Here is a 57,671-nt window from a genome sequence, read left to right on the forward strand (position 1 = left end):
CGTGAGACAGTTCGGTCCCTATCTGTCGCGGGCGTAGGAAATTTGAGAGGAGCTGTCCTTAGTACGAGAGGACCGGGATGGACGTACCGCTGGTGTACCAGTTGTCTCGCCAGAGGCATAGCTGGGTAGCCAAGTACGGAAGGGATAAGCGCTGAAAGCATCTAAGCGCGAAGCCCCCCTCAAGATGAGATTTCCCAATTAGTAAGACCCCTTGAAGACGACGAGGTTGATAGGTTCGGGGTGGAAGCACAGCAATGTGTGGAGCTGACGAATACTAATCGGTCGAGGGCTTATCCTAATGAATATGAAGAAGCGTTTTAAACACTTTGCGATCAGTTTTCAAGGTATAACCTTGATTATCAATTAAGATTCACGTATAATACGGTGGACAAGCCTTAATTAAGCCTTACCGATTTGTGGGGAGATACCCAAGAGGCCGAAGGGGACGCTTTGCTAAAGCGTTAGGGTGTTACAGCCGCGAGGGTTCGAATCCCTCTCTCTCCGCCAGTGATTTCTAATTTGATATGATATTGATATGGCGGTGTAGCTCAGCTGGCTAGAGCGTACGGTTCATACCCGTGAGGTCGGGGGTTCGATCCCCTCCGCCGCTACCATATTACCTTTCTTTCACAAAACATGGACGCTTAGCTCAGCTGGGAGAGCATCTGCCTTACAAGCAGAGGGTCGGCGGTTCGATCCCGTCAGCGTCCACCATAATATGCCGGTGTAGCTCAGTTGGTAGAGCGGCTGACTTGTAATCAGTAGGTCGTGGGTTCGACTCCTATCGCCGGCACCATCGTAATGCGGAGCTGTGGTGTAGAGGCCTAACATGCCTGCCTGTCACGCAGGAGACCGCGGGTTCGAATCCCGTCAGCTCCGCCATTACATCCCAAATGAATGAATCATAAGGGAATTGGTGTTTAAGACAATTGCATATTATGGTTCGGTAGCTCAGTCGGTAGAGCAGAGGACTGAAAATCCTCGTGTCGGCGGTTCGATTCCGTCCCGAACCACCATTGTAAATATGGAGGATTAGCGAAGTGGCCAAACGCATCAGACTGTAAATCTGCTCCCATCCGGGTTCGGTGGTTCGAATCCATCATCCTCCACCATTTACGAGCCATTAGCTCAGTTGGTAGAGCACCTGACTTTTAATCAGGGTGTCGTAGGTTCGAGTCCTACATGGCTCACCAGTTTTATCATTAACAACTTCAGTGAATAACTGAAGTTTTTTTGTGTATATTAAATTTTATTATATTTACTATACTATTATAAAAATAGCTGATGAATTATTTTACATGGGATACGTGATATATGAATGCTAGTTACTTGATATGCTACAATGAATGTAGATATAGATAGAACAGGATGAATGGGCGGAGTGATCAAATGATGATAGAGAAGCCATCTTTGCATTTGCATATCGAACGTATTCTCGGTAGAACCTTGGAAAAGATATCAGTTCCAACCTCACTATGGAAGGAATGGACTCAACCTTTCACTAGGGACGTTCATTTAATAGGTCCTTCTGTAGTTGTCATGCATCACAATGATGGTGATTGGTACTTGCTCTGGGAGATGGGAAGCGAACAGTCTACTTTGATGAAGCTGGAGTCTAGTCCATTAAGTATTCAGGAGCAACAGTGGATTGAGCTTGTTTTGATGCTAGAACACGGTGAAAAGCTTGAACAAGATATGCTGACTGTAAGTGAAGAACAAGAAGCGGAACAAGTCGGATCATGGATATTATCCGCTATACATGAGCGAGACTGGAAGGTAGAAATCCCTGAGCATATTCCTTGGAGTAAGCAGCTCTCAGGTATGGTGACACCGTTCCTTCTTGTTACAGAGCATATTCATCGGGAAGGCCCACGATATCAGCTGTTGAAGAAACTAGTAGACTCTTATTTTGACGGCCATACTTTTCTCATACCATTAACGGAACAGGAATGGCTTATTCTTGTCCCGTCGTCCTTAACTGTTACGGAGTTAGATGATGATGCAGGCAGTGATGAAACTCAGGAAGAGTTATTAACCTCATATTGTCTAGGGCTGTATGAACTTTTAACTGCTGAGTGGATTGGGGAAAGTCATATGACGGTAAATTACTCCTTTATTGGTCAGAAGGGTATTCCTGCAACAGTAGCTCATATGAGAGAATCGGTATTTTTAGGACGTACCTTCCATGTAACGGAACATATTCATTTGCCATGGGAACTTCATATAGAGCATCTTGCATACAGTATACCTGATCATGTACGAGCGGAATACTTAAAACGAATTGTGAAAAAGACAGAAGTGTTCCATGATGCAGAAACGATGGCGACCTTGGAAATGTTTTTTCAGCAAAATTGTAGCGTTAGTGAAACTGCGAAGCGTTTATATATTCATCGTAATACGCTGTTGTATCGACTTGATAAAATTAAGCAGGAAACAGGACTTGATATTCGTTCATTTTCTGATGCCGTACTCATAAAGCTTGTACTATTGCTGTATAAGGTGGCTCATCAGCAATAGTTGGTGAAGCATTGGGATATGTGTGTTGTACAAAAATAGTTTGTAATCGCCTTCATTTTTGTGAAGGTATCCAATGCAGGATAGACAGTTAGGGGTATTTTTTTGTGCACGATGACTATAGTCAATGGCCCGGCTGTCAATTATGATAGAAATATAGTAAGAAACCGATTACATTGACAATCGTAAGGAGGAAATAATCATGGCAGGCGTACGTTTAGAACATGTTTATAAGAAATACCCAGGATCTGATAAACCAACTGTAGTGGATGTTAACCTTGATATTAAGGATAAAGAGTTCCTCGTATTGGTAGGTCCATCCGGTTGTGGTAAGTCCACAACGCTTCGTATGATCGCAGGTCTTGAAGAGATCTCTGAAGGGCAACTCTATATCGGTGATAAGCTGGTGAACGATGTTGCACCTAAAGATCGCGATATTGCCATGGTATTCCAATCTTACGCTTTGTATCCACATATGAACGTGTATCAAAACATGGCTTTCGGTCTTAAGCTTCGTAAAGTTCCGAAAGATGAGATCGACAAGCAAGTTAAAGAAGCTGCTCGCATTCTTGATATCGAGCATTTGCTTGAGCGTAAGCCAAAAGCTCTTTCCGGTGGTCAGCGTCAGCGTGTTGCACTTGGTCGTGCAATCGTTCGTAACCCACAAGTATTCTTGATGGACGAACCGCTTTCCAACTTGGATGCGAAGCTTCGTGGTCAAATGCGCTCCGAAATTACAAAGTTGGCTAAGCGTCTTGAGACGACAGTTATCTATGTAACGCATGACCAAATTGAAGCGATGACGATGGGTGACCGTATCGTTGTTATGAAAGACGGCTTTATTCAACAAGCTGCTTCTCCAGATCAATTGTACAATCATCCGGTGAACTTGTTCGTTGCGGGCTTCATGGGCTCTCCAACAATGAACTTCATCCATGGTAAACTAAGTGAAGAGTCTGGTGAGATTCGTTTCAAGACTGAGGGCTTGAACGTTGTAATCCCGGCAGGTAAAGCACAAGCGTTGAAAGATAAAAACTACATCGGCAAAGAGGTTATCCTCGGCGTTCGTCCAGAAGATATTCATGAAGAGCCTGTATTCTTGGAAGCTTCTCCAAACAGCATCTTCTCTGCTAATATCGACGTAACAGAGAACTTGGGTCATGAAATGCTCTTGTACTTGAAAGGCGTTGGCTCTGAGAATGTTATCGGTCGTGTAGACGGTCGTTCTAACGCTCAAGAAGGCCAAAACGTGAAATTGGCTATCGATATGAACAAAGTTCATGTATTCGACAAAGAGTCCGAATTGAACGTTTTCGAAAACTAATTTTTAAGGTAAAGCCCAGGGTGTGAATCACTCTGGGCTTTATTTTGTTTGTATTCATTTTATAGCAGCAAGTTAAATGATAAGACAGAAAACAGCATAACCACATTTGCCATTGCCAGGGGCTGAATGAAATAGCGGCTTAGGCTAAATCGAATTCAATAGAAATTAATTGTAAATTAACGGTTTGGAAACGAAATCTGACTAGTTAGTTTAAAGAATTCAAGGAAGCACGTACTGGGTTGGAGAAGCCGAAGTTAGCTACTTTGTCCCAGTTAATTGACCAAGTCATAACACCACGGAAGTTAGGATAGCCAGTTGGCTTTCTTAATACATAACTGCCGCCATAGCTAATACCTTTCGTAATGTATTTCAAGGCCTTGTCGATATCTGCTGGATTGGTGTAGCCTCCGCCAGCGGCGCTTTGATTGGCAGGAAGCCCTATAGCAACTTGATCTTCACGTAAAGCAGGGAACATATTGTTCGGATTGTTGCCAATAGGGAAGCCAACTAGCAGCATTTCAGCCATTGCAACTTGGAAGTCTGTTGTACCTTGAGAATAAGAACGGCCATCTAAGGCTGTCATGGAACCTGTATTATAGTGCTGCACATGAATAAAGTTCATACGGTCTCTAAATGCATGAATGACAGGGAGATAAGCACCCCACGGGCCGCCATAAGCAACTAGCCCTCCTTGGACATAGGCTGTTTCAGGTGCCATCGTTAGTTGGAAGGTAGCGCTTTTGGTAGATAGAATCTCTCTTACTGCGGCTATAAGATTGACGATCTTAGGTGTAGTCGGACTTCGGAAGTTGGTATCTCCTCCAGCAAGCGCAAGGGAGCTCCCTTCTAGGTCGATATCAAGTCCGTCAAAGTTATATTCCGCAATAATCGCATTCATGGTGCGAATGAAGTTTTGCTTGTCTGCTTCGGTATTCAATTCGACCGTACCTTCAGCACCGCCGATCGATATTTGAACTTTCTTTCCTTTGGCGCGGAGTTCAGCGATATCGGTTTTGAATTGTTCTTTAGTGGCGTTATAAGGAGTAAATGCCATCGTGGCGCGGTCCCCGACTGGTTCAGCGAACGCTACGTTAATCACATCATAGTTTGGAGATATGTCCCGTAAACGAATGTTTGTAGAGCCATTGTTGAAGTTATGCCAATACCCAACAAGAACTTTTCCTGCTACAGCAACCGTATCTTTTGTTGTAATAGAAAGGATCGTACTGTTAGCAGAGCGATTATTTGCCTCGTCTACGGCGCGGACAGCAACGGCATAGGTGGTGCTAGCAGCAAGTCCAGTGATCATAAAGGTCGTTTGCGCCGTTGTGCCTGCAACCTGCCCGTTAACGATTACCTCATATTGACTGACGCCGATGTTGTCTTGGCTTGCATCCCAGGCAAGACTGATCGTGGTATTCGTGGTGTTGGAGCTGCGTAGATTAGTTGGTACGGTAGGTGGTTGGTTGTCCACGACAGGCACGGCTGTACGCACTTGAATGGTATTGCTGTCAGTGGATACATTGCCAGCAGCGTCCGAGGCTCTGACGGTGTATGAGTAAAGGGTATTAGGGGATAAGCCAGTTATTTGATAAGGTGAGTTAGTAGCAGTCCCCACTTGCGTCGTGCCGCTGTATATACGGTATTGTGTAACACCTATATTATCAGTTGCGGCTTGCCAAGCAAGTGTAATCGTTGTGGATGTTTGTGTAGGTGATACGAGCGATGCAGGTGCAGATGGTGGCGTGGTATCGACAGGAGCAGTGGACAGTTTCCATAGTGCAGGTGTGTTAGGTGGCTCCCATCCATTTAATGAAGTGTGCGCTTGCGTACATTCGTAATTGATATTTTGATACGTGACGATGGCTCCCTTTTGATAAGAAGTATTTGGCGCCCATGCTGATGCACCGAATACCTGAAAGGGGATTAACAAAGCTACAAGTACAGCGACAAGCATAACAGAGAGTGGCCGAATGGCTCGGCGATGGATAGATGAATACATAACAAACCTCCTTCGTAAATTGAAATCAGGGAAAGATTTGATAACGATCCCTTCTGTTCGTACAAACAAGGAGTCAGGTCATTATCCTGTTCTCGTGCTCTCACCACCTTTCATTCAGCCCAAGGCATAGTTGGATTCGAGATTTGTGAGGTTTGATCCTGCAAATGTCTGAAAAATAGGGCTTACGTAGGAAGTGGATGTGGGGGTATGCGTTGATTTCGATGCTATTTTCCATTACGATGGTTACATTGGCAGCTGTTAGTTGCTTCTATTTGAGAAAGTTTGCAGTATGAATAAGATGAGATCGTACATACCAGATAGAGCTCACAACTTTAGCTTTTGGGCGAAATGATATTCGAAATAAAGAACGATATGGTCTTTGTAAGCAGAAATAAATATTTCGTTCAAGTTATATAGATGTTGAGCAAGAGATAAGGAGTGAAAGTCTATGGCTAAAAAGGTGAAAGTGTCTGAGCTAGTAGAACAATTCCAAATGGAAGTGCTTGCTGGTGAACAAGGCATGAAGCGCCTTATCACGGTGGATGATTTGCACCGCCCTGGATTGGAAATGGCAGGGTACTTCGATTATCATCCAACTGAGCGTATACAGTTGATGGGCAAGACAGAGCTCACTTTCTTAGAAACGCTACCAGAAGAAACAAGATTAGAACGCTTAAGAAGATTTATATCTCCAGAACTCCCAAGCATCATTATTACACGTGGTCTAGATGTACCAACGGAGTTAGTGCAAATCTGCGAAGAGAACGAGGTTCCATTGCTGCGTTCCCCGCTTGCATCAACTACCCTAGTAAGCCGAATTACGGGTTTCCTTGAAAGAAAGTTGGCACCAACTGCAACGATTCATGGTGTTTTGGTAGACGTCTATGGTGTTGGTATGCTTATTACAGGAGGAAGTGGAATTGGTAAAAGTGAAACAGCACTTGAGCTGGTAAAGCGCAGTCACCGTCTTGTAGCTGACGATGCTGTAGAAATTCGTCAAACCTCTGATAACCAGTTGCATGGTACGGCTCCAGATTTAATTCGTCATCTTTTAGAAATTCGCGGTATCGGAATTATTAATGTGATGACGCTGTTCGGGGCGGGTGCAGTTCGCAATAACAAGCGAATTAGCGTTGTCATTAAGTTGGAAACATGGCAGCAGGATAAACAATATGATCGTCTCGGGCTAGATGAGGAGACGACTCGTATTTTGGATACCGATGTGCCGCTAGTTACGATTCCAGTTCGCCCAGGTCGAAACTTAGCTGTTATTATTGAAGTGGCGGCAATGAATTATCGCTTGAAACGTATGGGTTACAATGCAGCATTGCAGTTTACTAACAAACTGACAGAGCAAATTAATGAAGATAGTGAAGACTTCGATTGATTAATCTTGAATGGTTAGGAGAAATACAGTGAGGTTAGTACGTATTCCTAGTTGGAGAAGTCAATCGAAATGATTTGCAAGGGACTGAATCGAGGGAGAGTGAACAATGGATACGATCGCATCAACACTGCTAGATCCAATTGCCTTTAAGCTCGGACCAATTTCGGTATACTGGTATGGCTTAATTTTGGGCTCAGCAGCGCTAGCAGGTTTGTTAATTGCTATGCAAGAAGGCAAGAGATTTAAAATTCCTCAAGATTTCTTTATGGATTTACTGTTGCTTGGTGTTCCATCGGCATTGGTCGGTGCGAGAGCCTACTATGTGGCGTTTAAATGGGATGAGTATAAGCACGATCCGATCAAAATGTTTGCGATATGGGAAGGTGGTATTGCAATATACGGTGCGTTGATTGGTGCTGTTATTTGTGCGGTTATTTATGTGCGTCGAAAAGGATATAATTTCTGGCGTATTGCCGATATTTGTGCCCCAGGGCTTTTACTCGGACAGGCAATCGGACGTTGGGGGAACTTTATGAACCAGGAAGCTTATGGCGGCCCGGTTTCAGAATCGTTCTTACGCGACACCCTGAACTTGCCAAACTTTATAGTTAATCAGATGAATGTCGATGGGTCGTTCCATCATCCGACGTTTCTGTATGAATCTATATGGAACATCGTAGGAATACTGCTTATATTGGTCATTCGTCGCCTTCGTTTCGTAAGAGCTGGCGAGATTTTTATCGGCTACTTAATGTGGTATTCGATCGGTCGTTTCTTCATTGAAGGCTTGCGTACAGACAGTCTTGCTTACCAAGGCTCAGAATGGATGGCTTCGATAATGAATGCGTTGTGGCAGCCAATGACAGCTGTGTTTGAAGCAGGTTATCTTGATCCGAGCTATGGAAATATACGCATTTCACAATTAATAGCTGTACTCCTTGTTCTCGTCGGTATTGTATTCATTATTTTCCGTCGTGTGACAGGGCGTGCACAGACACGTTATCTTGATCCGATCGTTTCAACGAAGGCAGATGCGGGAACTAGTACTGCTGAAGACAAGTCATCAGCTGGAAGTGCGGTTCAAAGTTCGGGTTCAGCAGTTGCTGAGGACAAGGTAAATAAAAAAAAGCAAAAAGATGAGCAAAAACAATAGTGTATGAGCAAGTTGCGTAAGGTGGAATAGAGAGTAAAAAAGGAGAATGAAGCAGCATGATACGAACAGTTCTGTTTGATTTGGATGGTACGATTATTGATACGAATGATCTTATTATTGAGACATTTATCGAGATCTTGAAGGATGTCGTACCGGCTCCGTTCAACAGAGAGCATATCATCCCTAGTATGGGATTGACGCTTGAGCAGCAGCTTCAAATCTTCACGAAGCAGGATGATGTAAGTGACTATGTAACGGCATATCGAACGTATAACCGTACTCGTCATGATGAGATGGTTAAGCCCTTTCCTCATGTGAATGAAGTTGTTCACACACTAGCAGAAGCGGGTATTCAGCTTGGTGTAGTAACGACCAAAGTACGTGAATCCACTGGCCGTGTACTGCGTATGTTTGAGTTATGGGACAAGATGGGTACTGTCGTAACCGTACAAGACGTTACGCATGCGAAACCTCATCCTGAGCCGGTCCTAATGGCGATTGAAGCTTTGGGGGCGGACCCTGCGACTACGATAATGGTGGGCGACAGCCCTGCTGATATCCAGTCTGCAAATGCCGCGGGAGCCATTTCATGTGGTGTTGCTTGGTCTTTAAAGGGAGAAGCGGTACTGAGAGAGTACGAGCCGCGTCATATCATTCATGACATGCGCGACTTATATGCGCTTGTTGGATTGGAGCGTAGCGCAGGTGAGAAACGTTGAGCGTTATCCAGTAGAAGGTCCTAATAGTTTGTGGCATATTTATCGTACGGTTAGTCCATGGAAGGGCGTTAAAAATTTCATTTTCATTCAGTTGGCGAGATATTGTCCTATTTTACCTTTAAAAAATAGTATTTATCGTCGTATGTTAAAAATGAAGGTTGGTCAGCATTCCGCATTTGGGTTAATGGTGATGGTAGATGTATTTTTCCCAGAACGTATATATGTAGGACGTAATTCGATCATCGGATACAATACGACGATATTAGCGCATGAATATTTGATAAAAGAGTATCGTCTTGGGGATGTTCGGATTGGTAATAACGTGATGATTGGAGCCAATTGCACCATTTTACCGGGTGTTACGATTGGAGATAATGCTGTTGTAGCAGCGGGAACTGTTGTTCATAAAGATGTTCTTCCAGGTCAAATGGTCGGAGGTAATCCGATGAGAGTGATACGTGAAGTGGCTGCGCAGGAACAAGAGGCATCCATTGAGCATAATGATTCTACGGGATTTATTAATATCACATCTGACCCAAAACAACCAAACTGATGAGTATAAAGGAAAAGACGTTTGCGAAAGCAAGCGTCTTTTTTGTACCTTTCATACCCTAAACAAGGATGATGAGGTATAGCCGGTTTCTATTTTCAATATGATAAGTAGCAGATGTAAAATAATCTCGAAATCCAATGGGGTATTGTGGTAAATTTTATATAATGCTGACTATGAGAGAAGATGGGGAAGTTTGAGAAGATGAAGATAAAGCATATCGTTGCTGTATTCCTTGTATTTTTACTTTTTACATTCGGATGTGCGTATCCACTGAAAGCCTACACCGAGTATAACATTGAGTTGACTGGCCTTAATTATGCAGCGGACAAGGCTATACAAAGGGATGGTGAATGGTATATCCCTAGTCGCTTGTTGCTGCAAGCATTTGGGACACAAACAATAAAGACGGATGATGGCGAATTGTTGCGCACATATACGGCTGATGCGAATGGAATGCAGCGGGTTGAAAAACCTATTTATTATCGGGATGAAGTCGTTGTGTTAATGTACCATCACATTACTTCGAAACCTAGACGATCTTGGGTCATTACACCCGAACAATTTGAAGTGCAAATTCAAGAAGTGCTGCGTGCAGGATTTGAATTCATAACGATCGATCAATACATAGATTATATGTTGGATAATAAACCAGTCCCACCTAATGCAGTGCTTTTAACTTTTGATGATGGATATGCTTCGTTTTATACCGATGTGTTTCCCATTTTAAAAACGTACGGTATCAAGGCGACTAACTTTGTTATCATCAATACAATTGGGAATGACAAAAACGACAATGTTAAAAAACTGACGTGGGACCAAATGCGCGAGATGAAAAAAGCAGGGATGAGCTTTTATAGCCATACTTACGATTCTCACAAATATGTTCCATTAAACAGAGAAGGAACGAAGGAGCGTCCAATGCTCATTCGACCTATGTATCGCGAGGAGTGGAAGCGTGTAGAAACACGCAGTGAATATTTAGCTCGCGTCAAACAGGACTTGCTTAAGGCAGAACAGACATTGAAGAAAGAACTAGGCAATACCAACAGCTTGATTGCATTTCCATACGGTGCTTACAATCAGGATGTACTAAACATATGTAAACAGATTGGTATCGAAATATCTTTCACGGTTAAGCCCGGCATTAACAATCGTAAGCAGCGCAACGGATTCCGAATTAATGGTGGCGATCAAAAGATTGAGGTAAATGAGTTGATTGAACGGATGGCGCATCGCGGAGAAGAGCGTGCAGAAGACAAGAAAGATGTAGTATGGCGAAATAGTATAAGCCGTGAAAGGATTGCTTTTAAAAAGTCCACTATTTCACAGAACAATCAAGTGTTTGTTCCGATGAATGAAGTTGTGGAGCTGCTAAATATAGAACCATCGATTGATCATAGCGATCGAACGATTAAGCTGTCGATGTCATCTGATGATAAGCGTCTTTCACCGTAAATAAAATGAGTTCTGACTACGAAAAGAATCAATCGTCAAGGTTGGTTCTTTTTTAGTAGTAACACCTTACATGTAAGGTTCGGATGGTTTACTTTAAGAGATACATAAATAGTAATCTGAATAGGTAAAATTTGTGTCTGGAAAGGATTGACGGTACATAGGGAAAGTGATAAGATTATCGATAATTTCCTTTTGTTTGCTAATAAATTAACTTGGTAGTACATTAACCCACTAAAGGATTCTGCTCGTTTAAAGATGGTTAGAGATACAATCTGGAATCCTGATCATAGTAGGGATTGAACGAACGGCGGTGAAGCGTATGACGAAGCCTAAAATGTTTGAGAAACCTTCTGGTGTACGAGATTATTTACCTGAAATGGTGCAGAAGCTGCGCTACATGGAGCAACAAACCCTTCATTGTATGTCACGCTGGGGGTATGCTCAGCTCATTACACCTACAATGGAGTTCTATGATACGGTCGGTACGGCTAGTTCAACATCCGATCATAAATTGTTTAAATTGTTAAATCAGCGAGGCACGACGATGGTGCTTCGTTCAGACTTGACGGCACCTATTGCACGTGTAGTCTCTTCTTTACTAGTAGATGAGCCGCTACCGATCAGACTGTCCTATCATGCGAATGTATTCCGCTCGATGGAGGAAGAGGCAGGCCGTGAAGCTGAATTCTATCAAACAGGTGCTGAGCTAATTGGCGATAGTTCTGCTGAAGCAGATGCAGAAGTGATTGCGTTGTCGATCGCTTGCTTGCAATCGATAGGAATCGAGGCATTTCAAGTAGCTATCGGACATCATGGCTTCTTACATGCTTTGTTTGAGCATTTATTGCCTGGTGAGATAGAAGTTCAACAAGATTTGAAGCAATGCCTTCTTCAGCGGGACGTTGTTGGCTACCGAGAACATGTCCAGACGTTATCTATTGAACTAGAGCGCATTGAGAAATTGGAAGCTGTGCTGCGACTGCGTGGCAAGCGAGATGTTATCGAGCAAGCGCGACAACTTGTTCCCGCAGAGCCTGCGGCGCACGCGGCACTTCACCATCTTGAACAACTCTGGAATGTGCTGGAGTCTTACGGTGCTGATTCTCATTTAATGCTCGATCTGACGATGGTTGGAGATTTTACTTATTACACTGGAACGATATTTGAGGGATATGCAGCCGATCTCGGTTCGCCTGTTATGAGTGGTGGCCGATATGACAATCTTTTGCAGCAATTTGGTCGACCTGCACCTGCTACTGGATTTGCGATTAAGACGACGAGAATGCTGGATATGATCACACTGCAAGCAGAGAATGAGGAACTCCCTATTCTTGTGCAGTATGACGAAAGCCATCGCTCTGAAGCCATCGCAGAGGCAACTCGATTGCGGAATGAAGGGGCATGTGTCATCACTCGCCGGATAGAACGGGAGGAACAGCTTGCAGAAGTGAAGCAGCAGAACACAGATGGATTCCATTGGAATGGTCGGCGTTTGAAGCGAGTATTGACGTTTGCTGATTGTGCAGTGAGCTAACTTTTTGATAAGAAAGGGAGAGCGTTATGAATGATTGGTTGAAGGTAGCGATGCCGAAGGGGCGCATCTATAAGCAGGCTTCGACCTTATTCCGAGAAGCGGGACTGCTCGTACCTGAAGATGAAGATCAGTCTCGCAAGCTGATTATTGATATTCCTGAAGTGAAGATGCAATTTATTATGGCAAAGCCTGTAGACGTGCCTACTTATGTAGAGTATGGCGCTGCTGATATCGGAATTGTAGGTAAAGATGTGCTGCTTGAAGAGAAACGAGATGTGTACGAATTGTTGGATCTAGGCATTGCTCGTTGCCGGATGTCGGTAATTGGCCTTCCTGATTGGAAGCCGCTAACGAATCCTCGTGTAGCTACAAAGTATCCCAATGTGGCTTCTCAATATTTTCGTGAGCGTGGACAACAGGTTGAAGTGATTAAGCTGAATGGCTCTATTGAGTTAGCGCCGCTCATCGGTCTAGCGGATCGAATTGTTGATATGGTGGAAACAGGAAAGACATTACAGGAAAATGGACTGATCGAACTGGAAGAAATGTTCGGTATTACAAGTCGTTTGATTGCCAATCGAGTCAGCTATCGTATGAAAAACGAAGTGATTCAGCAGTTGTGTGATCGGCTGCAGGTACATCGTAATGTACAGGCCAAAGGATAATTTCCATGGCGCAGTGACTGCCCATGTTCAAGGGCTTACATGTGGGGAGGGCAAGAAGGATGCGGATTGTTAAGGCGAGTGAATTTCAGTTGGAGCGAGAAGTGGACTATGGTACAGCAGAGCAAGTGGCTGTTGTAAAACGAGTCGTTCAAGACGTACGCCAGACTGGCGATGATGGACTGCTTCGCTATACGGAGCAGTTTGATAAGATGGTACTCTCTACAGAGCAATTACGAGTCAGTGAGGCGGAAATTCAAGCTGCTTACGATACAGTTGAGCCTTCGTTCGTCCAAGCCATTCGTGAAGCATCGGCTAACATTCGTGCCTTTCACGAAAGGCAGAAACGAACGTCTTGGATGGATGTACAACCGGACGGAACACTGCTGGGACAAATTATTAAGCCTTTGAAGCGTGTCGGTGTGTATGTTCCAGGTGGGAAGGCAGCGTATCCTTCCTCCGTACTTATGAATGTAATCCCCGCACAAGTGGCTGGGGTAAAGGAGATTGTAATGGTCACCCCACCGGCTACTGGCGGTGTTGCAGGAATCGATCCTTATATTCGGGTCGCGGCTGCTGAGGCTGGGGTAAAGGAGATGTATCGCGTAGGCGGTGCGCAGGCGATTGCTGCGCTTGCCTATGGTACAGAATCGATCGCTAGGGTCGATAAAATATGCGGCCCCGGTAATATTTATGTCGCACTGGCGAAGCGAGAAGTATATGGCACGGTCGATATCGATAGTATGGCGGGGCCTTCCGAAATTGTAGTGCTGGCTGATGGAAGTGCCAATGCTGCGTATATTGCAGCGGACTTGTTATCGCAGGCGGAGCATGATGAGATGGCGTCTGCTGTATTGGTGACAAGCTGCGCAGAGTTAGCAGTGCGTGTACAAGCGGAGGTCATTGCACAGCTAGCCTCGCTGCCGCGGCAAGTGATTGCTGCCAAGTCGATTGAGCAGCATGGCGCAATTATTGTGGTCGATAACTTGGAGCAGGGAGTCGACTTCGTAAATGATTTGGCGCCTGAGCATCTAGAGATTATGACGGAAGATCCGATGGAATGGCTGGGACGTATTGAGAATGCAGGGGCTATATTCATTGGTCCCTATAGCTCTGAGCCTGTTGGCGATTATTTTGCAGGACCTAATCATATTATCCCTACAAATGGAACGGCGCGCTTCTCTTCGCCTGTAGATGTAGATATGTTCTTGAAGAAATCTAGCTTGATTCGCTATAGCAAAGAAGCGCTATTGCAGCATGGGGAAAAAATCATGACGATTGCTCGTCATGAAGGATTAGAGGCACATGCACGTGCGATCGAAATTCGGTTGAAACAAGAGCGGCTACAGGATTAGGTAGAGGTTGGGCATAGTACGATGATTTGCAAATAGGTCACAGGGGTGAGGAACGATGAGTCAATCAGTATCAGGAGCCGAGACGGTAGAGCGTCAACGTACAGCATCTATTGAACGAGTCACAAATGAGACGGATATTAAATTGCAATTGGCTGTCGACGGAGAAGGTAAAAGTGACTTTCATACAGGCGTACCTTTTTTAAATCATATGCTTGATTTGTTTACGAAGCATGGTCAGTTCGATCTTAGTGTGCAAGCAAAAGGCGACATAGAAATTGATGATCACCACACTGTAGAGGACATCGGTATTTGTCTGGGGCAGGCCTTGTTGAAGGCACTTGGTGATAAGCAAGGCATTAAGCGTTATGCATCCGTATATGTGCCTATGGATGAAGCGTTGGCTCAAGTAGTAATTGACCTGAGCAATCGTCCTCACTTGGAGTACCGTGCACAGTACCCATCTAGTCAAGTTGGTACGTTCCAGACAGAGTTGGTGCATGAGTTTCTGTGGAAGCTCGCGCTGGAAGCGAGAATGACGTTGCACGTAATTGTTCATTATGGCCACAATACGCACCATATGATCGAAGCAGTATTCAAAGCGCTTGGACGAGCGCTTGATGAGGCAACTTCCATTGATCCGCGTGTGAAGGGTGTTCCTTCCACGAAAGGGGTGCTGTAGCACATGATAGCAATTGTCGACTATGGCATGGGCAACTTGCATAGCGTCAGCAAAGCGATAGAACGTCTAGGCAGAGAGGCGACCATTGTTTCAGATGCCAAGCAATTGCATCATGCGTCAGGCATTATTTTGCCTGGTGTCGGGGCGTTTGGGGACGCGATGGATGCGCTGCATGCAACTGGTTTAGGCGAGGAGCTGCGAGAACTTGTACAGCAGGGGAAGCCTTTGCTTGGCATATGCCTTGGTATGCAATTGCTGTTTGATAGCAGTGAGGAATACGGTCGGCACAAGGGCCTAAGTCTACTGCCTGGCAAGGTAGTGAGATTTCCGCAAACCGGTTATAAAGTACCGCATATGGGATGGAACTCATTGACTTGGAAAAATCCGCAGCACAGTCTTGTAAAAGAGCTGAATGAGGATTATGCATACTTCGTGCATTCCTATCATGTAGAAGTGGAAGAGCCTTCTGATCTGTTAGCTACAACGGAATATGCTGATCGTGAAGTGACAGCTATAGTTGCCCGTGACAATGTGTATGGCATGCAGTTCCATCCGGAAAAGAGTGGATCACTTGGTTTGAAGTTACTGGAGCAATTTCTAACAAAAGTCGTAGCGATGCCAATATCAAATAAGCAATGAATAAGCGAGTCATCTTATAGATGAATGGGCTGAGAGGCGAGGAGGAGCAAATATGTCTGCTGCATTTACGATATATCCTGCAATTGATATTCGCGGTGGGAAGTGCGTACGTCTTATCCAAGGGGATTATGGACAAGAGACGGTATACAACGAGCATCCAGCTGAAGTGGCGCTCAAATGGAAAGCAGAGGGCGCTTCATGGATTCATTTAGTTGACTTGGACGGAGCTAAGGAAGGCAAGCCGATTAATGATAACGTAATCGGGGAGATTGCTCAATCTGTAGATATTCCTGTACAGGTTGGGGGAGGATTGCGTACGGAAGCAGACGTAGAACGTTTGCTTGAACTTGGTGTTCGTCGAGTTATTCTTGGAACGGCTGCAATCGAGGACCGTGTATTTGTACAGAACGTATTGAAACGTTATGGCAGTCAGATTGCAATTGGACTGGACGCGCGTGATGGCTATGTAGCGACACGTGGGTGGTTGGAGACTTCTACTGTCCGTGCGGTTGAATTGGCGCAGGAACTTGCAGGTGAAGGTGCGGAAACCTTTATTTTCACGGATATCTCACGGGACGGTATGATGCAGGGTCCTAATGTCGAGGCAATTGTAGAGCTTGCTCGTGCATCCGGACAGCAAGTCATTGCATCTGGTGGGGTAAGCAGCTTGGCTGATGTTGAAGCACTTGCTGCATTTGCGGATCAAGGTGTTAGTGGTGCGATTATTGGTAAGGCGTTGTACACAGGCGCGGTTGATCTATCGCAAGCGTTGAATGTGACAGTTGTCCAAGGTAGTTAAGAGATAACAAGAATATGAGATCTGGTCGTTAATGAACACTGCTTGTTAAATAGATGAATGTTTATACAGTTATTGAATTGCTGTGCCTAGAGGGGAGGAGAAGCGGGAGATGTTAGCGAAGCGAATTATACCTTGTCTAGACGTGAAGGATGGCCGTGTAGTGAAGGGAGTTAACTTTGTTCAGCTTCGAGATGCGGGTGATCCAGTACAATTGGCTGCGCTATATGATGCTGAGGGTGCAGACGAGCTTGTTTTTTTAGATATATCAGCCTCTGTTGAGGGTAGAGCCACGATGATTGATGTAGTACGCGAAACAGCGGGGAGTATTTCGATTCCTTTCACTGTGGGAGGAGGCATTTCGACGACAGACGATATGATGCGTTTGCTGCGGGCAGGAGCAGATAAGATTGGTATTAATACTGCTGCGGTGCGCAGACCGGAACTTATCGCTGAAGGGGCAAAGCGGTTCGGCAGTCAGTGTATTGTTGTAGCAATTGATGCAAGATTTAATGAGGAGTGGCAGGACTGGGAAGTGTACACACATGGAGGACGCACACCGACTGGAATTCGAGCTCTTTCATGGGCGCAGGAAGCTGCTCAGCTTGGAGCTGGAGAACTGCTGCTAACGAGTATGGATGCGGATGGAACGAAGGATGGCTTTGATGTGAAGCTTACTCAGGCAGTATCGCAAGCCGTTACGATTCCTGTCATTGCCTCTGGAGGTGCAGGGGCAGTGGAGCATTTCGATGAGGTATTAACTTCGGGTGGAGCCGATGCAGCCTTGGCCGCATCTATTTTCCATTACAAAGAGATCTCGATTGCACAAGTGAAAGGACGTTTGCGCGAAAAGGGAGTGACTGTGCGATGAAGCTTCAGCAGATAGCATTAATCGAAGATAATGAGGCTTGGGTGCAATCCCTCCGTTGGAATGAGCAAGGCCTTCTGCCTGCCATTGTACAAGATGCAGAAACGAAAGCCGTACTGATGATGGCTTACATGAATCGCGAATCATTGCAGTTGTCATTGGAGCGGGGAGAAACGGTCTTTTGGAGCCGCTCTAGGAAAGAGCTGTGGCACAAAGGAGCTACCTCAGGCAATACGCAGCGTATTGTGGAACTTGCAATAGACTGTGATCGTGACACATTGCTCATTCAAGTAAATCCCAAAGGGCCGGCTTGTCATACGGGTACGTATACTTGCTTTGATGAGGAAAACGGGACTGATTCTGGTCAATTGAGGCAAGCTGTAGTCGAACAGGAAGAACTCGTTAAGCAGCTAAAGGTACAAGTTCAACCAGTTGTAGCTGACGCTGTTGAAGAGAGAAATGTATCTGTTCATGTTCTGGACCAGTTGGCTCAAACGATTGCGGAGCGGGATCGTGAACGTCCAGAAGGAGCATATACGACGTATTTGTTCAATCAAGGGCTCGATAAAATATTGAAAAAAATCGGTGAGGAAGCATCCGAAGTCATTATTGCAGCTAAAAATAATAATGCCGAAGAGCTAACTAGTGAAGTTAGCGATTTGATGTTCCATTTGCTTGTGCTGTTGCAAGACCGTACAGTAAGCTTGGATACAGTGTTATCTGAATTATCCCGTCGGCATGCGAAGCCTCGTCGTGACGACTATAACCAATTGGGTAAGGTGAAGAATAAAGAATAAGTTGAGTAGAAGGAAGCAGCTATGATTGTCACTGTATATAAGCAACGCTTAACAAACACAGACCTTTCGCCGTTACAAAACGGCTAAAGTGAATCTGTGTTTTTTTATCTATAAAAACTTCAAATGACCGATCGCTAATAAATAGGGTGAGGGGGTATAATGATGATAATAATTATAAATTAAAAGTAAGTATCAGTTAGCCGTGTCATTTTGCGAATATTCGATGTCTGGATGAAGTGAAGTAAAGGGGTGAAGTACCGTCCTCACTGCTCCCTTATAGTAATTGAGGGAAATAACTGTCGTTGTGTTATACTGGAGATTGTACTATCCAAATTAACACTAGTTATAGTTAGGAGGTGCCTTGGCGATGGCAGATAATAAGCCACAATCAACCGGAACTGACCTTGTTTCAACTGCGAAGATTGTTGCGTTTCCGGTGGATGGCGCAGCGTATGCGGAACGTGGAATGAAGGCGTTAGAGCGGCTGCGTTACGACAAGGCGTTAACATATTTTCGTAAGGCCGTACAATGTGAACCAGACAACCCTATACATCAATGTAATTTAGCAGGCGTTCTTGCTGAAAGTGGACAGTTCGAAGAGTCGAATCAAATTCTTGAACATGTTGTCCACCATGTTGAGCCTGAAATGACAGATTGTTTTTATTATATGGCAAATAACTGCGCTTATTTGGAGCAGTTTGAGCAAGCAGAAGCGCTGCTGCGGCATTATCTGAAGGAAGATCCGTATGGAGCTTATGCGGAAGAAGCAGAAGAAATGCTTCAAATGCTGATGAATGATATGCACCATTCTAACCAGCCTGTGCGCTCGAAGGCAGAACGTCTTAAAGAAAAGAAGGAGCAATTATCTGAATCATTCTCGTCTAAAGAAGTAGAAGATGATGTGGTTGAGGAACAAGAGCACTTCAATTCTGATGATGAGTCTGAGATCAGTCATGAGCGAGCTCGTGCTTTATTAGAAGAAGGCAAGTTCATCGAAGCGGAACGAATGCTGCTTGAAGTTCTTGAACAGGATCCAGATTATCTGGCGGCTCGCAACAATTTGGCCCTTGCTTATTACTATATGGGGCGTTTTGATGAGGCTGTCAGCACATTGGAAAATGTACTAGAGCGAGATAGCGGCAATCTGCATGCACTGTGCAATCTTGTTATTTTCGAAAAGCATGCGGGTAATGATGTTCGTGTAGCTGATCTTGTGCAAGTCCTATCTAAGACAGAGCCATTCCATCAAGAGCACGCATTTAAGTTGGCCACTACGATGGGAAGTTTAGGTGAGCATAGCGAAGCTTATCGTCATTTGAAACGACTTATTGTAAAAGGTGCGGTTAGCGATGCGAGTGTATATCATTACGCAGCAGTAGCAGCATGCCACGTGAATCGTTATGATGAGGCTGGGCGTTGGTGGGCAACTTGCCGAAGGTTGGATAACGAATCAGGCGTAGCTGCTTATTATATTGAACAGTTGCAGCAAGTTGTGGATGGTAAGTTGGATCCTATGCCAAGCTATCATTATCGTATCCCTTATGAGGAAGAAAGACGTCGGCAAGAGCAGAAGCTGAAGCGCCATATGAATACGGTAAATTTCAAGTCGTCAGAAGGACTGCAAGCTGTTAGAGAGGATGATCCGGCTGCACTTGAAACAGCGGCTTGGGAGCAGCAGTTGAAAACCGATCCGCTCGTGCGTTCTTCCTTGTTCTGGGCGTTACGTTTTGGTGAAACAGGAACGAAGCTGCAAGCCTTGCAGGCGATTCATTTGCTTCATGATGAAGAAGCCAAGGAAGCATTGCACAATTTGCTGCTTGATCCGGCACAGGAGTTATATTTGAAGCAGGTTGCTTTTTATATGCTGCGTAAGATGGGCGTTGAAGGACCGATTACATTTGAGATGCAGGGTGAAGAGCTTAGTCAGTCGAGCAATCATTTAGCTAATCATCTACCAGAGTGGAAAGAGGTATGGCAGAAGGTTCTCACGACTACAGAGTCGCACATGCAGGGACGGTACAATGTATTTATGCTGCATGATATTGAGACGATGTGGATTGAGTTCCTGACGCAGCTGTATCCTGACGTTCCTCGACTTCAAAAAGCGGAAGCATGGTCGGCAGCGCTAGAGTATCGAGTAGCGAAGCTTTATCAATGCGACGTTACTTTGGAACAATTGGCAGAGCGTTATGGCACATCTTCAGCTACAATTAGCAAGCATGTGAAGCGTATGGATGAAGTAAGCGAAATTGACACAATGGATATTACACAATAGTAAATTTACAAGACAGTCTGTTGTATTGAATACGCTAATTGGGTGGATTGCGTTGAACCATTAATCATCAAGCTAGCTTTACGAAAATGCCTTTTATTTGATAAAGATGATATATATGCTGAACATTATGTTATATAGGAGGAAGTTACAATGGAGAAAAAAATACACAAAGTTGTCGTAATCGGAACAGGTCCTGCTGGCTATACAGCGGCTATCTACTTGGCACGTGCCAACATGGAGCCACTCGTTATCGAAGGTCCTCAACCAGGTGGACAGCTGACTACAACGACAGATGTTGAGAACTTCCCTGGCTTCCCTGAGGGCATTATGGGTCCAGAATTGATGGACAATATGCGCAAGCAAGCGGAGCGTTTCGGAACGACTTTCAAAACAGGTTGGGTTACAAGCGTAGATGTGTCTGAGCGTCCATTTAAGCTGCAAGTTGAAGGAATTGGCGAAATCGTAGCGGAGGCTGTCATTGTAGCGACAGGTGCTTCTGCTAAATATATGAACATTCCTGGTGAGCAAGAGAACTTGGGTAAAGGGGTTAGTGCATGTGCAACATGTGACGGTTTCTTCTTCCGTAATAAGAAGATCGTCGTTGTTGGTGGTGGAGATTCCGCTATGGAAGAAGCTAATTTCTTAACTCGTTTTGGTTCTGGCGTAACATTGGTGCACCGTCGCAATGAACTGCGCGCATCGAAAATTATGCAGGATCGTGCTCGTGAGAACAGCAAAATTAGCTGGGATCTTAACGTAACGCCAATCGAAGTAGAGGCAACAGGCATGGGTGTTACGGGTCTTCGTGTTAAGGACAACGAGACAGGTGAAGAGCGCGTTATTGAGACGGATGGTCTATTCGTAGCAATCGGTCACAAGCCGAATACAGACTTCTTGCGTGGTCATGTGAATCTTGATGAGAACGGCTATATCGTAGTTACTCCAGGTACAACAGAAACTAGCGTTCCAGGTATTTTTGCTGCAGGCGATGTATTCGATACGAAATATCGTCAAGCCATTACAGCTGCGGGTTCAGGATGTCAGGCTGCATTGGATTGTGAGAAATATCTTGAAGGCAATATGGTGCATGACTGGAGCAAAAGCCTTTAATGGCATAACTCGCGTTAGTAGGTAATATCCATATTATAAATATGTTTTTCATTGATAGATGACAACCAAGTTTAGACGGAGTCGCAATGGCTCCGTCTCTATGTGTTCAGCCAGTGGGTTCTCTTGACCTCACTAGTGGGTTCGCGTATATTGGGTACAGAAGTACCATACGATTATGAATAAAAGGTGGATGACGCATGTCTGAGCAAATCTACGTGGGTGTCGATTTGGGAGGAACGGCAATTAAGGTCGGACTCGTAAGTACAGAAGGAAATCTATTGCAAGTTTTTGAGGGTCCAACCGAGGTGCCGAAAGGTCCTGAAGCGGTAATCGATAACATCGAGAAATATGTACGTCATATCGTAGAGGAATCATCCTACGATTGGAGTCAGGTTGCTGGAGTCGGCGCAGGTGTTGCTGGGTTCACGAATGTGAAGGAAGGCGTTATCTTGCTAGCGCCCAATGTAGGATTTAAGGATGTGCCGATTCGTTCCATATTAGAAGAACGTTTGGGCAAGCCGATTAAGATTGACAATGACGCGAATGTAGCAGCATTGGGTGAAGTATGGAGCGGAGCAGGCAAAGGCATCGATTTCTGCGTGTGCTATACGCTTGGAACAGGTGTAGGCGGCGGAATCATTATCGATGGCAAGATTGTACAAGGATTTAACGGACTTGCTGGAGAGCTTGGACATATGTCGGTTATTCCAGATTTGGAAGCGATTCAATGCGGCTGTGGCAAGATGGGATGCTTGGAAACGGTGTCTTCCGCAACAGGCATTATTCGCATGGCTAATGATGCAGTTGAACGCGGAGATCGCACATCCTTGTCCTTGCTTGAAGAAGCGATTACAGCAAAAGATGTATTTGATGCTGCTAAAGCAGGAGACGAAGTGGCAATCCGCATCGTAAGTCGTGCTGCTTACTATATCGGCAAGTCGATGGCTGCTGTAGCAGTGACATTGAATCCGCAGCGCTTCATTATCGGTGGCGGCGTATCGAAGGCAGGCGAATTCTTATTCGAGCAGATCAGAGAATCGTTTATGAAATTGTCGCCTGAACCTGTCACGCTTGGTGTTACTATTGAAGCAGCTCAACTAGGCAACGATGCAGGAATGATCGGTGCAGCAGGGTTGTTTATTCGTTCGTAGTATGATGTGTTCCAGTTGTATGTTGAATACAATTTAGTAGGCTATAGGTACGAGTTGAAACAGATTCGGTTCGTAATCGATTCGGACAAGGAGGGGACGAACGATGAATGAATCAACGGAAACATCCGCATTGGCGAAGCTCGTCATTATTACCGGCATGTCTGGTGCAGGGAAGACGATCGCGGTGCAGAGTCTAGAAGATTTGGGTTTCTTTTGTGTAGATAATTTACCCCCTGTCTTAATTCCGAAGTTTGCAGAACTTATCGAGCAATCAAAAGGAAAAATCGGCAAGGTGGCGCTCGTAATTGACTTGCGCGGACGGGAATTTTTTACGGCCTTATCGGAATCATTAAATCATATCCGAGATCATTATACGATTAGTTGTGAAATCTTATTTTTGGATGCAACAGATGGTGTGCTTGTACGTCGCTACAAGGAAAGCCGTCGTCGTCATCCCCTTGCTCCAGATGGCATGCCGCTTGATGGTATCCATCAGGAACGTAAGTTGCTTGAAGAATTGAAAGGTTGGGCGACACAAGTTATCGACACGAGCAACTTGAAGCCTGCACAGCTTAAAGAGCGTATTATCTCACGCTTCAACCACACCAATCAGCAAATTATGCCGATTAACGTAACTTCGTTCGGATTTAAGTATGGAGTGCCGATAGATGCAGACCTCATATTTGATGTGCGATTTTTACCTAATCCTCATTATGTAGATGCTCTTCGCCCTCGGACGGGGCAGGATGCTGAAGTGTATGATTATGTGATGAAATGGCCTGAAACCCAAGCTTTTCTGCAGAAGCTGTTGGATATGCTTAATTTCTTAATTCCACAGTATCAGAAAGAAGGCAAGGGACAAGTAGTCATCGGTATCGGTTGTACAGGCGGCAAACATCGTTCAGTGGCTATTGCTGAATACTTGGGACGCATGATTGGTTCAAGTGATACGGAAGTCGTACGTGTGAGCCATCGTGATTCTGAGAGGGATCGTCACTAACAGGAGGTCGCAGCGATGACGCATAAGGATGCAGACTTTGAAGGAACGCACAATCGACCGCGTATTGTCGTTATGGGTGGAGGAACGGGCCTATCTGTTATGCTGCGTGGGCTGAAAGAGAAACCACTCGATATTACCGCTATCGTAACAGTAGCTGACGATGGAGGCAGTTCGGGGATTTTACGCAGTGAACTGCATATGCCCCCGCCAGGCGATATACGCAGCGTATTGACGGCACTGGCTGATGTGGAACCTTCTTTGTCTGAAATGTTAAAATACCGTTTTCATCAGGGTAGTGGCCTTGCAGGACATAGCTTGGGCAATTTAATTTTGGCTGCGATGACGGATATTACGGGTGACTTTGTTGCTGGTGTTAGAGAGCTAAGCCGCGTCTTAGCTGTTCGGGGCCGTGTGCTGCCTGCTGCCAATCAAGCCGTGTTATTAAAGGCGGAGATGGTAGATGGAACCATTGTAGAAGGCGAGTCCAATATTCCTAAGGTAGGCAAACGTATCAAGCGTGTATGTATAGAGCCGCATGATGTTCGGGCACTGCCGGAGGCAGTTCAGGCCTTGAAGGAAGCGGATGCCATTCTGATTGGACCTGGCAGTTTGTATACAAGTATTATGCCCAATTTATTAGTACCGGAATTGGCGGAAGCCGTATTAAATTCTAAGGCGGTAAAGCTGTTTGTGTGTAATGTGATGACTCAGCCTGGCGAGACCGACAATTACACAGTAGGTGATCATCTGGATGCAATTCAAGAACATATTGGTCACCAGTTATTTGACTATATCATCGTGAATGATGGTGAAATTCCACCTCAAGTACAGGATAGGTATGCAGAGAAAGGCGCTCGCGCCGTTCATTTGGATCTTGAAGAAGTGAAAAGCCGAGGGTATAAAGTGATTGCCGATTCCTTAGTGCTGTTCCGTACGTATTTGAGACATGATGCGGATAAATTAAGCCACCATATCTATCAGTTGGTGGAAAATTGGATGTTACGAAAGAGGTGAATGGACGATGTCTTTCGCGGCACAGACCAAGAAGGAATTAACGTTAATTGAAGGGGACGGGTGCTGCGAGAAGGCGGAACTATCTGCGCTTATGCGTATGAACGGTTCGGTCCAGTTATCTTCTAACCGTAAAGTAATACTTGATGTGTCGACAGAGAATGCTGCAATTGCGCGGCGTATTTATAAACTAGTAAAGGCGCATTATCAAGTGCATACGGAGTTGCTGGTACGCAAGAAGATGCGCCTAAAGAAAAACAATGTTTATATTGTGCGCATACCTGCCTATGTGCAGGAGATGCTAAAAGATCTGCATATCGTCTCGGAAGGTTTTATGTTCACGGATGGTATAGATAAGCGAGCATTGGCAAACAATTGCTGTAAGCGAGCTTACTTGCGAGGAGCGTTTCTTGCAGGAGGATCGGTGAATAATCCTGAAGGATCATCCTACCACCTAGAGATCTACTCGATGTATGAGGAGCATTGCAAAGCGCTTGTCGATCTGGCAAATGAATTTGACTTGAATGCTCGGTTTATTGAACGGAAGAAAGGCTTTGTACTGTACCTCAAAGAAGGCGAGAAGATTATCGAATTCTTGAACATTATTGGTGCTCATCAAGCCTTGTTTAAGTTTGAGGATGTGCGCATTATGCGTGATATGCGCAATTCGGTTAACCGGATCGTGAACTGTGAGACGGCCAACTTAAATAAGACGATTGGCGCAGCCGTTCGTCAAATTGATAATATCAAGTTGATCCAGAGTAAGGTAGGGCTCGACAGCTTGCCAGATAAATTGAAGGAAGTAGCAGAGGTTCGTTTGGCACATCCGGATATTAATCTAAAAGAAGTCGGGGAACTACTGAAAGGGAAGGTAAGCAAATCGGGCGTTAACCACCGATTGCGCAAGCTTGATGAATTAGCAGAGCGTATTCGCAATAGTTAGCGACTTAACGCTAGTGAAAACGCTATAATAATGCTATAATGTGATAAATTGAACAGAATTGTTGCAAGAAAAGTAACATTTAGGTATGTTAGAATAAAGATTACAAATACACGGAATCTAAGTAGGGGGTATAGTACGCATGGCTCAACAACCAGTTGTTGTACGACTGAAGACAGGCTTACACGCTCGACCTGCAGCTTTGTTCGTTCAAGAGGCTAACAAATATTCCTCTGATATTTTTGTTGAAAAAGAAGATAAGAAAGTGAACGCGAAGAGCATCATGGGTATCATGAGTCTCGCGATCAGCTCTGGAACTTCTGTTACGATCACTGCTGATGGTGCTGATGCAGACCAAGCGGTAGCTGCTTTGGTTGCTTTGGTAAGCAAGGAAGAATTAGATAACTAATAGAACGATGAAATAGGCCCGTCTGTCTTGTGCAGGCGGGTTTCTTTATATTCATTATTCATATCGTAATCGCTGTGATGAAACTGGAATATCGGACTTCGTTAGCTTAATCAGATGGCAATGCCAATCGAGGAGTAGGATATAGTCAGTGGAAATCGTAGTTGCAGGGTAGAACTTGATGTAATTTATACATTATGAAGGTGAAACCTGACGTAAGTGGAACGTTTTCCTATGTATATCATGACCGATTTTATGACCATAATCAACCTTCTTTAGAAAAACTTTAGAATACGGCTATTGAATCTTATTGCTGCCATGAAGCCAAACTTCAAGTGTGCATGATGTATTTGAAACTGTATGAAAATTGATATATACAAAGGAATTAATGTGGAAACTGAGAAATGTTTGGTTTAAGCATGTATGGTATTGTGAGTCTGAGTTTGCAATGATATGATGAGGTTAGTTTAGAATAGTTTAGTTTAGATGAGATGAGACAGGATGAGTTGAGCTGAGTGAAGAGGTACTACGTTTATCATTTTTTTCTCCACTGAGACTACCCTGTTCTCCTCTGTTCAGAAACGGAGGCCAACGTTATGAGTAGTATTTTATCCCACATCACTTACAACCCTAAGCAGCAGTCCTACAAGACGAAAGGCAGTATTCAGGTGTACCGTACCATTGAGATGGTAGAAGAAGAACAAGCGGTTGATAGTATTTTAAGCCGGATTGATGGTGCAAGAGGTGCGCTATATTCTAGTTCTTATGAATATCCTGGAAGGTATTCCCGCTGGGATATGGGGTTTGTTCATCCTTCTTTGCAACTGCGTTCATCAGGTCCACGATTCTACATCGAACCATTGAATGAGCGCGGTGAGGTGCTTGTACCAGCAATTTATCGAGCGCTATTGCAGCTTGATACAATTGAAGTAATAAGAACGGATGAGCGCATCGAAGGCAGCATACTAAGAACAGATGCTTCTTTTACCGAGGAAGAGCGAACGAGCCAGCCATCGATTTTTCAGGTGTTGCGACAAATTAAGAACTTATTTTACTCTGAAGAGGATTCTTTCTTAGGCTTGTACGGTGCTTTTGGTTATGATCTCGTATTTCAACTCGAGCCAGTGGCTAGTAAGCACGAACGCCAAGAAGGCGAATCAGAAATTATTCTATTTCTACCGGATGAGCTAATTGTCGTGGATCACCAGATGTCTTGTGCCTATCGCATGTCGTATGAATTCGAAGTCGATGGACGTATGACTGCTGGGCTACCTAGAATCACACCTGCAGTCGCAACCCAACCCACTAACCCAAATATGAATGTTGAATATAAATCAGGAGAGTATGCGGACTTAGTTCGTGTAGCTATTGAAGAATTTAGAGTTGGCAACATGTTCGAAGTTGTTCCTTCTCAAACACTATATGAGCCTTGTTATGACAGTCCTTCGCAAATCTTTTTGCGGTTAAAGCAATTGAACCCTAGTCCATATGGGTTTATCGTAAACTTGGGGAACGAGATGCTTGTTGGTTCTTCCCCAGAGATGTATGTCCGCGTTGAAAATGGTCGTGTCGAGACTTGTCCGATATCAGGTACAATTAAGCGCGGCGGCAATGCCATTGAAGATGCGAACAACATACGTGAACTTCTCAATTCCGCTAAAGATGAAGCTGAGCTAACTATGTGTACGGACGTTGATCGCAATGACAAATCCCGTATTTGCAAGCCTGGTTCTGTACGAGTGATAGGGCGCAGACAGCTAGAGATGTATTCTCATCTGATCCATACTGTAGACCATGTCGAAGGCTATTTGGAGCCGCAGTATGATGCGTTGGATGCCTTTATGACCCATATGTGGGCGGTAACCGTGACAGGTGCCCCTAAGCGTGCAGCTATTCAATGGATTGAACAGCATGAACAGACGCCTCGTGGCTGGTATGGGGGTGCTGTAGGTGTATACAGCTTCAATGGTAATTTAAATACAGGCCTTACACTACGCACCATTCGCATCAGAAATGGAATGGCTGAGATTAGAGTTGGTGCTACGTTGTTATACGATTCTATTCCAGAGTTGGAAGAGGAAGAAACGTTAACAAAGGCTGCGGCACTTGTGAAAGCAATCCGTGGATGGAATCAGAAGCAGGATGCTCCTCCTGCTGAGATTCAAGTAGGTAAAGGCAAGCGCATTCTACTTGTGGATCATGAAGATTCCTTCGTGCATACGCTAGGGAATTATTTTAAACAGACGGGAGCGGACGTCATTACGTATCGCTCTTCGGTAGCAAGAGAGCAGCTAACGAAACAGTCCTTTGATCTTGTTGTCTTGTCTCCGGGTCCTGGTAGACCGGAACAATTTCAGTTAAATGAAACAATTGAGCTTTGTTTGCAGCACAACATACCGATATTCGGTGTGTGTCTAGGACTGCAAGGTATTGTAGAGTACTTTGGCGGCTCGTTGGGGACACTAGACTATCCACAGCATGGCAAGGGTACGGTGCTGGATTTCGTTAAACCATGCCACCTATGGAATGGCCTTGAGAGCGGTGTTGAAGTTAGCCGCTATCATTCGTTATACGCTAGTACTGTTCCAACTTGTTTAGATGTGACGGCAATGTCTGAGGATGGGGTCGTCATGGCGGTGCAGCATCATACACTTCCGATTACAGCGGTGCAGTTCCATCCAGAATCTATTTTATCGCTGCGTCATAATGCAGGCATTCAGATGATTCAGAATGTGGTGGCTTCGTTGTCGACATGTAAGGAATAAGAGTTCTCCTCTCAAACTGCGTTCTCAATATAAGGCGAATTGAGTTGTAGAAGCAGTTTGTAAGTATATGCATGTACATTTGTAAGTTGAAGATCGTCAGAGTGCTGAGGCAAGGGGAACGGAATGAACCTCTTGTTTCAGCACTTTTTTGTTAGTTATTATAGTATATAAGTGTTTAATAAAGTAAAGCTCTCGGCAATATTGAAATTGTTGAAGGTTAGGAGTGTTTTTAGGTGGGGCTGGAGCATGTTCCTTACATTGTAATGGATTTTAACCAAGAAACGTTAGTATTTGAGCATCCTTTGCAAGTATTGCAAGCTAATCAAATCGAAGAAGTGGAAGCTATTTTTGAGCAAGTGCAATTAGCTATGAAGCAAGAGAAATATGTGGTTGGTTATGTCTCTTATGAAAGTTCGCCAGCTTTCCATACACATTATAAAGTAAATGCGACCCATAGCGATTTTCCTTTAGTATGGTTCGGTATATATGACAAACCATCGGTGGTAAAGCCGCATCAGCAGCAGCCTTATCAGGTGTCAGAATGGAGGTCATCTACAGATTATGGTCGGTATGAGGACGGTATTAAACAAATACATAATGCCATAGCAAGTGGGGATACCTATCAAGTTAACTATACAATCCGGTTCCACTCTGAATTTGAGGGTGACGACCGCTCGTATTATGAGCATCTGAAGGCGGCGCAAAACGGGAATTATTCCGCGTATTTCAATTTAGGACGTTATCGGATTTTATCGGTTTCGCCTGAACTGTTTTTCCGTTGGGACGGAGAAACCATTGTGACGAAACCGATGAAGGGAACGGCGCCGCGCGGAATCGGAATAGCTGATGAACAGCAAAAAGAGGAATTGGCTGCTTCTGAGAAGAACCGAGCAGAAAACTTGATGATTGTCGATTTACTTCGCAATGATATTAGCAAAATCGCTGCTGTTGGTTCTGTGAAAGTTCCAAAATTATTCGAAATTGAGCCGTATCCAACGGTGTATCAGATGACATCTACAGTGGAAGCAAAGACAAAACCGAATACAACGTTATTCGAACTGTTTTGCGCGATGTTCCCATGCGGATCGATTACAGGTGCGCCAAAGATCAGTACCATGCAAATTATTGATTCGCTAGAGGACGAGCCTCGTCATATTTATTGCGGCGCGATTGGGCTGATTACACCTGATCAACAAGTGTTGTTCAACGTAGCAATTCGTACGGTTTTAATCGATAAGGAGACGCAGCAGGCTGTGTATGGTGTTGGTGGAGGCATCACGTGGGATTCCACGGTGGCAGATGAATTCGAGGAAGTTATGACCAAGTCTAAGGTGTTATCTTATCGGAATGAGTGAAGCGGTAAAAAAATGAGAAATTAGAGCAATGATTTTCATAGCTGGGTGCAACATTTTCCTTCTTCTCGCGTTTAGGAGACAAGAATTATAAACAATTTACACTTGGAGGGGTTTGTTATGCATCAACTTTGGAAGCGAACTATGGTAGCCGTGGCACTAAGTGCCGCATTATTTGTAACTTCTGTGCAGCTTCAGCCGGGTACGGCTTCTGCCGCTGTCACTACAGATGCGAACAGAAACGTTATTTCCGTTACAGGTCAAGCTACGCTTGAGGTAGATCCCGATATTGCGTACGTGATATTGGGCGTAGTTACAAAAGCTAACAAAGCGGACGAGGCTCAGAAGCTTAATGCTGAGAAGTTCGACAAAGTGAAAAAAGCACTAACGAGTCATGGTGTAGATAACAAAGATGTTAAGACGGTGCAGTTTAGTGTTCAGCCACAATACTCCTATAAAGACAATCAGGAACCTAAAATAGTAGGTTATGAGGCGAGACATCAAGTAAAAGTAAACTACCGCAAATTGAATCAATTAGGCGAGCTTGTCGATGCTGCATCTAAAGCAGGGGCAAATGATATTTCTAATATTTCATTTGGTATCGAGAACACTGAGAGCTTAGAGCTGCAAGCTTTAGAAAAAGCTGTGGCGAATGGTACGAAAAAGGCTCAGGCATTAGCAAAAGCGAGTGGTCGTCAGCTTGGCCAAGTAACTACAATTTCAGAATCAGGCAGTGATTTCTCCATACCACGAATAGCTGTAGCTGAAATGGCTCATGACAATATGGCTAAGGTGGCGCCAAGTGCTCCTCAAGCAGGTCAGGTCAAAATACAAATAAATGTGCAGTTGCAATTCGAGCTCAAATAACAAATCCATTACGAATCAAAAAACGAACCGCTTATGAGTGTCAACTCAATGGGCGGTTCATTTTTGGGCATTTTTCCGTTAAAATACAGGATAGTTAGCCGTTTTATGGGATAAAAACGTTATTTACGTGAAATTTCACGTATGGATATGTCGAAATTACGTAAAACTAGTTGTAACAGTTGTCAAAACGATGTATATTGAATATGCAAAAAATTAATGTACACTTTGGGAGCCATACCAATGGATATGGCTTTTTTTTATGATATAACTATTTACGTTGTCTACGGATGACGGGAAAGGGTTGATTAATTATGATTCATCTGGAAAATGTAGAAAAGCATTTTGCCGGGCAACCCGTTGTGCATCCCCTGTCTCTGACAATTGATGAGGGGGAGTTTCTGACACTGCTCGGTCCGAGCGGATGCGGGAAAACGACGATACTTCGTATGATTGCCGGTTTTGAACAACCATCTTCAGGCGTGATCCGTCTTGATGGAGAAGATGTAACACAATTGCCGCCGAATAAGCGAAACTTAAACTTAGTATTTCAACATTATGCGCTCTTCCCCCATATGACGGTGGAGGAGAATATTGCGTTTGGTCTGAAAATGAAAAAGATCGACGCTGCTGAGCAGCGCGTTCGTATAGAAGAGGCAATTCGTCTGACGCAGCTTACAGCTCTTGCAAAGCGTTATCCGCATCAGCTTTCTGGTGGACAACAACAGCGTGTAGCGATCGCCCGTGCGATTGCGAACAAGCCAAAAGTTCTTTTGCTGGATGAGCCGTTGGGTGCGCTTGATCTACAGCTTCGCAAAAACTTGCAGGCTGAGCTGAAGCAATTGCAGCGCAGTTTGGGCATTACGTTTGTCTATGTTACACATGATCAAGAAGAAGCAATGATGATGTCTGATCGTATTGTCATCATGAATGCAGGGCGCATTGAAATGATAGGCTCGCCTCGCGAAGTGTATGAACGCCCGGAGACGTTGTTTGCAGCTACTTTCATTGGAGAGAATAACATATTCCATGAAGAAGAGCGTTTATATACGGTTCGTCCAGAAAAGGTTCGTGTTAGCGAGCAACTGGAAGGGGCACGTAAACAAGGCATTATTCAAGATATTTTGTATTTAGGTAATATTCATAAGCTGATTGTTCACTTGGATGATGAGCAAACATCGGTGACTAGTGCATTAGACTTCACAGATATTCGTGAGTGGAAGCTTGGACAGCAAGTAGGGCTGCACTGGAACGAACAGGATGAGGTGACAGTCGGTCGATGAATAAACGTACCTTCGGCCTTGTTGCACCTGTCGTATTGTGGCTGTCCTTGTTTCTCATTATTCCGATGGCTGCTGTCGTTGTTGTTTCATTTATGCAGCGGGATAATTTGGGGAATATTATTTGGAACTTTAACTTTGATAATTATGCTCGGTTCTTTGATCCGCTGTATTTGGGTATTTATTGGGATACGATCTGGGTATCGCTTATATCGACCGTACTCTGTTTATTGTTGAGCTATCCGTTGGCTTACTATATTACGACGGTCAGCGCCCGTGCACAGAAGCTATGGCTTATCGCGATTACGATACCATTCTGGATTAACTTTCTTATTCGTACGTATGCATGGGTCATCCTGCTTCGCACGCAAGGTGTAGTGAACTCGTTATTACTTGATATTGGGCTTATACAGGAGCCGTTGCAATTGCTGTACACGGATGGAGCTGTAATTCTCGGAATGGTTTACACCTTCATTCCCTATATGGTACTGCCCATCTATGTTGCGTTGGAGCAAATGGATAAGCGTTTGTTGGAAGCTGCAAGCGACCTGGGCGCAAGTCGTTGGAAGTCATTCTGGCATATTACGTTGCCACAAACAAAGACTGGTATTATGACCGGCAGTGTGCTTGTATTTGTTACGACAACGGGGATGTTTGTTATATCCGATATTCTCGGTGGCGCGAAGTCACAAATGCTTAGTAACATTATTCAAAATCAATTTCTTGGGGCGCGCGACTGGCCGTTCGGCTCAGCGCTATCGGTTATTTTTATTATTAGCTCGATGATTATTATCGGTCTCTTTAATCGTGCGATGCGTTCCAAGTATGATGCGGCGAGGGAGGCGAAAGCATGATGACGGCACAGTCGAAAAGGAAACATCCGTTATTGTCGATCCACTCCTTTTTAATGCTCGCTTTTATTTATATTCCTGTGCTGCTTATTGTCGTGTTCTCGTTTAACGATTCACGGATGAGCACCAATTGGAGCGGCTTCACATTTGACTGGTACATTAAGTTGTTCCAGAACGATAATGTGATGACGGCTGTAAAGAACAGCCTGTTTATCGCGTTCGTCTCAACAATCGTTTCAACCGTCTTAGGTACGATGGTCGCGTTGGCGATTCGCAAGATGCAGCATAAGAAGACATTGAACAGCTTGCTGTATTTGCCGATTATCGTTCCTGATATCATTATGGGTTTATCGCTGTTGATTTTGTTCAGTCAGCTAAAATTTGACCTCGGCAAAACAACAGTTATTATTGCGCATATTACCTTTAGTATCTCTTATGTATATGTTATTGTCAGTTCACGCTTAGCGAACTTGGGTAAGCAATGGGAAGAGGCTGCGGCAGATCTAGGGGCAACACCTTGGCAGACGTTCCGTCATGTAACATTGCCAACGATCTGGCCTGGTATTATTGCCGGAGCGCTCATTGCGTTCACGCTGTCAATCGACGACTTTATGATTAGCTATTTTGTGGCGGGGCCAGAATCATCAACCCTTCCAATATATATTTACAGCTCGGTGAAACGTGGTATCTCTCCGGAGATTAATGCGTTATGTACGATTCTAATCGTACTTAGTGTGACGCTAATTGTTGCGGCGCAATGGCTTGTTAACCGTGGTAATGGTGATAAGCGCGGTAATATGCTGCCATTCTAATACTATGATTAGGTGATTCGAGCTGCTAGTGTATGCAGATGGGAAATCATCAGGCACTAAATTAAGTAACAAAAGTTACGGATCAGAAAGGGGTATTTTGAATTGAACAAAAAATGGATTGCACTTTTATTGACAGGAATATTGGCACTTACGGTTCTATCCGGTTGTACAGGCGGTTCCTCCCAGCCCACATTGAATTTGTATGGGTGGGCAGATAATTTTGATCCAAAAATGATAGAGAAGTTTGAAAAAGAAAACAATGTGAAGGTCAACTATACGTACTTCGCAAACAATGAAGAGTTGTTGGCAAAGATCAAAGCGGGTGGTGCTAACTACGACTTGATCCAGCCATCCGATTACATGGTTGCAACGATGGTGCAGCAAGGTTTGTTGGAAGAGTTGAATAAGGATAACATTCCTAACTTCAAGCATTTGGCTGATAAGTTCAAGAACCCTGAGTATGATCCAGACAATAAGCATTCGGTAACGTATATGTCCGGTGTTACAGGTATTGCGTACAATAAGAAGTACATCAAAGAGGCGCCAGATAGCTGGGAAGATCTTTGGAATCCAGCTTACAAAGGAAAAGTGCTATTGCTAGATGACAACCGTGAAGTGATCGGTATGGCTTTGAAAAAAGCTGGCAAGTCCAACAGCTCTCGCGATGATGCAGAGATCAATGCAGCTGTGGACGATCTGCGTAAGCTCGTTCCTAACGTATTGGCATTCGATACAGACAGCATTAAGCAGAAAATGATTCAAGAAGAGGCTTGGATTGGAACACTATGGTCTGGTGACGCTGCATTCGCAGCTGCTGAAAATCCAGATATCGCTTATGTTGTACCAAAGGAAGGCAGCACGATCTTCTCTGATAACTTCGCTATCCCTAAAGGAGCGAAAAATAAAGAGTTGGCAGAAAAATTCATCAACTTTATGATGGATCCTCAAAACAGTGCAACGAACTATGAAGCTATCGGCTACAGCAATCCAATTGCAGCAGCGAAGCCATATCATAGCAAGGAATACAACGAGAACCCGATGATCAACCTAACGGACGAGGAAATGAATCGTACGGAGTGGTTGGCTGACGTAGGCGACAAGATTCAATTGTATGACCGCCTTTGGACGGAATTGAAGAGCGGCCAATAAGCTTTGAAGCAAATATAAATAGTGAAAGACACATCCGATCAATGGAGAACATTGAAAGGGTGTGTCTTTTTATTTACATGGATATAGAAAAATCCCAGCAGTGACAATTGTGTGGTTTCATATATAATAGAATGAAAAGGATAAAGTATCCATATTTTTGAAGGTGCTTATGGAAGGAGCGTTACCATGACTCAACTATTATTAATATCAGGAAGTCCCCGTAAAGGTTCTAATTCTAGCAAGGTCATACGCCATGTGCAGCAACAATTAGAGGCAGCCGGCGCTACTTGCAAAGTGTTCGATCTCAACACGGATAAGCTTCCACTTTATGAGTATGATCAGTCTCAGTATGAACTTGAGATCGTGCGTAAGCTGGTACAACAAGTTCATGAGGCAGATGGCTATGTTATCTGTACGCCAGAATATCATGGAGCAATGAGTGGAGCTTTGAAGAACGCTCTCGACTTTCTGGGTGGAAAGGACTTTTCCGGGAAGCCGTGCGCGATTGCTGCGACAGCTGGTGGGGGCAAGGGTGGCATTAACGCATTGAATAACTTGAGAACGGTTCTGCGTTCCTTGTATGTGAACACGCTGCCTAATCAAATTATCGCTGATCCGAACGTGTTTAACGAAGAGGGTCAAGTTACGGAAGAGCGCACAGCTAACGGGTTAGGTTTGCTTGCAGAGCAATTGATTGCTGAAGTAAAACTGCGTAAATCATAGAGAAAATAGGGATATAAGTCGTCCAGTCTGATTTTATCTGATTTTAAGGTTTCGCTCAGATTCGTTTAATCTAGTAACGTTATTCTGATAGTGGACCGAATGACAGATGAGTAGAGCAAAGGAGGGCTGCCGCACGACTTCATAACCTTGACACAACGGCTTGTCCGTTGAACAAGGAGTATCCGTTTCATCTTTTCTCATGGTTTACAGTTTACCCCTAGAACATATATATGGCCGTATTGCCTTATGAGGCGATACGGCATTTTTTTGCTCATAGTTGTTTGAAGTGGAATAACCTTACAATAATGAAAGGCTAATCATGTATTTGATCAGTTACAATAGTCGTATAAGTTTTAATTGTGAAGATGAAAGGGGCACAATATGAGCGAGCGGCGGGATAGCATTTTGGTAGAAACGTCTAGATTGCGAAAAACTTTTGGGGACTACGTAGCTGTTAATCAAGTCGATATGCAAATACAACGAGGTCAAATTTATGGTTTCTTAGGCCCGAACGGTGCTGGTAAGACAACGACGATACGAATGCTTCTTGGTTTGATGAGGCCAAGTTCAGGCAGTATCAAAATGTTCGGAAAGGACATTCGGACGAATCGAATCGAGATATTAAGTCGAATCGGCTCACTTGTCGAATCCCCTTCGTATTACCGTAATCTTACTGGATATGAGAACTTGCAAGCGACTTGTAAATTGCTGCGAGCCAATACATCTGAGATTGAACGTGTATTGAAGATTGTTCGCTTGGAAGAGGCAGCTCACCGTCTCGTTAGACAATACTCCCTTGGTATGAGACAACGGCTAGGCATTGCGCTTGCACTGCTAAATAATCCTGATCTTCTTATTTTAGACGAGCCGACGAATGGACTTGATCCTGCAGGGATCTTTGAAATTAGGGAACTTATTAAACAATTACCCCAACAATACGGCATAACCGTACTTATCTCCAGTCATAATCTTGCCGAAATGGAGTTAACTGCAACCCATGTTGGCATTATCGAACAAGGCAGCCTAATTTTCCAAGGGACGATTCAACAACTCCAACAAAAAAACCAACCCACATTACACATCCGAGTAGATGAAAATATAAACGAAGCAATTTCGTTCTTGCAAGATACACACTTCCCTGCAATACGGGCTGATGATTTTATTCACATTTCTGGTCATGAACAATCTGCTGCAAAAATTAATGATCTACTAGTACGCTCAGGGTTTCGAGTATCTCGTCTGCATGTGCAAACGAAATCATTGGAGGATATTTTCCTAGAACTTACGGGAAGGGAAGGGTCCTTATAATGAATCTGTTACTTGCGACAAGAGTAGAATGGCTCAAGTGCAAGCGGAGTAGAATTATGCTCGTTGTATTAGGTGCACCTTTGCTTATTTTAATGCTTCAATTTATTAACTTCCGATTGAGGGGTTCCATCCTTCTGAAAAATAGTACATCACCTTGGTGGGAACTCATTCAGGAGATAGGCTCGTTTTGGGGCGCACTTGTTCTTCCTATATTAGTTGCAATCGTAGCTGGGATGTTGTCGGCTGTGGAGCATTCCAGCCATGCATGGAAGTATATATTGACCATGCCTATGCAGCGCAGCACGATGTATCTAGCTAAGCTGCTCTTATGCTGCTGCTTGCTTCTTCTGAGTTCGTTAATTGTAACCATTGGAGTCGTAGCAATTGGTTCAACGCTTGGATTTGAAGGAGCAATTCCTTGGGATAGGGTTGGATGGGTATTTATCTATCCGCTGCTTGGCTGTGCAGCAATTATCTCGATTCAAGTATGGCTAAGTACGAAGTTTCAAAATTTCTCTGTTCCATTGGCGATAGGTATCGTTAGTATTATTGCTTCTTTGTTTCTATCTCAGTCCGAAGCAACCCATTGGTTCCCTTGGGTATACCCGTTCTTGACTGCTCCCATTGGCGAGCCGTATGAGCCAGGCTATACAAGTATGATGTCAATCACTGTCGCTGTAATGGTTACCGTTGTTGCGCTGTGGGAATTTTCTAGACGAGATGTTTAGAAAGAGAAAGGATGAGTAAAATGGGGACGTATGTAAGAGTATTGCGTGTAGAGTTTTTTAAGCTAAGGCGTTCTCTCGTTTGGCTGGTCGTTATCTTAGCGCCTGTTATTATGGTGTTGAATGGAGATATGAACTTTATGAGGTTCGAATCCGTGCTGGTCAAAGAAGAGGGAACAGCTTGGCTGAAGCTATATGTTCAAATCGTATTGTGGTACAGTATTTTGCTGCTACCAATGTCGATTGGAATATTAGGGATATTGATGAGTAGAACAGAGCATGCTGATGGTTCGTGGAAATACTTGCTGAGCCTTCCGATTCCTAAAAGTGTAATCTATATGGCCAAGATGACAGTACTTATTCTATTGACGGGTGTATCTATTCTGTTGCTATTACTAGGTGTGTTTGTGAGTGGAAAATGGTTGGGTATTGAAGAGGGATTTCCGTATTCCGTAATCTTAGTCAAAGGATTACTTGGTTGGTTGATGTGCTGGCCAATCATCGCTATTCAGCAATGGTTGAGCATTCGCTACCCCGGTATTGGAATTCCAATGGGAATTAGTGCCGCAACAGCTATTGCAGGTGTATTGATAACTAACTCCCAATATGCTGGTTATTACTTATGGTCATACCCGGCGCTCAATATGCTGCCCTCTGGAGAGGGATTTGATGTGCTGTCTATAGGTTCAAGTGTAGGGATTGCGATTCCCTTGTTCATCGTATTGGCTGGGTTAGGATTATGGAGTTTTATTAGAAGAGATGTTCTTTAATCTTTTGAACGATAGGGTAGGTCATGTTGTTACGAGGAAGCAGCAGCTTTCAATTTATAACCTTTACCTCTTATGGTTACTAATATGGATGGGTTGCGAGGATCATCTTCAATTTTATCTCTGATATTTTTAATGTGAATATATAAATTGGATGGACTTATAAGATCGGCCAAGTCGATGATCTCCTCTGTTGTTAATGTACGGTTAATATGTTTGATCAATAGATAGACGATTTTAAACTCTGTACTAGATAGTAGGATGTGACAGTCGTTTCGTATAATGCGATGACCGGCTAAATCAAAGATGATTCCTGGAGCTAGCTCATATACATGCGAGGTGGAATGGAAATCGTTATCTAAATACCGAGTGGATTGTAACTGCTTGGTTAATACGGCTAATGGAGCAAGTAGCTGTATATGGGCTTGCTGCTGCAAAATAACACGTTTTACTTCGGTATCATTGGTGCTCATGATAAAAATAGGAGGCAGTAATTGGTTCATTGCATCTTTCCATAGCTCAAAATGCTCCATATCGGGCTCGGGGAAATCCAAAATAACAGCTATACAATTAGGAGCAATGGACAACTCATGCAAGCGTTTCCAACAGTTCGTATGTTGAATCTCTATATGATGTTGGCGCAGGATACAGGTAAACAGGGTGACTAGATTGTGATTCTCTGTTAATAAAACGATCAAAACAGCACGCCTCCCTATAGAAAAAATGACTACAATGGAATAGCAAAGTTTCTACTAAACTACCAAAATAGCTAGTCATTAACAATAGTGTATATTTACATATATATAAATTCTTATATAGGAAACTTAAGAAAAATTTAGGCTCGTCCTTAACGTTTACTCAAGGTAAGAAGACGCACGGCCTTTTATAATAGGTTATAGGAGATGGCGCCGTTTCCACCAAAACTATGATATGAGGTGAACCTACGATGGAAAATCTCAACAATGTAATCAATAACTTATCTGATGAAGAGTTGGCTGATGTAGCAGGTGGTAAAAAAGATGGTTGTGGCTGGGTGTGCACATATACGCTAGATTGCCCTGGTACACGTTGGTTTAACTGTTGCTAATTTAAGAAAGTTTCTAAATCGACAGGATTTCGGTCCTGTCGATTTATTCTGTATAGAGTCAATTATTATGCCAAACATGGAAGGGAGTCTATAAAATGGTCAAGACTTCTCTATTAAATAAAAAAAGTTGGTTGCAAGCAGCTTATTTGAATGAACGAAGAGGAGCTGCAAATGCAAATTTAGAAAATGATATCGGTCGTCTAAAAGCAGAGAAATGGAGTCAGCGTACAGGTTTGGATCAGCTTGGTTTGTTAACTCGCCGGTTACAGTATGATCATCTTACTGAAGCGGAGTTTATATCTATTCTTGGACAAGATGTACCTGAGTCTTGCGTGGAAGATGCTGACTGGTTCAAGATTGTGACAGCAATCTTCGATGAACCAATCGATGTTGAACTGTTGGATAATGATATCCCCTTCGAACTACGCAATAAAGCCCCATTCTTTTCGTTCGTTATTCCTTTTCTCAAGTGGAGCAAGCATGAGGTTAATAAACAATTAAAAGAGTTACGTTTGAAAGCGGCTCCCAACCTATATTTATCCGAACAACTTGTATGCAGCCTATTGAAGCCAATTTACGAGTCGCTGTTAACGTTAGCTTGTCCTACGTTAATTTTAGAGCTGAATGCAGCAAGATTAGCAAATGAACTGCAAGGAGAAACGCGTGAGGCTAGATTTGAACATTTTATTGCAACGAGATTGACTCGTCCAGAAGATATTGTGGTTCTCTTGGAGAAGTATCCGGTACTAGGTCGTATGATGTGTACATCCATGAAGTATGTGATTGCTGCAAGGATGGAAGCAATTGAGCATTTACTACTTGATCACGAGCAAATTCAAACCGTATTCGGATCAGGATGGTCGGAGTGTGTGGAGGTTGATAGTGGGGGGGATTTGCATAATGGTGGGCGTAGTGTATTGATTTTTACGTTTCAGTCAGGTAAGAAGCTCGTCTATAAACCACGCTCACTCTCTGTCGATGTTCATTTCCAAAACCTACTATCATGGATCAATGAGAAAGGAATTGAGCCCTCGTATCCTATCCTAAAAATACTGCCTCGCGAACGTTATGGCTGGGAAGCTTTCATTTCAAATGCCCCTTGTACAGGTATTGAACAGGTGCAGCGTTTTTATTTGCGCCAAGGCGGCTACCTAGCCTTATTATACTTTTTAGACGCAACGGATTTCCATTCTGAAAATATTATTGCTGCTGGAGAATATCCTTATCTTATCGACTTAGAATCATTATTTCAAAATCGAATGGTATCAGAAGATGCTACCTTTGCTATGCAAATAGCATCGAACAAGCTGATGGAATCTGTGCTTCGTACCGGATTGCTGCCTGTGTCATTGTTTAAGTCGGGAGCTTTTCAAGGTGTTGAGATTAGCGGTCTTGGTGGTTATGCCGGACAAGCCGTGCCGAAAATTACATATGGGTTTGCCGACGTAGGAACGGATGAAATGAGAATGGTGCGCAAGCAGCTATTTTTACAAGGAAGCCATAATCGACCTGTCTTTCAGGATCAGTTGATACAGGCGCAAGATTACACGGAAGATATTATGGAAGGGTTTGTTACCGTATACAAATTGCTATTAGAGCATCGTGAAGAACTACTGGCGGAGGATGGACCGATATGGGCCTTTTCTAACGATCCCATTCGTGCGATCATTCGCGATACGCAATCGTATGCCTCTATGCTTGAAGCAGGTCTGCATCCAAATTATTTAAGAGATGGGCTAGATCGCAATCAGTTATTTGATTTCATGTGGCGCATGGTAGAGCAAATGCCCGAAATCGTGGACATCGTCCATTCTGAATGCCTCAGCATGCTGGATGGGGATGTACCGATGTTTCATACAAAGGTTGGGTCGGCTAGCTTATGGGATCAGTGGGGTAAAGAAACGCCATCGTATTATAAGCGGGATAGTATGTCCAAAGTTATAGAACGGTTACTGAAGCTTAGTCACGAAGATTGTCAGCAGCAGCTCACGTATATTCGGACTTCTATGAGTACGATGATTAAGAAATGGGATGCAAAGCTTTCTCCTCGCGATTCTTCTTTCCGAGATAGGAATGTTACCGCAGCTCGCGAGCAATATGTAGCCGCGGCCATTCAGATCGGAGATCAACTTGAAAGAAGTGCAATCTGGAATGATGCGCGGACAGAAGTGACTTGGATCGGACTTGGTGCCAATGAGCATGACCAGTGGCTGTTTACGCCGCTTGATGCCAGCTTGTATGACGGTGTAATGGGAGTAGCCCTTTTTTATGCCTACTTAGCCGATGTGACGGGTATCGACAAATATAAGTCGATTGCATCAGCCTGTTTAAATACGGGATATCGATTTATACATGCGGAAGGTGCTGTCAAAACGGTTTCTGCATTTTATGGCTATGCATCCTTTATTTACGTACTGTTGCATCTTGGTCATTTGTGGGACAAGCCTGAGCTAATTCAGCAAGCTGAGCAACTGGTTGAGCGTATGGAACCTTTGATCGAAAAAGATGTCATGTATGATTTGCTTAGTGGTAATGCAGGAGCTATTGTTGTATGCCTGCGCTTATATAGTATGACAGGTTCTGAAAAGGCGCTTCGTGCAGCGGTTCGTTGCGGTGAACACTTGCTTTCTGAAGTGAAGGAGCTTGAAGTCGGATGTGGCTGGTCATTTGATATCAAAGCAGGACATGAGCCTATCGCGGGCTTATCGCATGGTTCAGCAGGAATAGCTTGGGCGTTGGCGGAGCTCTCTGAAGCCACTGGAGATAAGCGCTATGTAGAAACGGCTGCGCGCACCATTGAATTTGAAAGAACACTATTTGATGCGAGTATTGGAAATTGGTCGGACACCCGATTTGTTGAGAAGCGCCAAGAATTAGGACTAGGTACCCCTGTCCAATGGTGCCACGGAGCAGCTGGGATTGCATTAGGACGTCTTATGTACTATCGCAAATATCCGGATGGAAAAATACGTGAAGAAATTGATATTGCCGTTCAGACCACTGTTCGCGAAGGTTTTGGTGGTAGTCACTGTCTGTGTCACGGGGATCTTGGGAATTTGGAAGTGCTCTTGTTGGCAGCAGAACAATTTGAAGATGATGAGATGAAAGAGATTGCTATGAAATATGCTGCGAATACGTTGTCAGAGGCAGAAAGCAACGGCTGGTTCTGCGGCATTCCTCAAGAAGAAGAAACGCCTAGCTTTATGCTTGGCTTAACAGGAATTGGCTATGGCTTGCTCCGGATGGCAAGTATAAATGACAACCCAATTCCATCAGTAGTTGTTCTTGAAGGGCCGAGTTACAGTGATAAAGAGGAGAAGGGGCTTCAACTATGAGTAAGCTGACCTCTTGGCTGCTAATGAGAAGAGGTAGCTCTGCTCGTTGGAGAGTTCCTTTTATAGAACAAATGGAGCAGAGTGAGTGCGGGATATGCTGCTTGGCTATGATCTTGTCTTACTATCAATGTAATGTGCCAATGTCAGATTTAAGGCAAATGTGCAGCAACGGTAGAGACGGGACCAATCTTCTCGTTCTGCGCAATGTAGCTAGATCGCTTGGTATGGATAGTCAAGGTTCTCGTATATCATTGCAAGAGATAAGGCAGAACAAGATACCGCTGCCTATTATACTGCATTGGGGACATAACCATTTTGTAGTATTAGAAAAAATAACAGACCATAAGGCAATTATATTGGATCCAGCGGTGGGAAGAAGGAGTGTTGAGCTAACAGAAGCTGTGGAAAAGTATGCAGGGGTTGCTCTTAGCATGACCCCTACCTCAGCTGTCGTGAAGGTCAAAAAACAAACGATATGGCTGAAGTTCGTCAAAATTATGTCGAAGCAGCGCTGGCTTGTGTCAACGATCCTAGTGTGGTCATTATGGATTCAGTTTCTTGCGCTTGCCACTCCGATGCTAACACAATATATCGTTGACCAAGTGCTGCTGCCCCGGTCGTTTGATACGCTTCATGTCATAGCTGTGGCTATGCTTATACTGGTAGTTTGCCATTCTTTATTTATGTTTCTTCGAAGCAGGTATTTGGTAAAGCTGCAGGTTGCATTTGACTGGCAGTTAATGAGCACGTTTTTCGGGCATTTGCTGCGCCTGCCGTACTCCTTTTTCCAAGTGAGAACAAGCGGTGATTTATTATTAAGGGCAAATAGCAATTTGGTCATTCGAGAAGTTCTTTCGAATCGAATGGTAACAGCTGTGCTGGATGGTGGATTCGTACTTGTATTTCTTGTGTACATGTATAAGCAGTCCCCCATGATGACAGGCTGGGTTCTCTTAATTGGACTAGCGCAGGTTACGGTCCTTCTGGTCGCTAATTCGATGATGAAGCGTTATTCTCAGGAGGAACTGCTGAAGCAGACGGCAGCGAGCAGCTATTTAACAGAAGTCATTCATGGTATTTCGGTCGTGAAGGCAGAAGGTGCAGAGAAAATAAGTTATCAGCGCTGGACAAATATGTTTCAAGAGCAGTTGGCGGCGAACAGAAAAAGAGGCTATTTGTCAGGGAATGTAGACACATTGGTCAGTTTTTTATCTTATGCTGCGCCGCTGCTAATTTTGTTGTTAGGCATTCAGCAGGTATCTTCCAATGTGATGACATTAGGATCGATGTTTGCTTTTTTTACATTAGCGATTGCTTTCCTGACTCCCCTTAGTTCTCTCGTTATGACGCTGAATCAAATGGTCATCATGGGTGTGTATCTCAATCGTATTATGGATATTATCGAGTCAATCCCTGAACAGGATGAAGATAAGGTTAAAGCACCAGATAAGCTGAAGGGCAATATAGAGCTGCAAAATGTAAGTTTTCGTTATAGTCCTTATCAGAACAATGTCGTTGAACATATTTCTTTACAAGTCAGTACCGGTCAAAAAATCGCCATCGTGGGTGCCTCAGGATCAGGGAAAACAACCCTTGCTTCGTTATTGCTCGGGTTATATATGCCTACAGAAGGAGCGGTGTTATATGACGGAGCAGATCTGGATGCCATCGACAAACGTTTAGTCAGAAACCAGATGGGGATCGTAACACAAAATACGTTCCTATTTAATCGCTCTATTCGTGACAATATTTCTATTCATAATCCAGAAACCTCGATGGAACAAATTGTGGAGGCAGCTAAAAAGGCTGAAATTCACGATGCGATTATGGAAATGCCTATGAAATATGAGACGGTCATATCTGAGAATGGCTCCAATCTTTCTGGTGGCCAAAGGCAGCGAATCGTATTGGCCAGAGCGCTTGTCCATGAACCTGTCGTTCTGTTATTGGATGAGGCGACAAGTGCATTAGATACGATAACGGAGACACGGGTAGATAGGAATCTGTCAGAGCTGTCTTGTACTAGAATCGTCATTGCTCATCGCTTAAGCACGATACTGAATGCAGATGTTATCGTAGTGCTGCATGAGGGGAGAGTAGTCGAGCAGGGTACTCATGAGGAGCTGATGATGAACGACAATTACTATGCTCGTTTTTATGAAGCAAAGTCATTGGAAGAACGTATGTGGGAATCAACTCGAATGATTGAGGTGTAGCTTATGAAAATGATCAGGAAAGTTGTTGTTTTATGTTTGTTAGCGATTATCCCCATTGTCGGGATTTACGTTATTAATAATCCGATGATGATTATGGAAGCGTTTGCTGATTTGGGTGGATTCCAAAAAGGAGATGCATTCCCTGTAGTGAAGGGGGAGGATGTTCATAACAAAGAGTTCAGCCTTGAAGATTATAAAGGAAAGCCCTTCATTATTATGATGGCAAAAATAGATTGTGAAATTTGCAAGCAATCTTACCCTTATTTAGCCGATTGGGAAAAAAACAATTCTGATATCCCTTTTGTTATGGTAGGACAAGGTGGGAGAGAGCAGTATAAGGCCGTTTGGCAGGAACAACAATTTCAATTTCCTATCCTAGATGCAGATAACCAGATACAAGAATCATTAAAAATGAAAATCTTCCCTGTCTTCTATGCTGTTGATGCTAATGGGGAAATCAAGAAGCGGATGAACGGATATGATGAAGGCGATCTAAAAGCTATGGTAAATGAGGTGCGGCAACTTGCGTACAATTAAACGTCTTTGGCTGCTGCAGGTTCTGTCTTTAGCGGGAGTGGCTATCTCTTTGTATATATACGTATTTTCACTCTCGAATAATTTCTTCTGTCCCGTAGGGGATTGTGCCACAGTGACAAGTAGTCCATTTTCCTATATTGGATCTGTTCCAGTATCCCTGTTTGGTTTTATGTACTACATGCTGCTGCTCTTTATCTTTCAAATCCTTCGGTGGAGGAGCAATCCATTGCTATTAAAAGCGGTGGGAGCGTTCTGTGTAATTGGCTTGCTGTATTCTATATTCCTTATGTTTGTTCAAGTTGTTTATATTCAGGCTGTATGCTTCTGGTGTGTATGCTCATTCATATTCATCACGCTGATCAATATGATATATGGTAGAGGAGTGTTTGACTTCAAAAGATTTACAAAAAGTTTTAATTGAATAGTTATCGGGTAATGAGTAGCGGGTGATATTTCACAGTAACAGTGGAGTGTCGCCTGTTTTTTTATATATAAATAATTTGTAATCTTTTTCAAACTATTACAATAACTTTTAAATGATCTCTGGTTACAATTATGTTACTATTTTTGTTGTAAGTAAAAACAAGCCGAAGCCCATAGGCGCGGGGGAACCACCAATGGGGTGAACCGCATAAGCGATAGGGGAGTCTCTTTCCCCGAACCCGACAGCTAACCTCGTAGGCTACAAAGGGAGAGAATATTTTGAAGAAACCATTTAAGCATGTCCATAAACTAGTGGTAGTAGGAGCTTTGGCGCTTACTCCAGTATTGTCTGTAGGTACAGCAGCAGCTGCACCAGAGTGCCCAGCACCAACTGTTAATACGAATGTAAAGGGTCAGACTATCGTTGTTAACGGTAACTCTACAACTGACTTGAACGAGCTGCTTTCTAAGTGGTTCCCGAACTGGAATATTGTTGTGAACAAGCCTGAAGCTAAGCCTGAAGCTAATAAGCCAAAACCACAACCGCAACCAGAGAAACCGAAACCACAGCCAGAAAAACCAAGCAAGCCAGAAACAAAACCGCAACAACCAACTAAGCCAACGACACCAACGAAGCCGGAAAACAACAATGGCAACCAAGGTACACAAGCAAGCACTAACGTACAGCAAGTTATTGAATTGGTAAACAAAGAACGTGCAAAAGCGGGCTTGCCTGTATTAAAATATGACGAGAAGTTGTCTCAAGTTGCTCACTTGAAAGCAAAAGACATGATCGATAACAACTACTTCGATCACAATTCTCCAACTTACGGTTCTCCGTTCGATATGATGCGTTCCCAAGGTGTTTCTTACAACACAGCTGGTGAGAACATTGCTAAAGGTCAACGCTCTGCAGAAGAAGTTATGAAAGACTGGATGAACAGCCCAGGTCACCGTCAAAACATTTTGAAAGACGGTTACACAAAGATCGGTGTAGGCTACTACAACGGTGCATGGGTACAAATGTTTATCGGCTAATTCAGTATTAGCGATGAAATAGGGTTAATTCTAAATGTACAAAGCGACTTGTTGCCAGTTAGGTAGCAGGTCGCTTTTCTTATTTATAAGTGTGCTAAGGCTTGCCGATAAGGTGCAGAAAACTACAACAAACAGTAGGGAAAGATCTGCTCGGCTATCTTGTGGTAACATTTTACTATTATACACGTCTATATTTATGCATTAGGTGAACAAGATTAACTTGGTTTTGGTGTAGTGCATATACAGAGGAGGTGAGTTGTTTTATGGGGATGAACAAATACATACTTTCTTGTATTTTTATAACTCTATGTATGCTCGTAGGATGTGTTGAAAATGGAGGTGACGGAGCTGGTATTCCTGTAGATGACCAAAATACAGAGACGGTTGCTAATAAAAAAGAGTTTCCCACTTATAGGAATACAAAAAGCGAGACTCCTTTAAGCAAACTTATCCAGACCCAAAATAACAATGTTGCACAACAAGATATTTTTAAGGATAAGATCGTATGGTCCGGTGGCAATAATAATGTAATGAAAAAAGATGATATGCACTTAATTGACGGGATTTACTTATATGATCTCCATACAAAGAAACACAAAAAAATTGCGTCTACGAAAGTAAATGGGCAAACAGATGAGACACAAATGAATGGAGAGTGGATCTGTTGGACAGATTGGCTTAATCCAAAAGGGACGGATTGGACGATCTATGGATATTCGATGAGGGATGGAAAGGTGCATGAACTTGATAAGGCTGAAAAGCATAGCACACTCGAAATTACTCAATTACCGAGATTGGCACTATCGAATTCCAATATTCTCGTATGGATACGTGAAGAATTGAATGAGCAAGGTGATATGACAAGAAACCTTATTTCTTATGATTTAACAAAGAAACAGAGTAAAGTGATTAGTCGAATTGAAAGCCCTTTGGCTCTACCGTCCATCTCTGATAAATATATTGTATGGAGCGGTAGTGAAAATATATTTGTTTATTCGATTGTGGAAGATAAAATAATAAGCAAAATCAACTTAATTGAACATGCATTTCCAAGAGTAAATAATGAATATGTAGTATGGAATGAAGATGACAATCTAATGATTCAACATATACAGTCAGAGGAAAAGTATGAAATTGTAGATGAAGAGCCATTCTTTTATGGAATTGGTCAGGATATTGTTGTTTATCAAATAGATGAATCGATTTTTGCTTATCATATACAAAATAGACATACAAGAAAGCTTAGTGAGAAGAAAGCCACTCTTCCACATATAAGGAATAACGATGTGGTATGGCAGGAGATTAACGGTAAGGTTACTAATCTGAGAGTAGTGAGTATACACGAATAATAAAAAATACCCCCTATACTCCGAAAAGTATAAGGGGGTTAGTGCTTAGATGGGTCTTATTTCGTTGGAGCAACTGGCGGCTTGTCGAGAACTTTATCAACGAGGCCATATTCCAACGCTTCCGCTGCGCTCATGAAGTAGTCGCGATCTGTGTCACGCTCAACACGCTCTAGCGGCTGGCCAGTGCGTTCAGCCAAAATATGATTCAGCTTATCGCGCATCTTCAAGATACGACGTGCACGAATCTCGATGTCGCTTGCTTGACCTTCTGCACCACCCAATGGCTGGTGAATCATCACTTCACTGTTAGGAAGTGCGAAGCGTTTGCCCTTCTCGCCAGCAGCGAGTAGGAACGCTCCCATCGAAGCAGCCATACCAACACAAATCGTCGAAACATTCGGCTTGATGTGCTGGATCGTATCAAATATCGCCATACCGGCTGTAATCGAGCCACCAGGGCTGTTAATGTATAAGTGAATGTCTTTCTCTGGGTCATCTGCTTCCAAGAACAGCAACTGAGCGATAATCGCGTTCGCTACGACGTCGTTAACACCTGATCCCAAGAAAATAATACGGTCTTTCAACAAGCGGGAATAAATATCGTAGGCACGTTCTCCTCGATTTGTTTGCTCCACAACCATAGGAATATAACTCACGTCTAACCCCTCCTCACAATGCATGTGCCGATGGCGGCAATATGCTCATTGAATCATTATTAACGAATTGAAGCGTTCATATAAGCGGATGAGCAACAACAATTATGTACCCGTAAACGCCTCTTCACTAACTATACTCAAATTCAAATTAAAAGTCAAAGATGGTCAAACTTTTTATATGAAAAAAACATCCTGATTCCACAGCTGTCGTACAGCGTAAACCAAGATGTTTATTTCTCTTCTCATATAAGATAGCTCTAATTATGCGTATGCGTACTTCATATCAGGGCTTCAAGTGTTCAAGAAATGGCGCGCCCGCAAGGAATCGAACCTTGATCTCAGGCTCCGGAGGCCTACGTCATATCCATTGGACCACGGGCGCTCGCCCTAAAAAATGATGCAAGGAATATTATAAAACAAGATAGTTGATTGCGCAACTGCTTTCATTTGAAGTTAATAGGGGAAAGGCGTCAAGTAGGAGCTGAGCTTTGAGAGGTTCCATGTAAGCAAGCTTTGCTGCTTTTCTACAAAATGGGCTGACACCCGCAGTATAAGCATGCGCACGATGGAGCTCAGTGAGTTCATGAGAGTCTTTCTCAGCATAGATACCTGTAATTGGATTGGTACAAAAACATTTGTTTCGTTTACTAATGTAGATACATGAATGGAACAATCCAATTTGAAATGTATTACTTAAGGAAGAAACAACGCTTCGATGTTCTCGAACAAGCCCAAAGCACGCTATATGTATAAGATCTTGTCCAATTGCCCATTATAGATGCGGGATACTTGCAAGTTGCCGTAATCTTCGGTAAAATGATGGTGGGACGAAAAACGCGCACGCGGGACGAATGAAGTCCCGGAAGTGGTGGGACTAGTCTTTTCAACCATCCAACATAGTTCCGAAGAGTACGGAGTGAAAGAAATGCGTGAATGGCTAGAAATAAACAGACAACTTCTGCCTGATCTGATGGAACTATTGAAAAAGCGCTACGCGATCCTGCATGAGATTATGATGTCTGATGTCATTGGTCGTCGAACGTTAGCTTCATCTTTGCAAATGACTGAGCGCGTGCTGAGAGCGGAAACCGATCTTCTAAAGGCACAAGGCCTGATCGAGACGGAAACAGCTGGTATGCGAATCAGCGAGCAAGGACGCAAGCTCCTTAGACAGATGGAACCATTAATGCGAGAAATTCTCGGTATGAGGCATTTAGAAGAAGCAATTCAGCAGAAGTTCGGTCTTAGACAAGTTATCGTCATTCCCGGAGACTCCGAACAATCACCTGTAGTGAAGCAGGAATTAGGGCGGGCTGCCTGTGATGTGTTGAATCGAGAGATGAGACATGACGATGTCATTGCAGTAACTGGTGGATCAACGCTCGCAGCAGTGGCTGAGCAAATGCCAGGTTCGACATCTCATAAAGGTAATTGGTTCGTACCAGCCCGAGGTGGCTTAGGCGAGAGTCTGGAATACCAAGCAAATACGATTGCTTCCAAGATGGCGAAGCAGTTCGGAGCACAATATCGATTGCTGCATGTCCCGGACTTGCTAAGCGAAGAAGCATATCAATCGCTTAGATATGAACCTAACATTCGAGATATTTTAGGACTTATTCGACAAGCGCGAATCATTCTTCATGGCATAGGCGATGCCTTAGTCATGGCAAGAAGAAGACGTATGGATGCTGCAGTTATTGAGCAGATTCAGCAAGGCGGCGCATTAGCGGAAGCGTTCGGTTATTATTTCGATCGTGAAGGTAAAGTGGTGCACAAGATGCTGACATTGGGCTTGCGACTTGAGGATATTTCAAGAACAGAGGTCGTCATCGCAGTAGCGGGCGGCAAGAGCAAGGCTGATGCCATTATGGCTGTGCTGGAGTTTGGTCACGAAGATATTTTGATTATCGATGAAGCAGCAGCGGCTGCCATCGTGCAAGCATGTGGTCTCGACGAGCCTAAGAGCCGTCTTGAACAATAGATAATACTTACATCCTTAACAGGGAAATGGGAGGAATCATCAATGGTTAAAGTTGGTATTAACGGTTTTGGTCGTATCGGACGTAACGTATTCCGTGCAGCTCTTAACAACGCAGAGGTTGAAATCGTAGCAATTAACGATTTGACAGACGTTAAAACACTTGCACACCTTTTGAAATATGACACTACACACGGAGTTCTTGACGCTACAGTTGAAGCTAAAGAAGGCGCGCTTGTAGTAAACGGCAAAGAAGTTAAAGTATTTGCAGAGCGTAACCCAGAGAACCTTCCTTGGGGAGCTAATGGCGTTGAAATCGTTGTTGAGTCCACTGGTATCTTCACAGCGAAAGACAAAGCTGAGCTTCACTTGAAAGGCGGCGCTAAAAAAGTTATTATCTCCGCTCCAGCTACTAACGAAGACATCACTATCGTTATGGGTGTTAACGAAGATAAATACGATGCAGCTAGCCACACAATCATCTCTAACGCTTCTTGCACAACAAACTGCTTGGCGCCATTCGCTAAAGTATTGAACGACAAGTTTGGTATCGAAAAAGGTATGATGAACACAATTCATTCCTACACGAATGACCAATCCGTTCTTGACTTGCCGCACAAAGACCTTCGTCGTGCTCGTGCAGCTGCTGAGAACATCATTCCTTCCACAACTGGTGCTGCTAAAGCTGTAAGTTTGGTATTGCCTGAGTTGGCTGGTAAATTGAACGGTATGTCCATGCGTGTTCCTACACCTAACGTTTCTGTAACTGACTTGGTAGTAGAACTTAAGCAAGACGTAACAGTTGAAGAAGTAAACGCAGCTCTTAAAGAAGCAGCAGAAGGTCCTTTGAAAGGTATCTTGAACTACTCCGAAGAGCCATTGGTATCCAGCGACTACAATGGTGACCCAGCTTCCTCCACTATCGATGCATTGACAACGATGGTAATCGGCGGAAACATGGTTAAAGTTGTTTCCTGGTACGACAACGAGTGGGGCTACTCCAACCGCGTTGTAGACTTGGCTGCTTACATCGCTAAAAAAGGTCTTTAATTCCATAAGCCATACAATCAAAGAGGAGTAACCGTTTAGGTCTCCTCTTTGGTTAATTGGAGCGATTAATTTAAGAAACCTATTTGATACAACCAACCATAAACCGAACCGTAATACCAAATGACCAAGGATGGGCTGATGAGGCTATCCACTCATAACCTTATATATAGAATGATTATGAATATCGGTCGTGAAGAGAAATAATCAGATATAGATATACAGATAGATAAAGATATAAAAGTGTAGAGAAACCATAGAACAGAACGACAAGCAAGAAACCATACTGTGTACCACAACAGATAGAACAGAAATAGAGATACAACACTATAGATATAAGCCATGTACATGGCAATAGAGAGCCATATAGAAACCATACAGATAGAGAAAAAATCATAGAACCGTACATGAACCGTACAAATAGAAACAATAGAAGCTAGATATAGATACGTCCATTAAAGGACGAACACATAGAACCGTACAAAGTGCAGCAGCTAAATGTTCCTGTGAATTAGGAGGATAAATAGATGAATAAAAAGAGCGTAAAAGATATCGAAGTGAACGGCAAACGCGTATTCGTACGTGTAGACTTCAACGTACCTTTGGATAACGGCGTAATTACAGACGATACTCGTGTCCAAGAAACGCTTCCAACAATTAAGTTCTTGATCGAAAAAGGCGCGAAAGTTATTCTTGCTAGCCATATGGGTCGTCCTAAAGGTGAAGTCGTTGACTCCATGCGTTTGACTCCAGCAGCAACTCGTTTGAGCGAATTGCTTGGCAAGCCAGTTAAGAAGCTTGATGAGTCTATCGGCGCTAACGTTCAAGCTGAAATTGCTAAAATGGAAAACGGCGACGTTGTTGTATTGGAAAACGTTCGTTTCCACGCTGGCGAAGAGAAAAATGACCCTGCATTGGCACAAGAATTCGCAGCATTGGCTGACGTATTCGTAAACGATGCTTTCGGTGCAGCACACCGTGCACACGCTTCTACAGAAGGTATCGCGAAGCTTCTTCCTGCAGTAGCTGGTCTTCTTATGGAGAAAGAATTGAGCGTTCTTGGTAAAGCTCTTTCTAACCCTGAGCGTCCATTTACAGCTATCGTTGGTGGTTCTAAAGTTAAGGACAAAATCGATGTTATCAACAAGATGCTTGAGATTGCTGACAACGTAATTATCGGTGGCGGCTTGACTTACACATTCTTCAAAGCACAGGGTCACGAGATCGGTAAATCTTTGTTGGATGAGAGCAAATTGCAAGAGTCTCTTGGCTTTATCGAAAAAGCTAAACAACTCGGCAAGAACTTGTATCTGCCAGTAGACGTTGTCGTTACAGATGACTTCAGCGCAGACGCGAACACACAAATCGTTGATGTAACGGGTATGCCTGCTGATTGGGAAGGTATCGACATCGGACCTAAAACGCGTGAAATCTATGCTGACGTTATTAAGAACTCCAAGCTTGTAGTATGGAACGGACCAATGGGCGTATTTGAAATCGAGCCATTCTCCCACGGTACTCGTGCAGTAGCGGATGCTTGTGCAGAGACAAGTGCATACACAATCATCGGCGGCGGCGATTCCGCAGCTGCAGTTGAAAAGTTCAACTTGAAAGACAAAATGGACCACATTTCCACAGGCGGCGGCGCTTCCCTTGAGTTCATGGAAGGCAGAGTATTGCCAGGCGTAGTGGCATTGAACGATAAATAAGACCGTTTAGGGGCAATTAAGCCTTTAAGCCTTGCTAGCTAGACGTTACTTTCTGTAGGCGGTATAGCTTATCCATGTAATTAGTTATGCCGTCCACGGCTAAAGGAGTGTAATTCAATGAGACAACCAATCATCGCAGGAAACTGGAAAATGTTCAAAACAGTATCCGAAGCAACTGACTTCATCGCAGAAGCGAAAGGCAAAGCAGAAGTAGAAGGTGTTGAGAGCGTAATTTGCGCACCTTTCACGAACTTGCCAGCACTTGTTGAAGCAGTTAAAGGTACTTCCATTAAAATTGGTGCACAAAACCTTCACTTCGAAGATTCCGGTGCATTCACAGGCGAGATCAGCGGCGCAATGCTAAAAGATCTTGGTGTACACTACGTAATCATCGGACATTCCGAGCGTCGTGCATACTTCGCTGAAACAGACGAAATCGTGAACAAGAAGACGCATGCAGCATTCCGTCATGGCTTGGCTCCGATCGTATGTGTGGGCGAGTCCCTTGAAGAGCGTGAATCCGGCAAGACTAACGACGTATGCCGCGTGCAAACGGAAGAAGCTTTCAAAGGCTTGTCCGCTGAGCAAGCGAAGCAAGTTGTTATCGCTTATGAGCCAATTTGGGCGATCGGTACTGGCAAATCCTCTACAGCAGCAGATGCAAATGAGACAATCAGCTACATCCGCAGCGTAGTAACTGGCCTTTACAATGAAGAAGTAGCACAAGCAGTACGCATTCAATACGGCGGCAGCGTTAAGCCTGAGAACGTACGTGAATATATGTCTGAGAGCGACATCGATGGCGCATTGGTAGGAGGCGCAAGCTTACAGCCTGCTTCGTACATCGCATTGGTGGAGGGAGCGAAGTAAGATGTCCGCACCTAGACCAGTAGCTCTTATTATTATGGACGGCTTCGGCCTTCGTGGTGCTGCAGAAGGTAACGCTGTAGCACAAGCGAAGAAGCCCAACTACGACCGTTATATGAGCCAATATCCAAACACTACGCTAGTCGCTTGCGGTGAAGCAGTAGGTTTGCCGGAAGGGCAAATGGGTAACTCAGAAGTGGGTCACTTGAATATCGGTGCAGGCCGTATCGTATATCAAGACTTGACTCGTATTACGAAGTCCATTCGTGAAGGTGAATTCTACGATAACGGTACGCTTATCGGAGCAGTGAAGCACGCGAAAACAAACAACAAGGCACTTCATATTTATGGCTTGTTGTCTGATGGCGGTGTTCACAGTCATATTGACCACACGTTCGCAATGCTTGATCTGTGCAAAAAGGAAGGTCTTGAAGAGGTTTACATTCATGCATTCCTTGATGGCCGTGACGTAGCGCCAGACAGCGCTATTGGTTATCTTGAGCAGTTAAAAGCAAAAATCGAAGAAATTGGCGTAGGTAAGATTGCTACGGTACAAGGTCGCTACTATGCGATGGACCGCGATAAGCGCTGGGAGCGTTTGGAGAAGTCCTACCGTGCAATGGTATACGCTGATGGACCTAAATACCATGATCCAATCGAAGCGGTGAAGAAGTCTTACGAACAATCGATTTTCGATGAGTTCGTAATGCCGACTGTCATCGTAGATGAGCAGGAACAACCGGTTGGTTTAGTGAAGAGCGAGGATGCCGTTGTATTCTTGAACTTCCGTCCTGACCGTGCGATTCAGTTGTCACAAGTGTTCACGAACAGTGATTTCCAAGGCTTTGACCGTGGAGAGAATCATCCTACAGGATTGTACTTCGTCTGTTTGACGCTCTTCTCAGAGACTGTCGGTGGATTCGTAGCTTACAAGCCGAAAGAATTGGATAACACGTTTGGTGAAGTGCTTGTACAGCATGGCAAGAAGCAGCTCCGCATCGCGGAAACGGAGAAATACCCACACGTAACCTTCTTCTTCAGTGGTGGTCGAGACGTCGAGTTGCCAGGTGAGAAGCGCGTGTTGATTAACTCTCCAAAAGTTGCGACTTATGACTTGCAACCAGAGATGAGTGCTTATGAAGTGGCGGAAGCTGCTGTAAACGAGATCAACTCTGATGAGTTCGATGCTATCATTTTGAACTTCGCTAACCCTGATATGGTTGGGCATTCCGGAATGCTTGAGCCAACGATCAAGGCAGTTGAAGTAACAGATGAGTGCATGGGCAAAGTTGTTGAAGCAGTACTAGCTAAAGGCGGCGTAGCAATCATTACAGCTGACCACGGCAATGCAGATATGGTATTCGACGAGAATGGCCGTCCTCATACGGCGCATACGACGAACCCAGTTCCGTTCATTCTTACATCTAACGATGTAGAATTGCGTGCAGATGGCATCTTGGCTGATATCGCACCAACGATGCTTGAACTATTGAACTTGCCAAAGCCAGTTGAAATGACAGGCAACACGTTGTTGAAGAAGTAAGCTAAGCAAAAGGGCCCTGATCCTATAGGTATATGCTTTGCTTATATAGATTATGTTACAATATAGATAAATACTATTTCATTGTTAAAAGGAGATGTAATTCATCATGACTATGATTATTGATGCATATGCACGCGAAGTCCTTGACTCCCGTGGTAACCCAACTGTAGAAGTAGAAATCAAATTGGAGAACGGCGGCTTCGGTCGTGCAATCGTACCTTCTGGTGCTTCCACAGGAGCTCATGAAGCAGTTGAGCTTCGTGACGGCGCTAAAGACCGTTACGTTGGTAAAGGCGTTGAGAACGCAGTTAAGAACGTTAACGACATCATCGCTCCAGAAATCATCGGTATGGACGCGCTTGAGCAAGTTGCTATCGACAAGCTTATGATCGAGTTGGACGGAACGCCTAACAAAGGCAAACTCGGCGCTAACGCTATCTTGGCAGTATCCATGGCAGTAGCTCGTGCAGCTGCTGACGCTTTGCAAGTTCCTTTGTACACATACCTTGGCGGATTCAACGCTAAGCAATTGCCAGTACCAATGATGAACATCATCAACGGTGGTGAGCACGCTGACAACAACATCGACGTTCAAGAGTTCATGGTATTGCCAGTTGGCGCTCCTAACTTCAAAGAAGCTCTTCGCATGGGTGCGGAAATCTTCCACAGCTTGAAGTCTGTACTTAAAGGCAAAGGCTTGAACACAGCTGTAGGTGACGAAGGTGGATTCGCTCCTAACCTTGGTTCCAACGAAGAAGCTCTTCAAGTTATCATCGAAGCAATCGAAAAAGCTGGCTACAAGCCAGGTCAAGATATCTTCTTGGGTATGGACGTTGCTTCCACTGAGTTCTACAAAGACGGTAAATACACACTTGCAGGCGAAGGCAAATCCTACACATCTGCTGAGTATGTTGACCTTCTTGCTTCTTGGGTTGAGAAGTACCCAATCATCACAATTGA

Annotated in this window: 49 protein-coding genes, 9 tRNA genes, 1 rRNA gene and 1 riboswitch (1 of these 60 running past the window's edge); of the genes, 55 read left to right on the plus strand and 4 right to left on the minus strand. The window is 43.9% G+C overall.

Annotation, left to right across the window (positions count from 1 at the left end; translation table 11 throughout):
* The 11 genes from H580_RS0108260 to H580_RS0108310 all read left to right on the plus strand — a co-directional run.
* Positions 1 to 298, plus strand: a 23S ribosomal RNA gene (locus H580_RS0108260); the annotation flags it as partial.
* 120 nt (positions 299 to 418) lie between these two features.
* A tRNA-Ser gene (locus tag H580_RS0108265) sits at positions 419 to 507 on the plus strand.
* A gap of 30 nt (positions 508 to 537) precedes the next feature.
* Positions 538 to 614: transfer RNA gene (locus H580_RS0108270), tRNA-Met, on the plus strand.
* A 24-nt stretch (positions 615 to 638) separates the two neighbouring features.
* A tRNA-Val gene (locus H580_RS0108275) sits at positions 639 to 714 on the plus strand.
* A gap of 6 nt (positions 715 to 720) precedes the next feature.
* Positions 721 to 796, plus strand: a tRNA-Thr gene (locus H580_RS0108280).
* 9 nt (positions 797 to 805) lie between these two features.
* Positions 806 to 882: transfer RNA gene (locus tag H580_RS0108285), tRNA-Asp, on the plus strand.
* Positions 883 to 940: 58 nt separating this feature from the next.
* Positions 941 to 1,016, plus strand: a tRNA-Phe gene (locus tag H580_RS0108290).
* 10 nt (positions 1,017 to 1,026) lie between these two features.
* Positions 1,027 to 1,112: transfer RNA gene (locus H580_RS0108295), tRNA-Tyr, on the plus strand.
* 5 nt (positions 1,113 to 1,117) lie between these two features.
* Positions 1,118 to 1,193: transfer RNA gene (locus H580_RS0108300), tRNA-Lys, on the plus strand.
* Between the two features lie 196 nt (positions 1,194 to 1,389).
* Positions 1,390 to 2,517, plus strand: coding sequence for a PucR family transcriptional regulator (locus tag H580_RS0108305; RefSeq protein WP_245583523.1), 1,128 nt, complete (start codon positions 1,390 to 1,392; stop codon positions 2,515 to 2,517).
* A 199-nt stretch (positions 2,518 to 2,716) separates the two neighbouring features.
* Positions 2,717 to 3,838, plus strand: coding sequence for an ABC transporter ATP-binding protein (locus H580_RS0108310; RefSeq protein WP_028594364.1), 1,122 nt, complete (start codon positions 2,717 to 2,719; stop codon positions 3,836 to 3,838).
* A 205-nt stretch (positions 3,839 to 4,043) separates the two neighbouring features.
* Here H580_RS0108310 and H580_RS0108315 read toward each other — a convergent pair whose 3' ends face one another.
* A complete protein-coding gene (locus H580_RS0108315; protein WP_051217339.1) occupies positions 4,044 to 5,840 on the minus strand; it encodes a fibronectin type III domain-containing protein in 1,797 nt (598 codons plus the stop codon).
* A gap of 448 nt (positions 5,841 to 6,288) precedes the next feature.
* Between H580_RS0108315 and hprK the strand changes: the two genes are divergently transcribed.
* The 31 genes from hprK to H580_RS0108470 all read left to right on the plus strand — a co-directional run bounded on the left by hprK (position 6,289) and on the right by H580_RS0108470 (position 38,929).
* Positions 6,289 to 7,227 (plus strand): HPr(Ser) kinase/phosphatase, encoded by a 939-nt coding sequence (hprK, locus tag H580_RS0108320; RefSeq protein WP_028594366.1) that lies wholly within the window; start codon positions 6,289 to 6,291, stop codon positions 7,225 to 7,227.
* Positions 7,228 to 7,342: 115 nt separating this feature from the next.
* Positions 7,343 to 8,380 carry a prolipoprotein diacylglyceryl transferase gene (gene lgt / locus H580_RS0108325; RefSeq protein ID WP_084509098.1) on the plus strand — a complete coding sequence of 346 codons (1,038 nt, stop codon included), beginning with the start codon at positions 7,343 to 7,345 and terminating at the stop codon, positions 8,378 to 8,380.
* A gap of 56 nt (positions 8,381 to 8,436) precedes the next feature.
* Positions 8,437 to 9,099 (plus strand): pyrophosphatase PpaX, encoded by a 663-nt coding sequence (gene ppaX / locus H580_RS0108330; RefSeq protein ID WP_028594368.1) that lies wholly within the window; start codon positions 8,437 to 8,439, stop codon positions 9,097 to 9,099.
* A complete protein-coding gene (locus H580_RS0108335; RefSeq protein ID WP_028594369.1) occupies positions 9,086 to 9,652 on the plus strand; it encodes an acyltransferase in 567 nt (188 codons plus the stop codon). The genes ppaX and H580_RS0108335 overlap by 14 nt, the downstream gene beginning before the upstream one ends.
* 201 nt (positions 9,653 to 9,853) lie before the next feature.
* On the plus strand, positions 9,854 to 11,107 hold the full coding sequence (locus H580_RS23745) for a polysaccharide deacetylase family protein (protein WP_169449358.1): 1,254 nt from the start codon (positions 9,854 to 9,856) through the stop codon (positions 11,105 to 11,107).
* Positions 11,108 to 11,426: 319 nt separating this feature from the next.
* Positions 11,427 to 12,641 carry an ATP phosphoribosyltransferase regulatory subunit gene (locus H580_RS0108345; protein ID WP_028594370.1) on the plus strand — a complete coding sequence of 405 codons (1,215 nt, stop codon included), beginning with the start codon at positions 11,427 to 11,429 and terminating at the stop codon, positions 12,639 to 12,641.
* A gap of 26 nt (positions 12,642 to 12,667) precedes the next feature.
* Positions 12,668 to 13,306 carry an ATP phosphoribosyltransferase gene (hisG, locus tag H580_RS0108350; protein ID WP_028594371.1) on the plus strand — a complete coding sequence of 213 codons (639 nt, stop codon included), beginning with the start codon at positions 12,668 to 12,670 and terminating at the stop codon, positions 13,304 to 13,306.
* Between the two features lie 59 nt (positions 13,307 to 13,365).
* Positions 13,366 to 14,658 carry a histidinol dehydrogenase gene (gene hisD, locus H580_RS0108355; RefSeq protein ID WP_028594372.1) on the plus strand — a complete coding sequence of 431 codons (1,293 nt, stop codon included), beginning with the start codon at positions 13,366 to 13,368 and terminating at the stop codon, positions 14,656 to 14,658.
* A gap of 55 nt (positions 14,659 to 14,713) precedes the next feature.
* The gene (gene hisB, locus H580_RS0108360; protein WP_028594373.1) at positions 14,714 to 15,337 is read left to right on the plus strand and encodes an imidazoleglycerol-phosphate dehydratase HisB; all 624 of its coding nucleotides are present in this window, start codon (positions 14,714 to 14,716) and stop codon (positions 15,335 to 15,337) included.
* A 3-nt stretch (positions 15,338 to 15,340) separates the two neighbouring features.
* Positions 15,341 to 15,976 carry an imidazole glycerol phosphate synthase subunit HisH gene (gene hisH, locus H580_RS0108365; RefSeq protein WP_028594374.1) on the plus strand — a complete coding sequence of 212 codons (636 nt, stop codon included), beginning with the start codon at positions 15,341 to 15,343 and terminating at the stop codon, positions 15,974 to 15,976.
* 52 nt (positions 15,977 to 16,028) lie between these two features.
* The gene (hisA, locus tag H580_RS0108370) at positions 16,029 to 16,775 is read left to right on the plus strand and encodes a 1-(5-phosphoribosyl)-5-[(5-phosphoribosylamino)methylideneamino]imidazole-4-carboxamide isomerase (RefSeq protein ID WP_028594375.1); all 747 of its coding nucleotides are present in this window, start codon (positions 16,029 to 16,031) and stop codon (positions 16,773 to 16,775) included.
* 109 nt (positions 16,776 to 16,884) lie between these two features.
* The gene (gene hisF, locus H580_RS0108375; protein WP_028594376.1) at positions 16,885 to 17,643 is read left to right on the plus strand and encodes an imidazole glycerol phosphate synthase subunit HisF; all 759 of its coding nucleotides are present in this window, start codon (positions 16,885 to 16,887) and stop codon (positions 17,641 to 17,643) included.
* Positions 17,640 to 18,437, plus strand: a complete 798-nt coding sequence (gene hisIE / locus H580_RS23750) for a bifunctional phosphoribosyl-AMP cyclohydrolase/phosphoribosyl-ATP diphosphatase HisIE (protein ID WP_051217341.1) — start codon at positions 17,640 to 17,642, stop codon at positions 18,435 to 18,437. The genes hisF and hisIE overlap by 4 nt, the downstream gene beginning before the upstream one ends.
* Before the next feature lie 367 nt (positions 18,438 to 18,804).
* Positions 18,805 to 20,712: a tetratricopeptide repeat protein gene (locus H580_RS0108385; RefSeq protein ID WP_028594377.1), complete on the plus strand. Its 1,908-nt coding sequence runs from the start codon at positions 18,805 to 18,807 to the stop codon at positions 20,710 to 20,712.
* 150 nt (positions 20,713 to 20,862) lie between these two features.
* On the plus strand, positions 20,863 to 21,822 hold the full coding sequence (trxB, locus tag H580_RS0108390; RefSeq protein ID WP_225445894.1) for a thioredoxin-disulfide reductase: 960 nt from the start codon (positions 20,863 to 20,865) through the stop codon (positions 21,820 to 21,822).
* 197 nt (positions 21,823 to 22,019) lie between these two features.
* Entirely contained in the window at positions 22,020 to 22,973 is a 954-nt protein-coding gene (locus H580_RS0108395; protein ID WP_028594379.1) for an ROK family glucokinase, read from the plus strand.
* A 103-nt stretch (positions 22,974 to 23,076) separates the two neighbouring features.
* Positions 23,077 to 23,973: an RNase adapter RapZ gene (gene rapZ, locus H580_RS0108400; RefSeq protein ID WP_028594380.1), complete on the plus strand. Its 897-nt coding sequence runs from the start codon at positions 23,077 to 23,079 to the stop codon at positions 23,971 to 23,973.
* A 15-nt stretch (positions 23,974 to 23,988) separates the two neighbouring features.
* Positions 23,989 to 24,987: a gluconeogenesis factor YvcK family protein gene (locus H580_RS0108405; RefSeq protein WP_028594381.1), complete on the plus strand. Its 999-nt coding sequence runs from the start codon at positions 23,989 to 23,991 to the stop codon at positions 24,985 to 24,987.
* 7 nt (positions 24,988 to 24,994) lie between these two features.
* Entirely contained in the window at positions 24,995 to 25,927 is a 933-nt protein-coding gene (gene whiA, locus H580_RS0108410) for a DNA-binding protein WhiA (protein WP_028594382.1), read from the plus strand.
* A 139-nt stretch (positions 25,928 to 26,066) separates the two neighbouring features.
* A complete protein-coding gene (locus H580_RS0108415) occupies positions 26,067 to 26,333 on the plus strand; it encodes an HPr family phosphocarrier protein (RefSeq protein WP_028594383.1) in 267 nt (88 codons plus the stop codon).
* A 593-nt stretch (positions 26,334 to 26,926) separates the two neighbouring features.
* Positions 26,927 to 29,095, plus strand: a complete 2,169-nt coding sequence (locus H580_RS0108420; protein ID WP_051217342.1) for an anthranilate synthase component I — start codon at positions 26,927 to 26,929, stop codon at positions 29,093 to 29,095.
* Positions 29,096 to 29,328: 233 nt separating this feature from the next.
* Positions 29,329 to 30,450, plus strand: coding sequence for an aminodeoxychorismate synthase component I (gene pabB / locus H580_RS23755; RefSeq protein WP_051217343.1), 1,122 nt, complete (start codon positions 29,329 to 29,331; stop codon positions 30,448 to 30,450).
* A 117-nt stretch (positions 30,451 to 30,567) separates the two neighbouring features.
* Positions 30,568 to 31,314: an SIMPL domain-containing protein gene (locus H580_RS0108430; protein WP_036604921.1), complete on the plus strand. Its 747-nt coding sequence runs from the start codon at positions 30,568 to 30,570 to the stop codon at positions 31,312 to 31,314.
* A 311-nt stretch (positions 31,315 to 31,625) separates the two neighbouring features.
* Positions 31,626 to 32,594 carry an ABC transporter ATP-binding protein gene (locus tag H580_RS0108435; RefSeq protein WP_028594386.1) on the plus strand — a complete coding sequence of 323 codons (969 nt, stop codon included), beginning with the start codon at positions 31,626 to 31,628 and terminating at the stop codon, positions 32,592 to 32,594.
* Positions 32,591 to 33,445, plus strand: a complete 855-nt coding sequence (locus tag H580_RS0108440; RefSeq protein ID WP_028594387.1) for an ABC transporter permease — start codon at positions 32,591 to 32,593, stop codon at positions 33,443 to 33,445. The genes H580_RS0108435 and H580_RS0108440 overlap by 4 nt, the downstream gene beginning before the upstream one ends.
* Positions 33,442 to 34,254 carry an ABC transporter permease gene (locus H580_RS0108445; RefSeq protein ID WP_028594388.1) on the plus strand — a complete coding sequence of 271 codons (813 nt, stop codon included), beginning with the start codon at positions 33,442 to 33,444 and terminating at the stop codon, positions 34,252 to 34,254. Before H580_RS0108440 ends, H580_RS0108445 begins: the two co-directional genes overlap by 4 nt.
* 102 nt (positions 34,255 to 34,356) lie before the next feature.
* Entirely contained in the window at positions 34,357 to 35,403 is a 1,047-nt protein-coding gene (locus H580_RS0108450) for an ABC transporter substrate-binding protein (protein WP_028594389.1), read from the plus strand.
* Positions 35,404 to 35,589: 186 nt separating this feature from the next.
* Complete coding sequence (locus H580_RS23760) at positions 35,590 to 36,126, plus strand: NADPH-dependent FMN reductase (protein WP_036604923.1); 537 nt, start codon at positions 35,590 to 35,592, stop codon at positions 36,124 to 36,126.
* A gap of 381 nt (positions 36,127 to 36,507) precedes the next feature.
* Positions 36,508 to 37,434 (plus strand): ABC transporter ATP-binding protein, encoded by a 927-nt coding sequence (locus tag H580_RS0108460; protein WP_028594390.1) that lies wholly within the window; start codon positions 36,508 to 36,510, stop codon positions 37,432 to 37,434.
* Complete coding sequence (locus H580_RS0108465) at positions 37,434 to 38,162, plus strand: ABC transporter permease (protein WP_028594391.1); 729 nt, start codon at positions 37,434 to 37,436, stop codon at positions 38,160 to 38,162. The genes H580_RS0108460 and H580_RS0108465 overlap by 1 nt, the downstream gene beginning before the upstream one ends.
* A 20-nt stretch (positions 38,163 to 38,182) precedes the next feature.
* Entirely contained in the window at positions 38,183 to 38,929 is a 747-nt protein-coding gene (locus H580_RS0108470) for an ABC transporter permease (RefSeq protein WP_028594392.1), read from the plus strand.
* 29 nt (positions 38,930 to 38,958) lie between these two features.
* On the opposite strand, the gene H580_RS25420 is transcribed toward H580_RS0108470, so the two are convergent.
* Positions 38,959 to 39,624 carry a winged helix-turn-helix domain-containing protein gene (locus H580_RS25420; protein WP_051217344.1) on the minus strand — a complete coding sequence of 222 codons (666 nt, stop codon included), beginning with the start codon at positions 39,622 to 39,624 and terminating at the stop codon, positions 38,959 to 38,961.
* A gap of 248 nt (positions 39,625 to 39,872) precedes the next feature.
* On the opposite strand from H580_RS25420, the gene H580_RS25790 reads away from it, so the two are divergent.
* From H580_RS25790 to H580_RS0108510, 7 genes are all read left to right on the plus strand, one after another.
* Positions 39,873 to 40,013, plus strand: a complete 141-nt coding sequence (locus tag H580_RS25790) for a type A2 lanthipeptide (RefSeq protein ID WP_084509082.1) — start codon at positions 39,873 to 39,875, stop codon at positions 40,011 to 40,013.
* A gap of 95 nt (positions 40,014 to 40,108) precedes the next feature.
* The gene (locus tag H580_RS23770) at positions 40,109 to 43,348 is read left to right on the plus strand and encodes a type 2 lanthipeptide synthetase LanM family protein (protein WP_051217345.1); all 3,240 of its coding nucleotides are present in this window, start codon (positions 40,109 to 40,111) and stop codon (positions 43,346 to 43,348) included.
* Complete coding sequence (locus tag H580_RS0108490; RefSeq protein WP_051217346.1) at positions 43,345 to 45,564, plus strand: peptidase domain-containing ABC transporter; 2,220 nt, start codon at positions 43,345 to 43,347, stop codon at positions 45,562 to 45,564. Before H580_RS23770 ends, H580_RS0108490 begins: the two co-directional genes overlap by 4 nt.
* Before the next feature lie 3 nt (positions 45,565 to 45,567).
* Positions 45,568 to 46,101 carry a TlpA family protein disulfide reductase gene (locus H580_RS0108495; RefSeq protein ID WP_028594394.1) on the plus strand — a complete coding sequence of 178 codons (534 nt, stop codon included), beginning with the start codon at positions 45,568 to 45,570 and terminating at the stop codon, positions 46,099 to 46,101.
* Complete coding sequence (locus H580_RS26985; protein WP_084509084.1) at positions 46,073 to 46,522, plus strand: vitamin K epoxide reductase family protein; 450 nt, start codon at positions 46,073 to 46,075, stop codon at positions 46,520 to 46,522. Before H580_RS0108495 ends, H580_RS26985 begins: the two co-directional genes overlap by 29 nt.
* Before the next feature lie 154 nt (positions 46,523 to 46,676).
* Positions 46,677 to 46,800: riboswitch (cyclic di-AMP (ydaO/yuaA leader) on the plus strand.
* Between the two features lie 3 nt (positions 46,801 to 46,803).
* Positions 46,804 to 47,562, plus strand: a complete 759-nt coding sequence (locus H580_RS0108505) for a CAP domain-containing protein (RefSeq protein WP_028594396.1) — start codon at positions 46,804 to 46,806, stop codon at positions 47,560 to 47,562.
* Positions 47,563 to 47,825: 263 nt separating this feature from the next.
* A complete protein-coding gene (locus H580_RS0108510) occupies positions 47,826 to 48,911 on the plus strand; it encodes a hypothetical protein (RefSeq protein WP_028594397.1) in 1,086 nt (361 codons plus the stop codon).
* Between the two features lie 56 nt (positions 48,912 to 48,967).
* On the opposite strand, the gene clpP is transcribed toward H580_RS0108510, so the two are convergent.
* Entirely contained in the window at positions 48,968 to 49,567 is a 600-nt protein-coding gene (gene clpP, locus H580_RS0108515; RefSeq protein WP_028594398.1) for an ATP-dependent Clp endopeptidase proteolytic subunit ClpP, read from the minus strand.
* A gap of 307 nt (positions 49,568 to 49,874) precedes the next feature.
* Positions 49,875 to 49,949 (minus strand) — tRNA-Arg (locus H580_RS0108520).
* A gap of 543 nt (positions 49,950 to 50,492) precedes the next feature.
* Here H580_RS0108520 and H580_RS0108525 point away from each other — a divergent pair.
* From H580_RS0108525 to eno, 6 genes are all read left to right on the plus strand, one after another.
* Complete coding sequence (locus tag H580_RS0108525) at positions 50,493 to 51,548, plus strand: sugar-binding transcriptional regulator (RefSeq protein ID WP_028594399.1); 1,056 nt, start codon at positions 50,493 to 50,495, stop codon at positions 51,546 to 51,548.
* A gap of 42 nt (positions 51,549 to 51,590) precedes the next feature.
* Complete coding sequence (gene gap, locus H580_RS0108530) at positions 51,591 to 52,595, plus strand: type I glyceraldehyde-3-phosphate dehydrogenase (RefSeq protein WP_028594400.1); 1,005 nt, start codon at positions 51,591 to 51,593, stop codon at positions 52,593 to 52,595.
* Between the two features lie 524 nt (positions 52,596 to 53,119).
* Positions 53,120 to 54,301, plus strand: coding sequence for a phosphoglycerate kinase (locus H580_RS0108535; protein ID WP_028594401.1), 1,182 nt, complete (start codon positions 53,120 to 53,122; stop codon positions 54,299 to 54,301).
* Positions 54,302 to 54,418: 117 nt separating this feature from the next.
* Positions 54,419 to 55,171 carry a triose-phosphate isomerase gene (gene tpiA, locus H580_RS0108540; RefSeq protein WP_028594402.1) on the plus strand — a complete coding sequence of 251 codons (753 nt, stop codon included), beginning with the start codon at positions 54,419 to 54,421 and terminating at the stop codon, positions 55,169 to 55,171.
* Position 55,172: 1 nt separating this feature from the next.
* Positions 55,173 to 56,711 carry a 2,3-bisphosphoglycerate-independent phosphoglycerate mutase gene (gene gpmI / locus H580_RS0108545; RefSeq protein ID WP_028594403.1) on the plus strand — a complete coding sequence of 513 codons (1,539 nt, stop codon included), beginning with the start codon at positions 55,173 to 55,175 and terminating at the stop codon, positions 56,709 to 56,711.
* 106 nt (positions 56,712 to 56,817) lie between these two features.
* Positions 56,818 to 57,671: the 5' portion of a phosphopyruvate hydratase gene (gene eno / locus H580_RS0108550; protein ID WP_028594404.1), read on the plus strand. It continues 433 nt past the right edge of the window; 854 of the gene's 1,287 nt are visible here — the first part of the coding sequence; the start codon lies at positions 56,818 to 56,820; its stop codon lies beyond the right edge, outside the window.

This window comes from Paenibacillus assamensis DSM 18201 (assembly GCF_000422445.1).
Classification (GTDB): Bacteria; Bacillota; Bacilli; order Paenibacillales; family Paenibacillaceae; genus Paenibacillus_B; species Paenibacillus_B assamensis.

What these genes read in the sequence shown, in the direction of transcription:
- H580_RS0108525 (WP_028594399.1), top strand. Translation starts at nt 50,493, where the DNA reads ATGCGTGAATGGCTAGAAATAAACAGACAACTTCTGCCTGATCTGATG.
- hisH (WP_028594374.1), top strand. Translation starts at nt 15,341, where the DNA reads ATGATAGCAATTGTCGACTATGGCATGGGCAACTTGCATAGCGTCAGC.
- gpmI (WP_028594403.1), top strand. Translation starts at nt 55,173, where the DNA reads ATGTCCGCACCTAGACCAGTAGCTCTTATTATTATGGACGGCTTCGGC.
- hisA (WP_028594375.1), top strand. Translation starts at nt 16,029, where the DNA reads ATGTCTGCTGCATTTACGATATATCCTGCAATTGATATTCGCGGTGGG.
- H580_RS0108440 (WP_028594387.1), top strand. Translation starts at nt 32,591, where the DNA reads ATGAATAAACGTACCTTCGGCCTTGTTGCACCTGTCGTATTGTGGCTG.
- H580_RS0108395 (WP_028594379.1), top strand. Translation starts at nt 22,020, where the DNA reads ATGTCTGAGCAAATCTACGTGGGTGTCGATTTGGGAGGAACGGCAATT.
- H580_RS0108495 (WP_028594394.1), top strand. Translation starts at nt 45,568, where the DNA reads ATGAAAATGATCAGGAAAGTTGTTGTTTTATGTTTGTTAGCGATTATC.
- trxB (WP_225445894.1), top strand. Translation starts at nt 20,863, where the DNA reads ATGGAGAAAAAAATACACAAAGTTGTCGTAATCGGAACAGGTCCTGCT.
- hisB (WP_028594373.1), top strand. Translation starts at nt 14,714, where the DNA reads ATGAGTCAATCAGTATCAGGAGCCGAGACGGTAGAGCGTCAACGTACA.
- H580_RS0108315 (WP_051217339.1), bottom strand. Translation starts at nt 5,840, where the DNA reads ATGTATTCATCTATCCATCGCCGAGCCATTCGGCCACTCTCTGTTATG.
- H580_RS0108310 (WP_028594364.1), top strand. Translation starts at nt 2,717, where the DNA reads ATGGCAGGCGTACGTTTAGAACATGTTTATAAGAAATACCCAGGATCT.
- H580_RS0108465 (WP_028594391.1), top strand. Translation starts at nt 37,434, where the DNA reads ATGAATCTGTTACTTGCGACAAGAGTAGAATGGCTCAAGTGCAAGCGG.
- ppaX (WP_028594368.1), top strand. Translation starts at nt 8,437, where the DNA reads ATGATACGAACAGTTCTGTTTGATTTGGATGGTACGATTATTGATACG.
- tpiA (WP_028594402.1), top strand. Translation starts at nt 54,419, where the DNA reads ATGAGACAACCAATCATCGCAGGAAACTGGAAAATGTTCAAAACAGTA.
- H580_RS25790 (WP_084509082.1), top strand. Translation starts at nt 39,873, where the DNA reads ATGGAAAATCTCAACAATGTAATCAATAACTTATCTGATGAAGAGTTG.
- H580_RS0108430 (WP_036604921.1), top strand. Translation starts at nt 30,568, where the DNA reads ATGCATCAACTTTGGAAGCGAACTATGGTAGCCGTGGCACTAAGTGCC.
- H580_RS0108420 (WP_051217342.1), top strand. Translation starts at nt 26,927, where the DNA reads ATGAGTAGTATTTTATCCCACATCACTTACAACCCTAAGCAGCAGTCC.
- H580_RS0108490 (WP_051217346.1), top strand. Translation starts at nt 43,345, where the DNA reads ATGAGTAAGCTGACCTCTTGGCTGCTAATGAGAAGAGGTAGCTCTGCT.
- H580_RS26985 (WP_084509084.1), top strand. Translation starts at nt 46,073, where the DNA reads ATGAGGTGCGGCAACTTGCGTACAATTAAACGTCTTTGGCTGCTGCAG.
- hisIE (WP_051217341.1), top strand. Translation starts at nt 17,640, where the DNA reads ATGAAGCTTCAGCAGATAGCATTAATCGAAGATAATGAGGCTTGGGTG.
- rapZ (WP_028594380.1), top strand. Translation starts at nt 23,077, where the DNA reads ATGAATGAATCAACGGAAACATCCGCATTGGCGAAGCTCGTCATTATT.
- H580_RS0108345 (WP_028594370.1), top strand. Translation starts at nt 11,427, where the DNA reads ATGACGAAGCCTAAAATGTTTGAGAAACCTTCTGGTGTACGAGATTAT.
- whiA (WP_028594382.1), top strand. Translation starts at nt 24,995, where the DNA reads ATGTCTTTCGCGGCACAGACCAAGAAGGAATTAACGTTAATTGAAGGG.
- H580_RS0108460 (WP_028594390.1), top strand. Translation starts at nt 36,508, where the DNA reads ATGAGCGAGCGGCGGGATAGCATTTTGGTAGAAACGTCTAGATTGCGA.
- H580_RS0108445 (WP_028594388.1), top strand. Translation starts at nt 33,442, where the DNA reads ATGATGACGGCACAGTCGAAAAGGAAACATCCGTTATTGTCGATCCAC.
- H580_RS0108305 (WP_245583523.1), top strand. Translation starts at nt 1,390, where the DNA reads ATGATGATAGAGAAGCCATCTTTGCATTTGCATATCGAACGTATTCTC.
- H580_RS0108385 (WP_028594377.1), top strand. Translation starts at nt 18,805, where the DNA reads ATGGCAGATAATAAGCCACAATCAACCGGAACTGACCTTGTTTCAACT.
- H580_RS23760 (WP_036604923.1), top strand. Translation starts at nt 35,590, where the DNA reads ATGACTCAACTATTATTAATATCAGGAAGTCCCCGTAAAGGTTCTAAT.
- H580_RS23770 (WP_051217345.1), top strand. Translation starts at nt 40,109, where the DNA reads ATGGTCAAGACTTCTCTATTAAATAAAAAAAGTTGGTTGCAAGCAGCT.
- hisD (WP_028594372.1), top strand. Translation starts at nt 13,366, where the DNA reads ATGCGGATTGTTAAGGCGAGTGAATTTCAGTTGGAGCGAGAAGTGGAC.
- hisF (WP_028594376.1), top strand. Translation starts at nt 16,885, where the DNA reads ATGTTAGCGAAGCGAATTATACCTTGTCTAGACGTGAAGGATGGCCGT.
- H580_RS0108415 (WP_028594383.1), top strand. Translation starts at nt 26,067, where the DNA reads ATGGCTCAACAACCAGTTGTTGTACGACTGAAGACAGGCTTACACGCT.
- H580_RS0108510 (WP_028594397.1), top strand. Translation starts at nt 47,826, where the DNA reads ATGGGGATGAACAAATACATACTTTCTTGTATTTTTATAACTCTATGT.
- H580_RS23745 (WP_169449358.1), top strand. Translation starts at nt 9,854, where the DNA reads ATGAAGATAAAGCATATCGTTGCTGTATTCCTTGTATTTTTACTTTTT.
- hprK (WP_028594366.1), top strand. Translation starts at nt 6,289, where the DNA reads ATGGCTAAAAAGGTGAAAGTGTCTGAGCTAGTAGAACAATTCCAAATG.
- H580_RS0108535 (WP_028594401.1), top strand. Translation starts at nt 53,120, where the DNA reads ATGAATAAAAAGAGCGTAAAAGATATCGAAGTGAACGGCAAACGCGTA.
- hisG (WP_028594371.1), top strand. Translation starts at nt 12,668, where the DNA reads ATGAATGATTGGTTGAAGGTAGCGATGCCGAAGGGGCGCATCTATAAG.
- H580_RS0108470 (WP_028594392.1), top strand. Translation starts at nt 38,183, where the DNA reads ATGGGGACGTATGTAAGAGTATTGCGTGTAGAGTTTTTTAAGCTAAGG.
- H580_RS0108405 (WP_028594381.1), top strand. Translation starts at nt 23,989, where the DNA reads ATGACGCATAAGGATGCAGACTTTGAAGGAACGCACAATCGACCGCGT.
- H580_RS0108435 (WP_028594386.1), top strand. Translation starts at nt 31,626, where the DNA reads ATGATTCATCTGGAAAATGTAGAAAAGCATTTTGCCGGGCAACCCGTT.
- gap (WP_028594400.1), top strand. Translation starts at nt 51,591, where the DNA reads ATGGTTAAAGTTGGTATTAACGGTTTTGGTCGTATCGGACGTAACGTA.